The sequence below is a fragment of the Vagococcus sp. genome, assembly GCF_036639995.1.
GTDB lineage: Bacteria > Bacillota > Bacilli > Lactobacillales > Vagococcaceae > Vagococcus.
The window spans coordinates 1-50,753 of record NZ_JAVWHO010000011.1; the positions used below are offsets into that span (position 1 = coordinate 1).

General features: G+C 33.5%; 51 protein-coding genes, 1 tRNA gene and 1 riboswitch. Of the genes, 5 read left to right on the forward strand and 47 right to left on the reverse strand.

Annotated elements, in window-relative coordinates; all coding sequences use genetic code 11:
- Window positions 1–69 precede the first annotated feature (69 nt).
- Window positions 70–1,779: a DNA polymerase III subunit gamma/tau gene (gene dnaX / locus RR554_RS04845; protein WP_332462457.1), complete on the reverse strand. Its 1,710-nt coding sequence runs from the start codon at window positions 1,777–1,779 to the stop codon at window positions 70–72.
- Between the two features lie 150 nt (window positions 1,780–1,929).
- Here dnaX and RR554_RS04850 point away from each other — a divergent pair, with 150 nt between their 5' ends.
- A complete protein-coding gene (locus RR554_RS04850) occupies window positions 1,930–2,691 on the forward strand; it encodes a prolyl oligopeptidase family serine peptidase (RefSeq protein ID WP_332462458.1) in 762 nt (253 codons plus the stop codon).
- Here RR554_RS04850 and RR554_RS04855 read toward each other — a convergent pair.
- The 37 genes from RR554_RS04855 to RR554_RS05035 all read right to left on the reverse strand — a co-directional run bounded on the left by RR554_RS04855 (window position 2,688) and on the right by RR554_RS05035 (window position 36,638).
- On the reverse strand, window positions 2,688–3,680 hold the full coding sequence (locus RR554_RS04855) for a nucleoid-associated protein (RefSeq protein ID WP_332467531.1): 993 nt from the start codon (window positions 3,678–3,680) through the stop codon (window positions 2,688–2,690). The two genes, RR554_RS04850 and RR554_RS04855, sit on opposite strands and share 4 nt — an antisense overlap.
- Before the next feature lie 39 nt (window positions 3,681–3,719).
- On the reverse strand, window positions 3,720–4,625 hold the full coding sequence (galU, locus tag RR554_RS04860; protein ID WP_332462460.1) for a UTP--glucose-1-phosphate uridylyltransferase GalU: 906 nt from the start codon (window positions 4,623–4,625) through the stop codon (window positions 3,720–3,722).
- A 15-nt stretch (window positions 4,626–4,640) separates the two neighbouring features.
- Entirely contained in the window at window positions 4,641–5,651 is a 1,011-nt protein-coding gene (locus RR554_RS04865) for an NAD(P)H-dependent glycerol-3-phosphate dehydrogenase (RefSeq protein WP_332462461.1), read from the reverse strand.
- Between the two features lie 89 nt (window positions 5,652–5,740).
- Entirely contained in the window at window positions 5,741–6,565 is an 825-nt protein-coding gene (gene lgt / locus RR554_RS04870) for a prolipoprotein diacylglyceryl transferase (RefSeq protein WP_332462520.1), read from the reverse strand.
- A gap of 3 nt (window positions 6,566–6,568) precedes the next feature.
- Complete coding sequence (gene hprK, locus RR554_RS04875; RefSeq protein WP_332462462.1) at window positions 6,569–7,504, reverse strand: HPr(Ser) kinase/phosphatase; 936 nt, start codon at window positions 7,502–7,504, stop codon at window positions 6,569–6,571.
- A 159-nt stretch (window positions 7,505–7,663) separates the two neighbouring features.
- On the reverse strand, window positions 7,664–8,014 hold the full coding sequence (locus RR554_RS04880; protein WP_332462463.1) for a phage holin family protein: 351 nt from the start codon (window positions 8,012–8,014) through the stop codon (window positions 7,664–7,666).
- Window positions 8,014–8,328 (reverse strand): PspC domain-containing protein, encoded by a 315-nt coding sequence (locus RR554_RS04885; protein ID WP_332462464.1) that lies wholly within the window; start codon window positions 8,326–8,328, stop codon window positions 8,014–8,016. The genes RR554_RS04880 and RR554_RS04885 overlap by 1 nt, the downstream gene beginning before the upstream one ends.
- 19 nt (window positions 8,329–8,347) lie before the next feature.
- The gene (liaX, locus tag RR554_RS04890; protein WP_332462465.1) at window positions 8,348–9,940 is read right to left on the reverse strand and encodes a daptomycin-sensing surface protein LiaX; all 1,593 of its coding nucleotides are present in this window, start codon (window positions 9,938–9,940) and stop codon (window positions 8,348–8,350) included.
- Between the two features lie 202 nt (window positions 9,941–10,142).
- Entirely contained in the window at window positions 10,143–11,408 is a 1,266-nt protein-coding gene (locus RR554_RS04895; protein WP_332467532.1) for a murein hydrolase activator EnvC family protein, read from the reverse strand.
- Window positions 11,409–11,532: 124 nt separating this feature from the next.
- Complete coding sequence (gene phoU / locus RR554_RS04900; protein ID WP_332467533.1) at window positions 11,533–12,216, reverse strand: phosphate signaling complex protein PhoU; 684 nt, start codon at window positions 12,214–12,216, stop codon at window positions 11,533–11,535.
- A gap of 24 nt (window positions 12,217–12,240) precedes the next feature.
- The gene (gene pstB / locus RR554_RS04905) at window positions 12,241–12,993 is read right to left on the reverse strand and encodes a phosphate ABC transporter ATP-binding protein PstB (RefSeq protein ID WP_332462468.1); all 753 of its coding nucleotides are present in this window, start codon (window positions 12,991–12,993) and stop codon (window positions 12,241–12,243) included.
- Between the two features lie 11 nt (window positions 12,994–13,004).
- A complete protein-coding gene (pstB, locus tag RR554_RS04910) occupies window positions 13,005–13,814 on the reverse strand; it encodes a phosphate ABC transporter ATP-binding protein PstB (RefSeq protein WP_332462469.1) in 810 nt (269 codons plus the stop codon).
- 14 nt (window positions 13,815–13,828) lie between these two features.
- On the reverse strand, window positions 13,829–14,713 hold the full coding sequence (gene pstA / locus RR554_RS04915; protein WP_332462470.1) for a phosphate ABC transporter permease PstA: 885 nt from the start codon (window positions 14,711–14,713) through the stop codon (window positions 13,829–13,831).
- Window positions 14,713–15,633 carry a phosphate ABC transporter permease subunit PstC gene (gene pstC, locus RR554_RS04920; protein WP_332467534.1) on the reverse strand — a complete coding sequence of 307 codons (921 nt, stop codon included), beginning with the start codon at window positions 15,631–15,633 and terminating at the stop codon, window positions 14,713–14,715. The genes pstA and pstC overlap by 1 nt, the downstream gene beginning before the upstream one ends.
- A 26-nt stretch (window positions 15,634–15,659) precedes the next feature.
- On the reverse strand, window positions 15,660–16,514 hold the full coding sequence (locus tag RR554_RS04925; RefSeq protein WP_332467535.1) for a phosphate ABC transporter substrate-binding protein PstS family protein: 855 nt from the start codon (window positions 16,512–16,514) through the stop codon (window positions 15,660–15,662).
- Window positions 16,515–16,949: 435 nt separating this feature from the next.
- Entirely contained in the window at window positions 16,950–17,837 is an 888-nt protein-coding gene (gene ftsX, locus RR554_RS04930; RefSeq protein WP_332462473.1) for a permease-like cell division protein FtsX, read from the reverse strand.
- Window positions 17,830–18,516, reverse strand: coding sequence for a cell division ATP-binding protein FtsE (ftsE, locus tag RR554_RS04935; RefSeq protein WP_332462474.1), 687 nt, complete (start codon window positions 18,514–18,516; stop codon window positions 17,830–17,832). Before ftsE ends, ftsX begins: the two co-directional genes overlap by 8 nt.
- 131 nt (window positions 18,517–18,647) lie before the next feature.
- Window positions 18,648–19,755 (reverse strand): peptide chain release factor 2 gene (gene prfB, locus RR554_RS04940; RefSeq protein ID WP_332462475.1). Its coding sequence is split into 2 segments (ribosomal slippage): window positions 18,648–19,682 and window positions 19,684–19,755, totalling 1,107 coding nucleotides; the frame shifts between segments, so codons are not numbered across the junction.
- 58 nt (window positions 19,756–19,813) lie between these two features.
- A complete protein-coding gene (secA, locus tag RR554_RS04945) occupies window positions 19,814–22,342 on the reverse strand; it encodes a preprotein translocase subunit SecA (RefSeq protein ID WP_332462476.1) in 2,529 nt (842 codons plus the stop codon).
- 240 nt (window positions 22,343–22,582) lie between these two features.
- Window positions 22,583–23,761, reverse strand: a complete 1,179-nt coding sequence (locus RR554_RS04950; protein WP_332467536.1) for an acetate/propionate family kinase — start codon at window positions 23,759–23,761, stop codon at window positions 22,583–22,585.
- Window positions 23,762–23,788: 27 nt separating this feature from the next.
- On the reverse strand, window positions 23,789–24,496 hold the full coding sequence (locus RR554_RS04955) for an MIP/aquaporin family protein (RefSeq protein ID WP_332462478.1): 708 nt from the start codon (window positions 24,494–24,496) through the stop codon (window positions 23,789–23,791).
- 14 nt (window positions 24,497–24,510) lie between these two features.
- Complete coding sequence (locus RR554_RS04960) at window positions 24,511–25,629, reverse strand: 1-propanol dehydrogenase PduQ (RefSeq protein WP_332467537.1); 1,119 nt, start codon at window positions 25,627–25,629, stop codon at window positions 24,511–24,513.
- A gap of 1 nt (window position 25,630) precedes the next feature.
- A complete protein-coding gene (locus tag RR554_RS04965; RefSeq protein WP_332462480.1) occupies window positions 25,631–27,040 on the reverse strand; it encodes an aldehyde dehydrogenase family protein in 1,410 nt (469 codons plus the stop codon).
- A 2-nt stretch (window positions 27,041–27,042) separates the two neighbouring features.
- Window positions 27,043–27,510: a GlcG/HbpS family heme-binding protein gene (locus RR554_RS04970; protein ID WP_332462481.1), complete on the reverse strand. Its 468-nt coding sequence runs from the start codon at window positions 27,508–27,510 to the stop codon at window positions 27,043–27,045.
- Window positions 27,500–28,087, reverse strand: a complete 588-nt coding sequence (locus tag RR554_RS04975; protein ID WP_332467538.1) for a cob(I)yrinic acid a,c-diamide adenosyltransferase — start codon at window positions 28,085–28,087, stop codon at window positions 27,500–27,502. The genes RR554_RS04970 and RR554_RS04975 overlap by 11 nt, the downstream gene beginning before the upstream one ends.
- Window positions 28,088–28,107: 20 nt before the next feature.
- On the reverse strand, window positions 28,108–28,380 hold the full coding sequence (locus RR554_RS04980) for a EutN/CcmL family microcompartment protein (RefSeq protein ID WP_332462483.1): 273 nt from the start codon (window positions 28,378–28,380) through the stop codon (window positions 28,108–28,110).
- A complete protein-coding gene (pduM, locus tag RR554_RS04985; protein ID WP_332467539.1) occupies window positions 28,362–28,877 on the reverse strand; it encodes a PduM family microcompartment protein in 516 nt (171 codons plus the stop codon). Before pduM ends, RR554_RS04980 begins: the two co-directional genes overlap by 19 nt.
- Before the next feature lie 106 nt (window positions 28,878–28,983).
- Window positions 28,984–29,607, reverse strand: coding sequence for a phosphate propanoyltransferase (gene pduL / locus RR554_RS04990; RefSeq protein ID WP_332462485.1), 624 nt, complete (start codon window positions 29,605–29,607; stop codon window positions 28,984–28,986).
- A 24-nt stretch (window positions 29,608–29,631) separates the two neighbouring features.
- A complete protein-coding gene (locus RR554_RS04995) occupies window positions 29,632–29,910 on the reverse strand; it encodes a BMC domain-containing protein (protein WP_332462521.1) in 279 nt (92 codons plus the stop codon).
- 17 nt (window positions 29,911–29,927) lie between these two features.
- On the reverse strand, window positions 29,928–30,404 hold the full coding sequence (locus RR554_RS05000; protein ID WP_332462486.1) for a BMC domain-containing protein: 477 nt from the start codon (window positions 30,402–30,404) through the stop codon (window positions 29,928–29,930).
- A gap of 12 nt (window positions 30,405–30,416) precedes the next feature.
- Window positions 30,417–30,746: a glycerol dehydratase reactivase beta/small subunit family protein gene (locus RR554_RS05005; protein ID WP_332462487.1), complete on the reverse strand. Its 330-nt coding sequence runs from the start codon at window positions 30,744–30,746 to the stop codon at window positions 30,417–30,419.
- A complete protein-coding gene (locus RR554_RS05010) occupies window positions 30,739–32,580 on the reverse strand; it encodes a diol dehydratase reactivase subunit alpha (RefSeq protein ID WP_332467540.1) in 1,842 nt (613 codons plus the stop codon). Before RR554_RS05010 ends, RR554_RS05005 begins: the two co-directional genes overlap by 8 nt.
- A 13-nt stretch (window positions 32,581–32,593) precedes the next feature.
- Window positions 32,594–33,112, reverse strand: coding sequence for a diol dehydratase small subunit (locus RR554_RS05015; protein ID WP_332462489.1), 519 nt, complete (start codon window positions 33,110–33,112; stop codon window positions 32,594–32,596).
- A gap of 12 nt (window positions 33,113–33,124) precedes the next feature.
- Window positions 33,125–33,826 carry a propanediol/glycerol family dehydratase medium subunit gene (locus RR554_RS05020; protein ID WP_332462490.1) on the reverse strand — a complete coding sequence of 234 codons (702 nt, stop codon included), beginning with the start codon at window positions 33,824–33,826 and terminating at the stop codon, window positions 33,125–33,127.
- Between the two features lie 23 nt (window positions 33,827–33,849).
- Complete coding sequence (locus RR554_RS05025; protein ID WP_332462491.1) at window positions 33,850–35,514, reverse strand: propanediol/glycerol family dehydratase large subunit; 1,665 nt, start codon at window positions 35,512–35,514, stop codon at window positions 33,850–33,852.
- Window positions 35,515–35,535: 21 nt separating this feature from the next.
- A complete protein-coding gene (pduB, locus tag RR554_RS05030) occupies window positions 35,536–36,339 on the reverse strand; it encodes a propanediol utilization microcompartment protein PduB (RefSeq protein ID WP_332462492.1) in 804 nt (267 codons plus the stop codon).
- A gap of 2 nt (window positions 36,340–36,341) precedes the next feature.
- The gene (locus RR554_RS05035; protein ID WP_332462493.1) at window positions 36,342–36,638 is read right to left on the reverse strand and encodes a BMC domain-containing protein; all 297 of its coding nucleotides are present in this window, start codon (window positions 36,636–36,638) and stop codon (window positions 36,342–36,344) included.
- A gap of 277 nt (window positions 36,639–36,915) precedes the next feature.
- Here RR554_RS05035 and RR554_RS05040 point away from each other — a divergent pair, with 277 nt between their 5' ends.
- On the forward strand, window positions 36,916–37,899 hold the full coding sequence (locus tag RR554_RS05040) for a PocR ligand-binding domain-containing protein (RefSeq protein ID WP_332462494.1): 984 nt from the start codon (window positions 36,916–36,918) through the stop codon (window positions 37,897–37,899).
- A gap of 90 nt (window positions 37,900–37,989) precedes the next feature.
- Window positions 37,990–38,156: riboswitch (cobalamin riboswitch) on the reverse strand.
- Between the two features lie 18 nt (window positions 38,157–38,174).
- On the opposite strand, the gene RR554_RS05045 is transcribed toward RR554_RS05040, so the two are convergent.
- From RR554_RS05045 to RR554_RS05060, 4 genes are all read right to left on the reverse strand, one after another.
- Window positions 38,175–39,260: a glycerate kinase gene (locus RR554_RS05045; protein ID WP_332467541.1), complete on the reverse strand. Its 1,086-nt coding sequence runs from the start codon at window positions 39,258–39,260 to the stop codon at window positions 38,175–38,177.
- Between the two features lie 148 nt (window positions 39,261–39,408).
- A complete protein-coding gene (gene hpf / locus RR554_RS05050) occupies window positions 39,409–39,960 on the reverse strand; it encodes a ribosome hibernation-promoting factor, HPF/YfiA family (RefSeq protein WP_332462496.1) in 552 nt (183 codons plus the stop codon).
- Between the two features lie 135 nt (window positions 39,961–40,095).
- Complete coding sequence (locus tag RR554_RS05055; RefSeq protein WP_332462497.1) at window positions 40,096–40,800, reverse strand: ComF family protein; 705 nt, start codon at window positions 40,798–40,800, stop codon at window positions 40,096–40,098.
- Window positions 40,797–42,125 carry a DEAD/DEAH box helicase gene (locus RR554_RS05060; protein WP_332467542.1) on the reverse strand — a complete coding sequence of 443 codons (1,329 nt, stop codon included), beginning with the start codon at window positions 42,123–42,125 and terminating at the stop codon, window positions 40,797–40,799. Before RR554_RS05060 ends, RR554_RS05055 begins: the two co-directional genes overlap by 4 nt.
- 99 nt (window positions 42,126–42,224) lie before the next feature.
- Between RR554_RS05060 and RR554_RS05065 the strand changes: the two genes are divergently transcribed.
- Window positions 42,225–43,154 carry an alpha/beta fold hydrolase gene (locus RR554_RS05065; RefSeq protein WP_332462499.1) on the forward strand — a complete coding sequence of 310 codons (930 nt, stop codon included), beginning with the start codon at window positions 42,225–42,227 and terminating at the stop codon, window positions 43,152–43,154.
- A 34-nt stretch (window positions 43,155–43,188) separates the two neighbouring features.
- Here RR554_RS05065 and RR554_RS05070 read toward each other — a convergent pair whose 3' ends face one another.
- Complete coding sequence (locus tag RR554_RS05070) at window positions 43,189–43,746, reverse strand: hypothetical protein (RefSeq protein WP_332467543.1); 558 nt, start codon at window positions 43,744–43,746, stop codon at window positions 43,189–43,191.
- A 63-nt stretch (window positions 43,747–43,809) separates the two neighbouring features.
- Between RR554_RS05070 and RR554_RS05075 the strand changes: the two genes are divergently transcribed.
- A complete protein-coding gene (locus RR554_RS05075; protein WP_332467544.1) occupies window positions 43,810–44,463 on the forward strand; it encodes a YigZ family protein in 654 nt (217 codons plus the stop codon).
- Between the two features lie 29 nt (window positions 44,464–44,492).
- Here RR554_RS05075 and RR554_RS05080 read toward each other — a convergent pair whose 3' ends face one another.
- Together RR554_RS05080 and RR554_RS05085 are read right to left on the reverse strand one after the other, a co-directional pair.
- On the reverse strand, window positions 44,493–45,200 hold the full coding sequence (locus RR554_RS05080) for a GntR family transcriptional regulator (protein WP_332467545.1): 708 nt from the start codon (window positions 45,198–45,200) through the stop codon (window positions 44,493–44,495).
- 90 nt (window positions 45,201–45,290) lie between these two features.
- Window positions 45,291–49,538 carry an acyl-CoA dehydratase activase-related protein gene (locus RR554_RS05085; RefSeq protein ID WP_332467546.1) on the reverse strand — a complete coding sequence of 1,416 codons (4,248 nt, stop codon included), beginning with the start codon at window positions 49,536–49,538 and terminating at the stop codon, window positions 45,291–45,293.
- 171 nt (window positions 49,539–49,709) lie between these two features.
- Here RR554_RS05085 and RR554_RS05090 point away from each other — a divergent pair, with 171 nt between their 5' ends.
- Window positions 49,710–50,321, forward strand: a complete 612-nt coding sequence (locus tag RR554_RS05090) for a TetR/AcrR family transcriptional regulator (RefSeq protein WP_332462522.1) — start codon at window positions 49,710–49,712, stop codon at window positions 50,319–50,321.
- A gap of 54 nt (window positions 50,322–50,375) precedes the next feature.
- Here the strand turns inward: RR554_RS05090 and RR554_RS05095 are convergent, their stop codons facing one another.
- Together RR554_RS05095 and RR554_RS05100 are read right to left on the reverse strand one after the other, a co-directional pair.
- Window positions 50,376–50,540, reverse strand: a complete 165-nt coding sequence (locus RR554_RS05095; protein ID WP_332462504.1) for a hypothetical protein — start codon at window positions 50,538–50,540, stop codon at window positions 50,376–50,378.
- 82 nt (window positions 50,541–50,622) lie between these two features.
- A tRNA-Gln gene (locus RR554_RS05100) sits at window positions 50,623–50,693 on the reverse strand.
- Between the last annotated feature and the right edge of the window lie 60 nt (window positions 50,694–50,753).

Consider the following 50,753-nt stretch of genomic DNA (forward strand, 5'->3'; position numbering starts at 1 on the left):
CATTTTTTGCATTTGTTTCATCATACCTTGCATATTTCCCATTCCACGCATCATATTAAATCTCTCCTATTAATCTTCTATTATATTAACTAATGAGCCAAATAGCTCTTTAGCTTCTTCTACTACTGGGTCTTTTTCTATTTTTGCCTTTTTTTCTTCAGAAGAGCCGTCCTGATCCATCTGAGAAATAAAAGACTGTCTTAATTCTGTCCATTGATCTTTTGGTACACTAATTAAATTAGGTGAGTATTGAATCAATCGTTCAAATCCATTTTTCATAGACAATAGCAACTCGTTGTCTTGACTTGCTTTATGACAAAGTATTTCATAATCAAAAGCAATAATCAAGCTATCTTCACTTGCCGCAACAGGCTCACTGGCTTTAATCATTGCTCGTTGAGTCACTGTTAAAAATTGCAACAACTCAATCCACGCATCTTTAACTGAAACTAACTGAGCCTTACTTGCTTTTTCTAGCACCTGATAGACTTGCTCAGTTGGAATACGATACGTTGCTTGTTTTGAGCTTTTTTTAGTTTGGTTAGTATTTTTATTCTCTGAAACTGCTGTATTTTGTGTGATACCTGTTGTTTTAAGTTGCAGTAATTCTTTTTCTAAGAGATTGATTTTATCCATCAAAAACTGTACTTTTGAATCAGGTAATTCTGATGCTTCACTTACTACTACAGCTTCTGTTTTTTGAGACGTTGATAGCTTAACCGTCATCACTTCTAAATAAACAGTTGGTTGATGACTAAATCTAATTTCTTTTTGCGTTTCATTTAACTCATTGATTAATTGATAAAGAGTTATTGTACTCACTTGATGACTTAAATCTTTAAATCCATCTGTAATTAAACCAACCTGTTGTTCAAGTACTTTAGGTGCTTTTAAATACACTAGTAAATCTCGGCAATAAAGAAGTAGATTCTCCACAATTCGGTTGCTTTCTTTTCCTTCATTAAGTAGCTGATTCAAAACAGCAAGAGCTTCTTCTGTGTTCCCTTCAATGCAATGTGATAAATAAAGGTCCATGATTTCACTTGTTAAACTACCAGTGACTTCTAAAGCATCTTTAACGGTAAGTCCTTCGTCACTAAATGATAATGCTTGGTCTAAAATGCTTAACGCATCTCGCATACCACCCTCAGCTGCTCGAGCAATAATTTTCACAGCAGGCTCTTCAAAAGAAACCTCTTTATTATTTAAAATCATCGCTAAGTGTTCTTCGATGTCTTCTATATTAATTCGTTTAAAATCAAATCGTTGCGTTCTAGATATAATTGTAGCAGGAATCTTGTGTGGTTCGGTAGTTGCTAAGATAAAAACAACATGCTTTGGAGGCTCTTCTAATGTTTTTAATAATGCATTAAAAGCTCCTGTTGATAGCATATGAACCTCATCAATGATATACACTTTGTATGTCACTTGAGTAGGTGCATATTTTACCTTATCTCGAATATCCCTAATTTCCTCAACACCATTATTACTAGCTGCATCAATTTCAATCACATCATTAACTCGGCCTTCTGTAATACCAATACAATCTTCGCATTGATTACAAGGCTCCCCATTAACAGAATGTTGACAGTTAATTGCTTTTGCAAAAACTTTTGCAGCACTTGTTTTCCCCGTTCCTCTTGGTCCAGTGAAGAGATATGCATGTGACACCTTGTCTTGAATAATCGCATTTTTCAATGTTTGAGTGATCATTTTTTGTCCAACCATGTCATCAAAGGTTTGGGAACGCCATTCACGATATAAAGCCTGATAGGTCACTTTTATTCTCCTCTCTTTTAAAAACTCACCATTCATTATAATAGAAAAAAACAAAAAATGCCATGATGATTCACATTTCCTTATCTACAAACACATTATTTTACTTATTTCAGTTACTTCCTTAAAATAAGTATAAAGGAAGTGATACTATTGACATTAATTATTCGAAAAAGAAGAATTGAACATATCCCTGTACTAGAAATCGTTCCAAAAGAATCAGCCAATGAAGCATTGCCTTTAGTCATTTACTATCACGGTTGGCAAACTAAAAAAGAACTCGCTTTAACAGCTGGTAAGAAAATCGCGGCACATAACATAAGAGTTGTGTTACCAGACGCCATGTATCACGGTGAGAGAAAAATTTCTCACACCTCAACCATTCCTTCTTTCACCTTTTGGTCAACCATCCAATATAACATCAGTGAATTTACCTTGATTAAAAACTTTTATACTAAAAGAGAGTTGATTAAAGAAAATTCTTTAGGGGTTGGTGGATTTTCTATGGGAGGAATGACCACAGCTGCACTACTAACTCATTTCACAGACATTAACGTGGCGGCTGTTTTAATGGGAGCCACAGATTTTCACCATTTTATTGCAAGAACGACAAACTATCTAAAAAAAGAACAGCCGGAAATACCCTTTGATATTCCTGATTTACTTTCTTGGACACAAAAATACGATCTTAATCAACAGCCAGAAAAACTAAATCAGCGACCTCTCTACATTTGGCATGGCACAGAAGACGCTAAACTTCCATATGAGTCTATTCATCAATTCTTTTTAGATAATAAAAAAACGATAGACGGCCAAAATATGCACTTTGAAACAGGCTACGGCGAACCTCATATTTTAACCATCGATATTATGGAGAAAACAGGACTCTTTTTTGCTAAGCATTTTAATCTCTAAAATTTACTAACAATTTGTTCGACATTTTTAATCATCACAGAAATTGTTCCATCAGGATTATTAATAAATTCAACCAATTCAGGGTCTTTAAACACATCCGCAGGTATACTTAATTCTATCCCATTGGTTAATTTGAATTTTTGTTTGCTGTATTTTTTTTCGTATTTAGGAACATTACTTGGTATCTCCTCAGAAAACTTTGTCTGTTCAATAATTTCAAAATACTCTTTTTTCGCAGATTCGTTGGTTTCAAAAACAGCCTCTGCGATTTTTTCTTTGCTGATGATACCTTCTTCTTCAATACTTTCAAAAACTGCTTGTTGCGTCTGACTCATACTAACATATTCTTCTTCGTTGTATTTTCCAGCTACTTCTCTAACAGCTTTTTTAATAATTTTTAAATTTTCGGAGACAGTTGGTTTTGGGTCTACTTGTAATAAACGTTCAGAAAAGAACAATCGCTTTTGACCCTCAAAACTATATTTTTTTTCAACAAAGTCCAAATCAAAATTTTCTAAATCTATCAAACAACACTCTTCTATTCGTTGCGTTGTTGAAGGGAAAATTGTTTTATTTAAAATAATATTATTTTGCATCTTATCATCTAAGTAGGTCACATGATGCGTATAACTTGGTTTATAATTAAATTTAACCAAGCCAAATTTTGGCACACCATTCATCTCTTCTCCTTCAAATACCAATAAATCGCCACTTGGTGCATCTTCACTAATAGATAGACTATCAAAAATCATTTGCGCAATTTCTGAGGATTTATCAATAAAATCTAAATCACCGTTTGTTAAAACATTTGAAAGATCAGAACCTTCTTGAAGAATGCCTGTTTTATATTCTGCTTTTTCAAGTCTTTTTAAGACTGAATCCAGATACTGCTTCACTGCATATTCTTTTAAATCAAGCTCTGCTTGAGAACAGATTAAACTCCCAGCTTCTCTGTCAATAATATGTAAAATTGCTTTTTTTATTTCCATCTCGTTCACCTTACTTTTTCAAGTAAAAAAGAAGGAATATTATTCCTTCTCTTTTTTCTTCTTGTCATTTTTACGAATATCATCACTAAGATCTAAAATTAATTGTTTTAAATCATTTTTAATTTGAGGATGTTTCAAGCCATATTCGATGCTTGTTTTCATGAAACCAAATTTATCGCCAACATCGTAGCGTGTCCCTGTAAATCGGTGTGCAAATACGCGTTGTGTTTTATTTAATGTATCAATAGCATCTGTTAATTGAATTTCATTTCCGGCACCAGGTTTTTGATTTCCTAAAATCTCAAAAATTTCAGGTGTTAACAAGTAACGACCTATAATTGCCATATTGCTAGGCGCTTCTTCAACAGCCGGTTTTTCAACAAAATTAATCACATTAAATAAGTTCTTTTCAACTTCTTGTCCTGGGTTGATAATACCGTATTTAGATACATCTTCCTGAGGAACATCCATAACCGCTATTGTTGAAGCATGTGTTTTATCATAGTTATCCATTAATTGTTTCGTTAATGGTACTTTGTCTTCCATCAAATCATCACCAAGCATAACAATAAATGGCTCATTGCCAACAAATGATTTTGCTTGTAAAACAGCGTGGCCTAGGCCTAATGGATGTGATTGGCGAATAAAATGTAAATTCAAACCAGTTGTTTCTGTAACTAACTGAAGTAAATCATCTTTACCCTTTTCTTTTAAATTCATTTCTAACTCTAAATTTGAATCAAAATGGTCTTCAATTGGGCGTTTAGCTTTTCCAGTAACAATTAAGATATCTTCAATGCCTGCTGCTCTTGCCTCTTCAACAATAAACTGAATCGTTGGTTTATCGACAATTGGTAACATTTCTTTAGCCATTGCTTTAGTAGCTGGTAAAAACCTCGTTCCAAGCCCTGCAGCTGGAATAATCGCTTTTCTAACTTTTGACATTTTCATTCTCCTTAATTAAAATTCTTGTTCTGATTTATGTTCACGTAACATAATATTTTTAACTACTTTTTCAACATTGCCATCTTCATAAAGCACGTTGTAAATTGTTTCAGTAATTGGCATCTCAATATTTAAGTCTCTTGATAATTCATAAGCAGCTTTTGTTGTTGAAACACCTTCAACAATCATTCCCATGTTATCTAAAACATTATCTAACGAGTGACCTTTTCCAAGTAAATCACCGGCACGCCAGTTTCTTGAGTGAACACTCGTACAAGTTACAGCCAAATCACCCACACCACTTAGACCAATAAAAGTTAATGGATCAGCTCCCATGGCTACACCCAAACGGCTAATCTCAGCCAAACCACGTGTCATAATTGCTGCTCGAGCATTGTCTCCATAACCTAGTCCATGTAAAGCTCCAGATCCTAAGGCAATAATATTTTTAAGTGCTGCACCAAGTTCAACACCAATTACATCCTGATTAGTATAAACTCTAAAATATTCATTTGAAAACAAACGTTGCACATATTCAGCACATTCTAAGTCTTTTGCTGCAGCAGTGATTGTTGTCACATCTTTAACAGCCACTTCTTCTGCATGGCTTGGTCCTGATAAAACAACAACATCTTTGCGTTTATTTTCAGGAATCTCCTCCATTAATACTTCAGAAATCCGTTCATGTGTTACTTGTTCAAGACCTTTACTTGCATGTATAATAACTGGTTGATTTTTACAAACTGCTACAAATTGTTTTGCTACATCTCTCATTGCTTTTGTTGGTACAACAAAAAGAACAGCGTCTGCCTCATCAATACATTCTTCCAGTTCACTTGTCGCTTTTAATTCCATTGGTAATTGAATATCCGGTAAATAATGGGAATTCGTATGATGTGTGTTAATTTCTACGATTTGATCTTGATGATGTCCCCAAATTTTTACATCATGTCCATTTTCTACTAGAACCATTGCTAAAGCTGTTCCCCAAGAACCAGCTCCTAGCACAGCTATCTTTTGCTTCATGTCTAAAAGCTCCTTTAAAATTAAGTTTACTGCTCTACCCAGTTTATCATATTAGAGGTAAGAATATAAGTGAAAAAAAGAAAGACCTATTAGCCTTTCTTAATTCCCCTTGTTCGATCATAAAATGGTAAATCTGATTTCTTTCTTCTGTAAATCATTAAACCAATTGCTGCCACAAATAAAAGTGCAGACAATAGTTGAGATACACGAATTGTGTTACCTAACATTAAGCTATCTGTTCTCATTCCCTCAATAAAGAAGCGCCCTAATGAATACCAAACAACATAAATTAAGGCTAGTTCACCCTCTTTTAAAAAGTTTGGTCGACGTCTTAATATAATTAAAACAACAAAACCTAAAATATTCCAAACACTTTCATATAAAAACGTTGGTTGACGATACGCACCATCAATCAGCATATTATCAATGATAAAATTAGGTAAGTGCAATCCTTCAAGAAAACTCTTTGTGACTACTCCACCAAACGCCTCATGATTCATAAAGTTACCCCAGCGACCAATTCCTTGAGCTAAAATAACGCTTGGTGCCGCCACATCTAAAAAGCGCCATGTTGGAATAAAACGATGTCTTGTAAAGAAATAAATGACCAAACCACCGGCAATTAAACCGCCATAAATAGCCAATCCACCATTTCGAATCGCCAAAATTTCACCTGGATTTTCCAAGTAATATTGCCATTCAAATAAAACATAGTAAGCTCTAGCACCCACAATAGATATTGGTAGCGCGTAAAGCATTAGATCAACAATATCATCTTCCCTAAGTCCCACTCTTACTGCTTCTTTTGATGCCAACCATGACACCAAAATAATTGCAGATACAATGATAATCGCATACCACTGGATTTCAATACCAAAAAGTGTGAATGCTGTGGGATTCACCTGTAAAAACATCATTTATTTTTTCTCCTTTTCAGAAGAATTTTCTTCAATTAGCTGAGCTAAATTCTCTTCAAATTTCTTTGTTGCATCATACCCCATTGTCTTAGCTCTGAAATTCATCGCTGCCACTTCAATAATTGTCGCCACATTTCGACCGGTAGACACGGGTATAGTGATTCTAGGTACTGGAACATTCGCTAAAGAAATAGTTTCTGTCGCACTTCCTAATCGATCAAATTGATTGTCTGTACTCCAATCTTGCAAATTAACAACTAGCGAGATTTGAGATTTACTACGAACCGAACTTGCACCAAAAAGATTCATGACATCGATAATTCCCACACCTCTAATTTCCATTAGGTGTTCTAAAATTTTTGGAGCTTCTCCAACGACTGATCTTTCATCTTGGCGATAAATATCTACACGATCATCAGCAATTAACCGATGACCTTTTTTTATTAACTCAAGTCCTGTTTCGCTTTTTCCAATTCCACTATCCCCCTGGATTAAAACGCCTAAACCATAAACTTCAACGAGAACACCATGAATTGAAACTCTTTCTGCTAACTGGCTCTCAAGAAAGTTAGATATAATCCCAGATAACCTTGATGTAGATATAGTCGAAGAAATAATTGGAATTCCTTTTTCTTTGGTAATTTCTACCAGCTCAACTGGAACTTTCAATCCTCTTGCCACAACAAAACAAGGTGTTGTTTTTGCACATAATTTTCTAAATATAATATCTTTTTCAATAGAGGTCATCTTTTCAGTAAATGTTATTTCTTTTTTGCCAAAGACTTGTATTCTATCATCTGGATAATAATTAAAATAACCTGTCAATTCTAATCCAGGTCTTGAAATTTCACTTGAATCAACAATTCTATCTAAATATTCTTCACCAGAGTAAACATCTAGTTGTAATTGATTAACGATTTCTTTTATTTGTACCATCTTCTCACTTCCTCTTCTTCTAAATTCAACCTTAACTGTTATATTCTATCACTTTATTCTGTTATATTCTAGATTATCGCTTATTAAATTCCATTTAGTAACAAATTACAAAAAAACAATCTAATCGTTGCAGACTAGATTGTTTTAAACTTATTTAATTTAATCTTTTGCAAAATGATCTGCCACAATCCAATTACTAATTGACATGACAAATGCTATTAATATAGCTGAACCAAAGCTTGCAAAAGCAAAATCTTGTTGCCCAATCACCGCTGAAGTAATTTTTAACATTGCCGCGTTGATAACAAAACTAAATAATCCAAATGTTATTATCGTAATTGGTAAAGATAAAATATGGAGAATTGGTTTTACTAACAGATTTAAAACTGAAAGTACCACACTTGCTACTATAGCAATGACAAAACTACTAACATAAAACTTTGTTGGAAATAAAACTGAGAGTGAAACAAACGCTAGAGTATTAACAATTAATCGTTGCAGGTACGACATTAAAAATCGCTCCAGTCTTCTTCAGATACTTTTTCAGCTTCTTTTCTAGGACGTTTGTTTTGATTCGTTTTATTCCCCATGTAAGGATGATTATATGGCTCATTATAACTATTACGTTGTTGTGTTTGGCCTGATGGTAATAATACCATCAAGGCAATGTATAGCAAGAATCCTGGGAACCCTGCTGTAAAGAACGAAAGAATAAAGTATACTACTCGCACGATTGTAGGATCAATACCGATAAATTCTGCCACACCTGCTAAAGAGCCAGAGATAACAATATTTGATTTTGATTTTGTTAATTTTCTATTCATTTTATTTCACTCCATTTTTTTATTTATCTGTATCCTTTAATAGAATACTTCCTGTTGTTGTTGTCAGTTTAACAAAAGCCAATTCATCATCATTTGCTCTTCTAAACTCAACTGATTGATTAGTACGATCTTTTTTCTCACGAATAACTTCAATATTGTTTAAACGATTTTTGATATTCCCAAAATTGGTTTTACAAGTCCCATCTACACCAATAGATTCTGGTAATGCCACTTTAATTGTCCCGTTCACTGCACTAGCTTCAATTTTTTTAATAGTTGAATCTGCTGGTGTTGTAATTCTAATTTCACCATTAATTAACGAGACACTAATACTTTTTATATCAGCTTTTGTTCGGACGTTACCATTGACTGTTTCACCAAGAAAATCAATAATTTTACTGTCTTCTACTTGAATTTCGCCATTAACACCTTCTACTTCAAGCATACTTGCTGAAACATTTGAAATCTTCATTTCGCCATTAGTTGTCTTAAGGAAAATATCTCCTAATTCCAAATCTTTTAATTTAATATCACCATTCAACATTTTTACTGACATATGGTCATAGTTACGTTTTGGTAAGTAGAAAACTAAATCAACTTTCATCCGTTTATTTGGAATTTGGAAAGAAATCTTTTCATCATTAACTTCGATATCGCTTCTTTCAAGAAATGCTTCAAATAGTGACTCTGCATTATTTTTCCCGTAGAACTTAATATCGGCTGCCACTTTTACATCTGGTTTATCCCATGTTGTAAATTTAACTTTACCATTAGCAACTTTCACATCAAGGATTGTAGCCTCGTTTTCTGGATAAACAAATTCATGAGTAAATGATTGACTAGCAACACCTGGAACTTTAATATTAATGTCTTTCCAATCAACATTATCGTTGACAGAACTTGTAACAGTTTCAATTGTCTTTTTAATGAAAGAACCAAATTGTGAACCAGCTTCACCTACTTTTTCACCCATTTGGTTGAATGTATCATTTGCCTGTTCTTTCCAATCATCTGGAATATCAAATTTTGATTTCCATTCATCTTTCACTGTTTCTTTTTGTTCTTTTTTAAAACTTTTTAATTGTTCTTTTAATTCTTCTTTTTCATCTACTAATTTGACTTTTGTTTCATTTAAATAAACTAGATCTTTTTCTAATTGTTCACGTTCAGCTTTTTTAACATCTGTTAAACCATCTAAATCTTCCATCGTATTAAGAACAGTAATTTCTTCTTCTTTTTCTTTAATATCTTTGTCTATTCCGTCAATTTCAATAGAGACTTCATCAATACTTGCAGATACTTCATTAATGCCTTCTGTTAATTCGGCTAAGATTTCTTCCAATCGTTCTTGATCTCTTCGCTCATTTTCCTTTAATTTCTCAAAGAATTCCTCTGACCCCATATCATCATTACTATTAAATAAATCGTCAACTGTGACATGTTCTTCTTCTACATCTGCTTGAGTCATTGTATTTTTTTTAACTTCTGACGCTTCTTTATTTACTAATTTTTCATCTTTTTCCGTAGCGATATTTTCCAATAAAACCAAAGCTTCCTCAGTAGACAATATTCCTTTTTTAACTAATTCTAAAATTCTATCTCTTTCTTGCATTGTTGTAGCCTCCCTGTAGGTTTTATATTTCTTATAATGCTATTATGCCCTGTAAATATCTTTTTGTCATAGGACTTGAGTTGGATTTATGTGTCTATCTTAGAGCCTATAATGAAATAAGCACTACTTTTATGTTTATATCAACTATTTTTTTAATCAAATAAAAAAAGAAACTAACATTTACGTTAGTTTCTTATGAATTCTATAAACCAATAAATGGTGCTGGATTCATGAAGCCACTCCAGATACCAGTTGCTACACCAAAGTGTAAGTGATCACCAGTTGAATTACCAGTTGTTCCTACCATACCAATTACTTCACCAGCAGAAACTGTTTTTCCAGAAGCAACTCCTGGCTCTCTCATATGCATGTAATAAGTATAATAACCATTATCATGTTGGATAATTACGTGATTACCAGCACTTGGATGGAAACTTGACTCAACAACAGTACCACCTCTTGAAGCCATAATAGGTGTGCCTCCTGGTGCTGCCATATCTAAACCATCATGGAAATCTCCAGCCGTTCCAGTTGGATCTTGTCTACCACCAAATGGACTTGTAATTGTGAATGAACTTAATGGTCTTTGGAAGCCACTAGCATAGCTAGGTTCATCAGCAGTCTGACTATTGTCACTTGCTCCTTTATCACCCATAGGTTTAGTTAACGAAGCAGGTTTTTCAGACTCTAATTTTTCTTCAGCGACTTTTTGAGCTTCTTCTTCTGCTTTTTGAGCCGCTTTTTCTTTTGCAGCTACTTCTTTAGCACGCTTAGCTTGTTCTTCTGCAATTCGTTTAGCTTCTTCTTTTTGTGCAACAAATTCAGATTTTTTATTTTTAGCATCATCTAAGTTTTTCAAAATTTCATTTGCTAATTTTACTTGCTCAGCTTTTGAATTTTCTAGCTCACCTTGTTTTACTTTTAAGTCAGCAGCTTTTTGAGTTACTTCTTCAACTTTAGTTTCTACGCTTGCTTTCTTCTTAGTTAAAGCTTCTTGATCCTCTTTTTGTGTTTCCATAATATCATTGTTAGCAGATACTAATTTGGTATAAGCTACAGTTCTTCCAATCGCATCAGAAAATGACTCTGAGTCTAAGAGAACATTAACAATATCTTGTTTTTCTTGATTAATTTGAGTTGATCTTGCTTGTTCCTCAATTTTTTTATTTCTTTTTTCAATTGTTTTTTCCAAGTCACTAATTTCTTTAGTTAATTGGTTAACTTCTTTTTCTAAACCTAATTTTTCATTTAATAGATTATCAGTTTCAACTGTTAAACTATTAATTTTAGATTCAAGATCAGCTAAGCTACTATCAGAAGAAGCTTTTTTATCACTTAAATCTTTTATTTTTTGTTCTTCATTTGCAATTTTACTATCAATGTTATCGGCTTGAACTAGCGCTGGGGATACAAATCCCACTAGACATGTAGCTGCAGCAGTTAGTACGAACGATTTATTTATTTTCATTTACATTACCTCGGCTTTTTTTCATTACTAGTAAACTATATCACATAAGCCGATACATTTAAATTACAACTATATTACAAATTGTAACGAAAAAAAGAATTGAGTAAAAATTACTCAATCCTTTTTAAAAATCATTTTCTTCAAAGTTTTTCAAATCTAATTCTTCTATTTTTCCTGTTGTTAAGTATACAATCCACTCGCAAATATTAGTTACATAGTCGCCAATTCTTTCTAAAAAACCTGCAACTTGTAGATAATCAGCTCCAACAACCACTGTATCAGGACTATCTTTCATTGCTTGGATAGAATGGCGATAAATTGATTTAAAATATTTGTTAGTTGTTTTATCACTTAATGCAATTTCAATTGCTTTTTGGCTATCTGTACTTACATAAGCAACTAATACTTCACTAACCATCGTCATGACGTGAGTAGCCATTTCTGAAATTTCTTCTTCAATTTCTAAAACGCGCTTATTGCCTTTCACACGAATCGTTGATTTTGCAATAGATACTGCATGATCTCCCATTCGCTCTAAATCAGAACTCGCCTTCATAATTGTTACAATATTTCTTAAGTCTAGGGTAACTGGTTGCTGCAAGGCAATCATTTCAAAACATTTTTTTTCTAAATCTTGCTCTTGAAAATTGATTTTTTCATCTTCTTCAATAACTTCTTTAGCTAAACTTTTATCATGATCAATAAATCCTTTAACAGATTTATTAATCGCAATATTCACGTCTTGTCCCATCTTATCAAATTTTGTGTGTAATTTTTTTAAATCTTCCTCAAATTGACTTCTTAACATACTCACTTCTCCCTTATTTTTTTATTAACCAAATTTTCCCGTAATATAATCTTCGGTTTGTTGCTGTTTTGGATTTAAGAAAATATTCTTTGTTTTATCATATTCAATTAAATCTCCACTTAAGAAAAAGGCTGTTTTATCTGAAATTCTTGATGCTTGTTGCATATTATGTGTCACCATTATCATTGTATATTGCTCTTTCAATCCTAGCAACATATTTTCAATTTTTCCACTTGAAACAGGATCAAGAGCACTTGTTGGCTCATCCAACAAAATAACATCTGGTTTAACCGCTAAAACTCTGGCAATACAAACACGTTGCTGTTGTCCACCTGATAAAGAAAGAGCACTTTTGTTTAATTTATCTTTAACATCATCCCAAACAGCAGCAGCAATTAAACTTTCTTCTACTACTTGATCTAACTCTTCTTTAGTATGCTTTCCTTCTAATCTTAAACCATAAATAACGTTTTCATAGATTGAAAAAGGGAACGGATTAGGTTGTTGAAAAACCATGCCAATTTGTTTTCTCAACGTTACAGTATCTGTTTTAGGACTATAGATATCTTTTCCTTTATAAGAAACATTCCCAGTAATCGTTACAGAAGGAATTAAATCATTCATTCGATTTAAAGTTCTTAGATAAGTTGACTTGCCACATCCAGACGGACCAATAAGAGCGGTAATGCCACCTTCATCAAATCCCATTGTAATACCTTTTAACGCTTCATTTTTTCCATAATATAAGTGTAAATCATTCGATTCGATAATTGCCATGTCTTTACTCCTTATCCGAAATGACCAGAAACATAATCATCAGTAGCTTGAATTTTTGGTCTTGTAAATATTTTTCTCGTTTTATCATATTCTAAGACTTTTCCCATGTAGAAAAAGGCTGTGTAATCACTAATTCTTGAAGCTTGCTGCATATTATGCGTTACGATAACAATTGTATAATTTTCTTTTAAATTAATGAGAGTTTCTTCAACTTTACTTGTTGAGATTGGGTCAAGAGCACTCGCTGGTTCATCTAACAACAAAATATCTGGTTTCATTGCAATTGCCCTAGCAATACAAAGACGTTGTTGTTGACCACCTGATAATGCTAAAGCACTTTTGTTTAAACTATCCTTTACTTGATCCCATAATGCTGCTTGTTTTAGACTTGTTTCAACAATTTCATCAAGTTCTTTTTTATCCTTCATACCATGTCTCTTTAAAGCAAACGTAATATTTTCATAGATTGATTTACTAAATGGATTAGGTCTTTGAAAAACCATTCCAATATGTTTACGCATTTCAAAAACATCTACTGCCTGAGAATTAATATCTGTATTCTCATACATAATCTTTCCAGTAATTTTAGTGCCATCTATTTCATCATTCATTCGATTTAAAGAACGTAAATATGTGGATTTACCACATCCAGAAGGACCAATCAATGAAGTGATTTTATTTTGTTCAAATTGTAGTGAAACACCTTTAATAGCTTCATTAGGACCATAGAAAACATGAAGATCATCCGTTGTTAAAGCTATTTTTTGCTCTGCATCATTTAGTCGAATCACATGTGTTTCATCAAGATTGTAATTTTTCATCGTTAATCCCCTATCTATGCTGATGTAATCTTCTTATGTAGTCTCTTACCAATAAAACGAGCTAAGAAATTAAAGATTAAAACAGCTAATATTAATACTGCAGAAGCTCCTGCTGACACTTGCGCACCATCTGGCATATTTCCTTCACTATTCACTTTCCAAATATGAACAGCTAAGGTTTCAGCTTGTCTAAAAATATTAAGTGGACTCGTAATGCTCATTGGGTTCCAATTTGTAAAATCTAAAGCTGGAGCACTTTGCCCTGCTGTATAAATAAGTGCTGCTGCTTCACCAAAAATACGTCCTGCACCTAAAATAATACCTGTTAAAATACCAGGTAATGCTTCTGGGATAATAACTCTAGTTACTGTTTCCCAACGAGATAATCCTAACGCAAGTCCTGCCTCTCTTTGAGTATAGTGAATCGCCTTTAAAGATTCTTCTACGTTTCTAGTTAGTAACGGTAAATTAAAGAATGTTAATGCTAAAGCACCCGATATAATTGAGAAACCTAAGCCAGCTTGAATAACGAATACTAAAAATCCAAACAAACCAACAACTACAGAAGGAAGTGAACTCAAAACTTCAATAGATGTCCTAATGATATTTGTCAACATATTTTGTTTGGCATATTCAGATAAATAAATACCTGCACCAAGTGAAATAGGAATACTAATTAACATGGTAATAATTAATAAGTAAAATGAGTTAAATAATTGAATTCCAATTCCGCCACCTGCTTGGAAACTTTTTGATGGTTTTGTTAAAAAATCAATACTAATATGAGGAATACCTCTACCCAAAATATATAGTAGTAAACTAGCAAGAATTCCTGTGATAATAATAGCAATAGCATAAAGAACACCAGTTGCTATTTTATCTGCCTTTTTAGCGTTCATTATTTCATTGCTCCTTTCTTACCAATCATTCTTGTGATTATATTGAAGAATAATGACATTAACAATAGTAACAATGCTAATGACCATAAGATATTATTTTGAAGAGTACCCATAATTGTATTTCCGATACCCATTGTTAGAACACTTGTTAATGTTGAAGCTGGGGTAATTAAGTTGTGTGGTAACAATGCTGCGTTACCAATAACCATTTGAATCGCTAATGCTTCACCAAACGCTCTTGCCATTCCGAAAACAACAGCTGTTAAAATACCTGGAACAGCTGATCTTAGTACAACCTTATAAATTGTTTGCCATCTTGTTGCGCCCAAAGCTAAAGATGCTTCTCGGTAATGTCTTGGTACTGCCTTTAAAGCATCCACTGTCATTGATGTGACTGTCGGTAAAATCATAACAAATAACACAAATGTTCCTGCTAAAATACCAAAACCAGAACCACCAAAAACACTTCTTACTGCCGGTACAATAACTGATAACCCAATAAATCCATAAACAACTGATGGAATACCAACCAATAATTCAATAACTGGTTGTAATACTTTTGTTCCAAGTTTTGGAGAAATTTCAGTCATAAATACTGCCGCACCAATAGCAAATGGTGTTGCAATCAGGGCTGATAAAAATGTAACGATAAATGATCCTAAAATCATCGGCATAGCTCCTACTAATGGTTGACCATTTGCATCAACAGAGCTTGGATTCCATTCTGTTCCAAATAAAAAATCTGTTAAACTAACTTTATCAACAAAAAAGGTAGCTAATCCTTTACTTGCTACAAAATAAAAGATTGCAACAACTACAGCAACGATTAAAGCTATTGCTAAAAAACTGATTGTTTTACCAAATTGCTCTAATTTTCTTTTTGGAGATTTTTTTAAAAGTTTGCTTTGAATCTCTTCCAACGTTCTTCCTCCTAAATTAAGCCAACCTATCTAGGCTTTACATTTCCCTCTACATCACGAGTAATAGTCATCTCAGAAACTGGAATATATCCCAATTGAGATACTATTTCTTTTTGCACATCTTCAGAGACCATAAAATCTAAAAATTCTTTCGTTAATCCTTTTGGTTCACCTTTTGTGTACATATGTTCATAAGACCATACAAACCACTTGTTTGTCTTAACATTTTCTTCAGTTGGTTTCACATGATCAATTGATAACGTCGCCACTTCATCTGTTACATATGAAAAAGCAACGTAACTTATCGCACCTGGTGTTGTACTAACAATTTGTCTAACCATTCCTGTTGATTCTTGTTCCTGAGCATTTTTGGATTCAGCACCGTCTAACACCCATTGTTCAAATGTATGACGACTACCACTTCCAGCTGCTCTATTTAATAAAACAACTTCTTGATCCTTACCACCGACTTCTTTCCAGTTTTTAATTTCCCCGGTAAAAATTTTCTTTAAATTTTCTTTTGAAATATCTTTAATTCCTACTTCTTTGTTAACAATTGGTGTTAATCCTACAACCGCCACTTGATGATCAACTAACTTATCATCTTCAATTCCATCTTTTTCTTCGGCAAATAAATCAGAGTTTCCTATTTCAACAGCACCTGATTGTACCTGACTAAGGCCAGTACCACTTCCGCCACCTTGAACATTGATAAATTTACCTAGATTTGTGCTACTGTATTGCTCACTGGCTGCTTCAACTAAGGGTTGCATGGCTGATGAACCAACTGCATTAATTGATTCCCCGTTATCTACTTTGCCACATCCTACAAGTGCAAATGTTAATGCAAATAGACAAGCACCTTTATAAACTTTTCTCACACGTTATCCTCCTAAATCTTACCTTTAATTAACAATAAATATTAAACTGAAAATAGTCCAAACTAAACATATAATTTGAAGCAGAAAATTGCAAGTCTTTTTACATTGTTTTTACAATAAAAACCAAAAATGAATAATATCTAAATAAATTTAAAATTATTTAAAATTTCGCCTAGTATTACAACACATTTATGTTATAATGTGTACGAAACGCAGTTTTTTTTATTTGTTATCAGCAATCAAGTCCCCCAACTTGTACGCTAAGAATACTACGTTATTCAACAAATAATAAACGGTTTCTAGTCACTAGTAAAATATTCCCCATTATATTAGTGACGAATATCATCCCTTATAAGAAAAAAGATGACTTCGGTCATCTTTTTTCTTTGTCTTAAAAATAAAAAAAGACCAACCCTAAGGTCAGTCTTTGATTCATCAAATTTTTAAGAATCTTCTCATTGATAGAACAGATCCTACTGATCCGATAACAACACCAATAACAACTAATAAAATATTTAGTTGAAGAACCAATGTAGCAGGTGTTACTAATTCATAAGCAGCAGAAGCCATCATACTCGTTGTGAAAAGATAATATACTTGAGAATAACCAAATGAGATTAATAGAATTGGTACAACAGACCCTAGTACACCTATAAAGGCACCTTCTAAGAAGAATGGCCAGCGAATAAAGCCGTTTTTAGCTCCAACAAGTCTCATAATTTGAATTTCTCGTTTTCTCGAAATAATTGTTATTCTGATAGTATTTGAAATCAAGAAAATCGCAACAGCAATTAAAAATCCTGCTGCAACCGTTCCCCATAATTTAACATTTTTCGAAATACTGAAAATTTTATCAGAATTTTGTCCACCATAATCAGCCTTGTGGACATTCGGTGCTTTAGAAGCAGCTTTTTGAATTCCTTTAATTGTTTCTGAATCCTTCGCTGTTAAAATATAGACATCATATAAAGGATTATCATCTCCATCAAATAATTTCCATGTATCCCCTAATTTATCTGTTAATTTTTTGTACTCATTTTGTTTACTAGAAAAAACAACTTTTTCTACATTAGGAATTTTCTTTAATTCTTCTCCTAATTTAGTAGTATCTTTTTTAGATGTACCAATCTCAACAAAAACAGAGACATCGACGTTACTATTAATATCCTCAGCAATTTTAGTTACGTTTAAGATAACTCCCAAAAAGATACCTACTAGTGTTAACGTTACTGTAACCGCACTGGCTGAAGCTAATGTCATCCATCCATTACGTTTTAAATTCTTTAATGAACTACCTACATGTCTGAAAAAATTTCTAATCATCGTATCCGTAATCCCCCTCGTCTTGATCTCTTGTGATTCTACCATTTTCAATTGCTAAGACGCGGTGACGGATTTCATTCACAATCATACTATTATGTGTTGCCATAACGACGGTCGTCCCTTGATTATTGATACGTTCTAATAAATCCATGATTTCCCATGAATTTTCAGGATCTAAATTCCCTGTCGGTTCATCTGCAATTAATACTTTTGGTGTATTAACAATCGCACGAGCAATTGCCACACGCTGTTGCTCCCCACCAGAAAGTTCTGTCGGAAAAACACGTACTTTATGTTTCAAGCCAACTAAATCTAAAACTTCCATAACACGTTTTTTTACTTCTCTAGGTTTTTTTCCAATTACTTGCATTGCATACGCAACATTTTCATAAACTGTTTTTTGCGTTAACAATTTATAATCCTGGAAAACAATTCCTATTTCACGACGCAAGTAAGGAATATTTCTATTTTTTATATTTAATAAATCATAGCCACAAACATTTAACGTTCCTTTAGTTGCTTTTTCTTCACGGTACATTAACTTAATGAACGTTGACTTTCCAGCACCACTTGGCCCAACCACATAAACAAACTCACCTTGGTTAATATTAACCGACAAGTTTCTAACAGCCGTTGTTCCATTTGAATATTTTTTTGTTACTTTTTTCATTTCAATCATTAGCATTCTCCCTAGCTTATTTTTAAGTGATTGCTTTTCATATCTAAGAGACAGTATAACACGACTTTCAAAAGATGTTAATTTCAATACATTACAATTTTATTGCAAATCCTAAACTATCTCAAAAATTGTTATACATTTGACATTTTCCAACGTAAGTAAGCATCGATAAATCCATCAATATCACCATCCATTACACTTTGAGTATTTCCAACTTCAAAATTAGTTCGATGGTCTTTAATCATAGAATAAGGATGGAATACGTAAGATCTAATCTGTGAACCCCAACCAATCTCTTTTTGCTCGCCGCGAATCACTGCTGCTTCTTGCTCTTTTTTTTCTTCTTCAATTTGATACAGTTTAGCTTTTAACATTCCCATAGCTTGTTCTCTATTTTTTATTTGAGAGCGCTGCGCTTGACTCGATACAACGACCCCTGTTGGTAAATGTGTAATTCGAACGGCAGACTCTGTTTTATTAATATGTTGTCCACCCGCACCGCTTGCTTTATACGTATCTATTTTTAAGTCATCTGATTTTATTTCTACTGAAACATCATCCGTTAACTCCGGCATAACATCCACAGAACAAAAAGACGTGTGTCTACGACTGTTAGAATCAAAAGGTGAAATTCGAACTAAACGATGAACCCCTCTTTCTGATTTCAGATACCCAAAGGCATTGAATCCTTTAATAAGCAATGTCACACTTTTAATACCAGCTTCATCGCCTGATTGATAATCTAATGTTTCAACTTGATACCCCTTTGAATCAGCCCAGCGAGTATACATACGCAGCAACATATTTCCCCAATCTTGTGATTCTGTACCACCTGCTCCAGGATGAAGTTCTAAGATAGCGTTGTTTTGATCATACTCGTCACTTAGTAACTGTGACAATTCAAACTCTTCCACTTTCTTTTTAAATGACTGAAAATTAACTTCAAGTTCATTTTTCATTTCAATATCTTCTTCTTCTGAAACCATTTCATACATCAAGATAAGTTCTTCTAATTCATTTGCCAAATTATTAAATATCTCAAATTGAGCCTTTAATTGATTTGACTTGTCAATAACTACTTGCGCTTTACTCGAGTCATCCCAAAAACTAGGATTTGACATTCTAGATTCGTACTCAGCTATTTGCTCTTCCAAATCCTCTAAGTCAAAGTGACCCCCTAAAATTTTCGATTTTATTAGTCAACTCATCTAGCTCGTTTTTTAGTTCACTTAATTCCATAAACGATACCTCCCAAAAAATAAGCAAAGCGACTCAGAATATCTAAGTCGCGTTCGCTCTAAACTGGTTTACCATGACAGTTTTTATATTTTTTACCACTACCACAAGGACATGGATCATTACGACCAACTTTATCTTCTACTTTGACAGGTATTTTTTTGCCGTCAGAAGACACAGTTCCTTGTTCTTCAGTTGGTTTTATTGCTTCACCCTGAGCCACTTGTTCTCTTTGAACATTTTGGCGAATTTCGGCTTTCATAAATAATCTAGTTGCTTCATACTCAATTGCTCCTACCATATCTAAGAACATTTGATATCCTTCAGTTTGATAATCAACTAATGGGTTATTTTGACCATATGCACGTAAACCAATTGATTCTCTTAATTGATCCATTGCATCAATATGATCTGTCCATTTCGTATCAACCACTCTAAGAATAACAACTTTTTGGAATTCTAGCAATTGTTCTGAACTATCTAAAATCTCAGCTTTTTCTTGATATAAAGTAGTCGCTTTTTCAAAAATAAATTTCTTCATTTCATCTGGTGTCTTACCTTCAAAATCAGCTAATGAAATAGCATCTTCATGAGTTATTGTTAAACCAACAAAATCAACTAAACCTTGTAAATTCCAATCAGTTTTTTCACCTTGTGTATGGCTATCAACATAACGACCAATAGTTCTTTCAACCATACCTAATAAAACAGGTTTCAAATCTTCATCTGAAGTAATAACTTGGTTACGTTGACGATAGATAACTTCACGTTGTTCTCTCATAACATCATCATATTGTAATACGTTTTTACGTGTATCGTAGTTATTACCTTCCACACGTTTTTGTGCTGATTCTACTTGTTTAGTAAACATTTTACTTTGAATAACAGCATCTTCTTCTTCTAAGTTCATACGGTCTAAGAATGTTTTAATTCTTTCAGAACCAAAACGTTTCATCAAATCATCTTCTAAAGAAAGATAGAATTGAGTCACACCTGGGTCACCTTGACGACCTGCACGTCCACGTAACTGATTGTCAATACGACGTGATTCATGGCGTTCTGTACCGATTACAGCTAATCCACCTGCTTCAATAACTCCTAAGCCTAAACGAATATCTGTACCACGACCTGCCATGTTTGTTGCAATTGTTACTGAACCTTTTTGTCCAGCATTCATAATAATTTCTGCTTCTTTAAAGTGATTTTTCGCATTTAAAATTTCATGTGGGATTTTTTCTTTTGTCAACAAATCAGACAAAAGTTCTGACGTTTCAACAGCTACTGTCCCTACTAAAACGGGCTGTCCATTTTCATGACGCTCTTTGATATCTGCAACCACTGCCTTAAATTTACTAGTCAATGTTGGATATAATAAATCAGCCTTATCATCACGAACAATTGGTTTATTCGTTGGAATTTGAATAACTTGCATGTTATAAATTTCTCTGAACTCTTCTTCTTCTGTTTTAGCAGTACCAGTCATACCTGATAATTTTTTATACATACGGAAGAAGTTCTGGAATGTGATGTTCGCCATTGTTTTGGTTTCATCTTCAATTTCAACGCCTTCTTTAGCTTCAATAGCTTGGTGAAGTCCATCAGAGTATCGACGTCCATCCATAATACGACCAGTAAATTGGTCTACGATCATTACTTTACCTTCTTGTACTACATAATCAATATCTAAAAGCATAATAAAATTAGCTCTTAATGATTGATCTAAATAGTGAGTAAGAGATGTATTTTCAATATCATAAAGATTTGGTACATCAAAGTGTTTTTCTGCTTTAGAAATACCTTGTTCTGTTAAAGCAATTGTTTTTGATTGAACATCAATTTTATAATCTTCTTCATTTACTAATGTTTTGATGAAGTTATCAGTTCTGTTATACATTGCTGTTGATTTTTCTGCTTGTCCAGAAATAATAAGTGGTGTTCTAGCCTCATCAACTAAAATTGAGTCAACCTCATCTACTACAGCAAAATTTAACGGACGTTGTACCATTTGTTCACGGTATACAACCATGTTGTCTCTTAAATAGTCAAATCCAAGTTCATTATTTGTAGAATAAGTGATATCACAGGCATATGCTAAACGTTTTTCTTCAGAAGATTTAGAGTTAATATTTAAACCAACTGTTAATCCTAAGAAATTGTATAACTCGCCCATTTCGCTAGCATCACGCGTTGCTAAGTACTCATTTACCGTAACAACGTGAACACCTTCACCTGAAAGCGCGTTTAAATAAACAGGCATTGTTGCTGTTAAGGTTTTACCTTCACCTGTTTTCATCTCTGGAATGCTACCTTCATGTAAGACAATACCACCCATAATTTGAACTTTGTAAGGGAACAAGCCTAAGACACGTTTTGCAGCTTCTCTTACAACAGCAAAAGATTCTGCCATTAAATCATCTAAAGTTTCACCTTTTTGATAGCGAGCTTTAAACTCTTCTGTTTTTGCTTGTAATTCTTCATCACTTAATTTTTCAATTTGTTCCTTGAACGCCTCTACTTTATCCGCTAAGTGACCCAAACGTCTTAAATCTTTTTTATCATTTTCTATTAATTGTTTCAAAAAGTTAGCCATGAATTAAATCTACCTCTCGTTCATATTCATTTGACATTATTTATTAAAAATAAAATGAGTTCATCTTAAACATTTTAGCATTAGTTATACAAAATTAAAACTCTTTATTAAAAAAAAGAACGATTTATGAGCCTATTTTTCAATAAAAGACCTAAATCTTTCCTAATTATTTTATTATCTACTAAATAAAAAAAGTATTCAATACCAAAATTGAATACTTTCTTATATTAATCACTTATTTTATCCTAGTTTTGCAATTCTCATAACATCTCTTGCAATAATAATTTCTTCATCTGTTGGAATCACCAATACTTTTACTTTACTATCATCTGCTTCAATTGATAATTCATTTTTACTATTTTTTTCTTCATCAATAGAAACGCCTAGATAAGTCAAGTAATTAATTATGCTTGTTCTTACTCGAGATGAACGCTCCCCGATACCTGCTGTAAAAACTAAAGTATCAAGACCATTTAAATCTGCTGCATATGCTCCTATATAGTGAACTACTTGATGAGCAAATACATCTAATGCTAATTGGGCTCTTTCATTTCCTTCATCTGCTGCTTTTTCTACATCACGATAATCATTAGACACTCCTGATATACCTAATAAACCAGATTTAGTATTCATCAATTCCTTAACTTCTTGAGGTGATAGACCTTCCTTTTCTTGAATAAATGGAATAATCTGTGGATCTAAATCACCTGTTCTTGTTCCCATTACTAAACCAGCTAAGGGAGTGAATCCCATCGAAGAATTAATAGATTGACCATCTAAAACGGCAGAAACACTTGCACCACTACCAATATGGCATGTAATTGTTTTTTTGCCATTTGGATTTAGTTTAGCTGATTCTTCTGCCACATATTGATGACTTGGACCATGAAAACCATAACGACGTATACCATATTTTTCATAATATTCGTAAGGCAAAGCATACATATAATTCTTTTTAGGAATCGAATAATGAAATGACGTATCAAAAATTGCCACTTGTTTCGTATTCGGTAATACTTTTTTAAATGATCGAATACCAATTAAATTTACTGGATTGTGTAAAGGTGACAAGACACCTAATTCTCCGATTCTTTCTTCTACAACCTCATCAATTAACGTGGCATCTTCATAATAAGTCCCACCATGAGAAATGCGGTGTCCAACACCTTCAATTTCTTCATATGATGTTATCATCTTTTCATCAATCAAAACTGAAAGTAAATAATTAACTGCTGCTTCATGATCTGAAATTTCTAATTCTTTAGCTACTTTTTTTCCTTCAAATTTATAAGAAAAAATTGCACTACTAGAACCGATTCTCTCAACGCCACCTTCAACTAAAATTTCTTCATTTGGCATCTCAAATAATTTAAATTTTAAAGAGGAGCTGCCTGAATTAATTGCCATTATTTTTGTCATAGATATTTCTTCCTTTCTCCCCTTATTTTATTTAATCAATGTAAAAAGTAAACTTGCTAATAACGCACCTAGCGTTGGACCCACAATTGGAACCCACGCATATCCCATATTTGCTTCACCTTTGTTAGGAATAGGCAATACTTTATAGGCTAATCTTGGACCAAAATCACGAGCCGGGTTTAATGCATAACCTGTTGTTGATCCTAGTGCTAACCCTACCGATGTAATAGTTAAGCCTACAATAAGAGGCTTCAATCCTTCTGTAAATTCACCCAGATTTAGTAAGATAAAAACAAAGAAAAAAGTTGCGATTGTTTCACTAATAAGATTAAATAACTTATTATCAATTGCAGCACCTGAGCCAAAAATACCTACTTTGTTTCCTTCTTCTTCATTTTTACTTTCTTTAAAGTGAGGGTAGAAATGAATAGCAATTATCCCAGCAGCAACAAAAGCGCCTAAAAATTGAGCAATCACATACCCTATTACTTTTTCTTTTGCAAACATACCAAATGTTGCAAAAGCAACTGTAATGGCTGGATTCAAGTGTGCTTCCGAGCCGATAAATCCTGCAACATAAACACCAAACGCTACCGCTAATCCCCAACCCAAACAGATATATAACCAATTAGAGCCTTTAGCATACGCATTTTTTAAATTAACACTGGCTCCAAGGCCAACTCCTAAGACGATTAGTACCAACGTACCCATAAATTCCGCAACATATTCTTGCATTGATAAACTCCTTATTATTTAATAATTTTCATTACAATCGCTTTTAATTCTTGATCTGTTGGTACAATAGGATTTCCTGGAAATGTGCCATCTTCTTTAGCGTGACTCACAACCCAATCCATATTTTCTAACACATCTTTTTCTGAAATACCAAACTCAGTTAACGTTTTAGGGCAATTCATAACATTCATCATTTTGAAGATATGCTTTTGCATTCTTTTAATTTGCATAGAATCACTTAAACTTGCTGATCCAATTGCTGCTTTTTTAATGGCTTCTGCATATTTTTTAGCAACAACTTTGTCTTGTCCATTAAATTCGATAATGTAAGGTAATAGCATCGCATTAGCTAAACCATGCGGAACATGAAATTTAGCACCTAATTGATGGGCTAGTGAATGACAAATACCTAGTCCTGCCATGTTGAATGCTAATCCCGCCTCACACGAAGCTTCATGAATGTGTTGTCTCTTCTCTAAATTATTACCATCTTCGTATGCTGCAACCAGTTCATTAGATACGATATCTATCGCTTTTTCAGCTAGAGCATCTGTAAACAAATCAGCATCTTTAGCAACTAACGCTTCTAAAGCATGCGTTAAAACATCTAAACCAGAAAATGCTGTGACGCTTTTAGGAGCACTAACAACTAAGCTTGGATCTAAAAGAGCAATATCTGGTGTTAAATGATCTTTAATTATTGGAAATTTTACACCCTTTTTAGTATCTGAAACAACTGCCGTATTAGTCACTTCTGAACCAGTTCCACTCGTTGTTGGAATAGCGATGAAACAATGAATATTTTCTTGATTAATTTTTTCACCAAAGTAACGAATTGCTTTTGCAGTATCAATTGCAGATCCTCCACCAATCGCAATCATTACCGTTGGTTTTACTTGTTGAAAGATTTCAACCCCTGACATAATATTATCTAACGGTGGATCAGGGAGAACATCAGAAAATATAGTTACTGTATTATTAGATGGTACATGTTGTTCGATTTGTTTCAAACTATCTGTACCAGGTAAAAATGAATCACATACCATCATAATTTGTTGATTGTTGATATTTGTTAAAACCTCTAAACTATCTACTCCTGAATAGATTTTTGTTGGTATGATAAAACGATTCATCCTAATCCCTCCAAACTCTCATTGAAAAACCTTCTGGTGAATTCAAACGACGACGACGAGTAAACGTCTTAGCTGTAGTTGTTCCTTCTCCAGTTGGTGTCGAAATAGTTAAAGCTGACGCACCTGTAAAGCCAACACCTGTTCCTGAATAAGTTGGGCCATTTACTACAAAAATAGAAGTATTCATTCTATGAGCTGCTTTATTAATATTAACTAAATTTCCTGAATGAATGGAAGCTGTATGATGATTATTACCTTCTACTTCTAAAGCAATAGCTAACATATCGTCAAAATTATGAGCACATACCACAGGAACAATCGGCATTAACATTTCTTTAACAACTAAAGGATGGTTTTTTTCTACTTCCAAAATAATTAAACTAGGTTGTCCAGAATAACTAATATTGGCACTATCTAAAATAAACGTAGCATCTTTACCAATAAATTTACGGCTAGGTGTACCATTTTCATTAAGAGTCATTGTTGTTAATGTTTCAATATCTCTAGGATTAGTAACTAAAAAAGCTCCTTCTTGTTGCATTAAACGAACTAATTCGTCTTTAATTGAGCTTTCAGCAACTACTTCTTTTTCAGCTGTACAAAGAATATTGTTATCAAATGCTGCTGAATCCACAATATTACGTGCTGCAAGAGCCACATTAGCAGTTGCATCAACCATTGCAGGCGGATTACCAGCTCCTGCTCCAATTGCTTTTTTACCACTAATCATTGCTTGATGAACAACTCCAGGTCCTCCAGTAACAACAAGTGCTGCAATATCAGGATGAGCCATCATTTCTTGTGCTGCTTCGATAGAAGGTTTTTCAATTGTGACAACTAAATCTTTCATACCTACAGCAGCTTCAATAAATTCGTTACATTTTTCAACTGCCCAACGAGAAATATTTTTTGCTCCTGGATGGACACTAAAGTAAACAGTGTTACCACCTGCTAACATCATAATTGCGTTAGCGATAACCGTTTCAACAGGATTAGTACTTGGAGTGACAGCGCCAATTACGCCAAACGGTGCGTATTCATACATAATTAAACCACCGTCTCCAGTTTGTACTTCTGACGTTAAGTCTTCTGTTCCCGGTGTATTATACAAAGCATTTTCTAATTTTTTAATTTTAGCTTCTTTTGTTCCCATACCTGTTTCAGTAACGATTTCAGTTGCAATGTGATCTAATAAAGGTGTAAAACCTTCTTTTAAGCTATCTATTACTTTATTTCTTGTTTCAATAGAACAATCAACATAAATTTGTTGAGCTTTTTTAGCTGCTTCAACTGCATCGTTAACGTTACTATAAACACCTTTAGTATTACTTGTTATTCCTGAAGTTGTTGTTTCCGTATTTCCTAATTCTTCTGCTAATATTTTTCTGATTTGTTCTTCTAAACTTGACATGTTTACTCTCCTTTTAAAAATGCAGTTATTGCTGTTTCACAGATTAATTGATCCTCTGTTACTTTTCCTCCACTGACACCAATTGCTCCAATAATTTTTTCATGGAAAAAAATTGGAATACCGCCAGCAAAAGTAACAAGTTCTCCTGCCATCATTGTTTCAATTTGATACAATTCACCATCAGGCTGTGTTTCTTTATTTAAATCCTTGGTTGGTGCTTGCATCAAAAGAGCTGATGACGCTTTTTTAGGTGCTAGTGTTAAACTAACTAATTTAGCATCCTCCATACGATAAAGCATACGGGGATTACCAGAAATATCACTAATACAAATAGTGACAGGGACATTAATTTCTTGCGCTTTTTTTTCAGCAACATCAATAGCTTGTTGTAAATTTTCTTTACTAAACAACGCTTCTGACTGAACGGTAATTAGCGCCTTTTCAACGAGTTTATCTAAATTATTCAACATGTTGACTCTCCTCTTTGTAACGACGGACAATCTCATCCACTCTTTTTTCTTGCTTTTCGTAATGATCCTCATCTCGTGCAATAATATAAAGACAATCTGACAATCGATTAACATATTTCAAAATATCAGGGCGTATGTGACTATTTTCTTCTTCTGATAACTGAACAAGCATTCTTTCGCCGCGTCTACAAACAGCGCGTGCTTGATGAAGATGAGCACCTGCTAAACTCGTTCCTGGTAGAATAAACGTCGTTATTTTTGGTAATTCAGATGTATATTTATCAATTAGACTTTCTAATGAATGAATATCATCTTCTGATATTTGTTCACTTTTCACTTGGAAATTTTCCTGATTCATAGTAGCAATTTCTCCAGCGAGTTGGAACATTTTATATTGTAAATGAATTAAAAATTCTTTATTTTCTACTTTTTGACAAAACTTTTCTGCGACACTTATAACCGTGTTACACTCGTCAAACGTTCCGTAAGTATCAACTCTATTTGAATATTTTTTAACACGTTGACCATCAAAGAGACTTGTTGATCCTTTGTCTCCTGTTTTCGTGTAAATTGCCATGAGTCTGACACATCCCATCTTTACTTATTGAAGCGATCAATAATTCCAACAATTGCACAATCAACAACATCTCTGGTTTGACTTGCTTCTTTACTTGTCTTCCTTGCTCCTGCTCCTTTAACTAATAAGACATATTCACCAATACCAGCTCCAACAGTATCTGCTGCTACTTCTTCATAACGAATGGTTTCTTTATCACTATTAATTTGTTGTACAATCATTAGTTTTCTACCAACTAATGAAGCATCTTTTTGACTAGACTCTATTGAGCCAACTACTCTGCCCATATACATGATTCATTTAACCTTTCTATCACTACAATCTTATTTTTTAAAATTAATTCCTTAGCTTCTTCAGTTAATTTTTGATTTTTCAATTTAACTAGATAACAATTCTCAGGTAACTTTACAATTGTTTCCCGTGTCAAAGTGGTATCACAAAATCCAAAAACAGGTTGTTGCGACAAGAAAAAAGTTAAGGGCCATTGTGTCAACATTTTCCACGGAACAAAGGGAAGGATGGATTCATTTAGTTCGATATTAAATAAAATTTGATAAGACAGTCCTGTTAGTATCCAATCTACCCATGAGCTTTCTTTCATCTGATAAAGTTCTTGTATTAATCGAATTGATACTTTTTTTAGTTCAATTTGATAACATTCAAAAAAAAGGGTCGATTCAGGTACAAGTGCAATTTGGCAATTGTGTTGATAATCAATTGTTTTAGTGACACTATTTCTTTCAATCAATTTCTCTTTAATGATTGAAATTAGTTTATCCTCAACATTCATTAACTACCTCCTCGCTTGATTAAAAAGAAACGTCAGAACTTAAAGTACACTTAATAAACGTAACGATTTTCGACAATGACATCTTTTACTTTAAGTCCTTGACTATTTATTCTTTTATTAACTTAGCTACTGCATTTTTCCCAACATTTGCGGCATTTGCTTCATCTGTATCAATATGCATTTCTAAAACAAATTTTGGATCTGGTCGAACAATCACATCATCAAATATTGTTTTTCTTTCCTCTGTTTCAATTGATACCTTGACTGCTTGGCCTTTTGTAACTCCAAAATTTTCAGCATCTTTATCACTCATATGAATATGACGCTTCGCTGCTATAGCTCCTTGAATAGCTACTTGACCAAACTCAGTTCTAACTGTCACTGTTGGTGTTCCTTCTAAATCACCTGACATACGAATTGGAATATTTACTCCAATTTGTCTTGCTTCAGTTTTAGATAACTCAACTTGAGAATGTTTACGACATGGGCCTAAAATTCTCACATTTTTTATCTCACCCTTTGATCCCACAATAGTTACTGTTTGATTTGAAGCAAATTCACCTGGTTGTTTTAAAGGTGCTTTAACTGTCATTTCTTGTCCTGGAAATAATATTTCAAAATCAGACTGAGTTAAATGAATATGATGATTCGACACACCGATTGGAATACTTTGTTGCATTTCTTCTTCAATTATTTTTATAATTAAGGCTCTTAATTCTGCATCGTTCATTTTTTACATCCTGACTTTCTTATTCTAATTTTTTTCTGGTAAGATTCCTTCTACATCTGTATGAGGACGAGGTATAACAAATGAAGCAAATACTTCACCAACAGATTCTGCAGCACTTGTTCCAGCATCTACTGCAGCTTTAACTGCACCAACATCACCACGAACCATAACTGTTACTAATCCTGAACCAATTTTTTCTGTACCAACAAGTGTCACGTTAGCTGCTTTAACCATTGCGTCAGCTGCTTCAATAGCTCCTACTAAACCTTTTGTTTCGATCATTCCTAATGCGTTATTCATGATAATTTCCTCCGATATATTTATTTTTCTTCTCTTAATTCTTCATAGTGTAAACATTCTTTACGTGGTTCACCTTTTGTCCTTTGACAAGTCGAATCCTTACATAAATTACATGTATAATCTTCTATTTCATCTTTGTTAGTTATACTTTTATTGTCTATTTCTAGGTCTTCTTCTTTTGAAACTAAAGAAGTTATTTGTTCTTTTTCTGTACTAGCATCTAGTCCTTTTTTCAACCAAATATCTAATCCAGTTCCTAGTCTTGGGATAATTTTTGAAGCAACATATTTTTGATCTTTTTTAGCAGCTGCACAACCAGATTCTACAGCAGCATCTACTGCCCCTACGTCACCTAATACCTTAATAGTCAACCATCCTGAGCCCTTAGCTCGTTCAATTCCAACAATTGTGACATTGGCTGTTTTAACCATGACATCAGATACATTAACTGCACAACCAAATCCAGTCACTTCAATCATTCCTAAAGCTTGATTCATTTTTTCACATCCTTAAACATCCAGTTTAAAAGGCATTCCTTTTACTAAACGAGCTGCATTTTTACCGAGAGTCATTAATTTTTCTTGTGTATTATCAACAATAAAAAGTGGTTCTTTTTCTGGTAAATTTTTAAAATGTAGCACTGCTTGTTTTTCATCAACGGCAATTCCAACTGAGAGTGGAGAAGCTATGGCCTGTTCATAAGCAGCTTCAATTAATTCTTTTTTAGTTGTCGAAAAAAGTTGACTTGGAATCTCTTCTTCTTCCATTCCATAAAGCAAGAAATTAATATCAATTAATGATGATAACGTTGTTACGTAAATAGTAGGTTTACTACTCATGATACTCACCCTTTAACTCATCTGAATAGGCTAAAATTAAACCTGTGGCAACCGCATTTCTAGGTCCTTCAGTTTTTCTAATATTCCCTCTACCTGCAACTAATGAGTAATGGGATAAGGCATCCGTTACTAACTGCGGAATTTCAAAGTCCAATGCTGACCCACCCACAATAACAACAAATGGAATATCACGAATATTACCAGTTGGGCTAACATGAGAAAGCGCACGTAAAGCATTTGTGACAAATACTCTTTCTTTAGCTGTTTGACGGACTATTTTTATTTTTTCAATGCTTAAATCTCCTGGAATTGGGACAAAGCCTTCTGGTGTAATGACAACCACTTTAGCAAAAATATTTGCTGGCAAAGCTTTATCAAAGAACTCCACTGTTCCATCTTCATGTCTGATGTAAAACAAGCTTTCTACTTTCGCCAATGGGTATTTTTTAATCGACTCTGCTAAGTATTTATCCTCAATACCAAGTTCTGAATCAATAATCATTGTCACCATATCTCCAGCACCGGCTAAATGAATTGCTGTCGTCTTACCATGTTTATCAATGATTGACGCATCTGTTGATCCTGCACCTAAATCAAGAATAGCTAATGGTTTACTTGTTCCAGATGTAGTTAACGCACCTAAAATAGCCGCGCCTGCCTCAGAACCCCCAATTTCTACTGAAATACCTAATTCTCTTTCAACTTCTTCGGCAATTAGAGACATCTGTAAATGATCTGACTTCACCATTGAAGCAATCCCTACAGCTTGTTCTAAAGAAAATTCCCCAGCTAATCCACCCTTAACATCTAACGGAACAAATGTGTCAACTGCTAGTAAATCTTGAATAAAGATATTTTTCATTTCTTTATTTGTTAATTCAGCCATCGTTTGGCGGACTCTTTCTAACATGCCACCAATATTCGTACCAGGCTCTCCTGTTACATTATCAATTTCTTTAAAATCAGAGACTGATTTCATAATTTTTTCAGCGCCATCAGAAATCCCTACCTGTTCAGATCGATTATCTCCTTTGATAATTAAATGACCTGCTGGAATGGTTCTTGCTTTAACGTCCCCTTCAGGTGTTTTAATGACAACTGCTGAACGATTTCCAATTAAAGCACGTGACACAGGAACAATGTTTTTAGTTTCTTCTGAAGTTAAATTAAAAACCGTCGCAATACCATAAGGATTAGCTAGTTCCGTAATAACTTGTCCTTTTCTTGCAACTTCAACGGCAGCTAGCATATTGAGTGGTACTTTATCAATAAAAGCAACTTCATCGACAATTGGAATCACTTGTTTTAGTCGATTATTAATTAAGACGCCATCGTCTCGTTGTAAAATTGCTGCAGTTATATTAAAGCCAAACTCTGTATATAGATTAATTAATTGCGCCGCATCATCGAAATCAATTTCTTTTGGAATAACTACGATATAAGGTTCTTTTTTATCTGTTTGACTATACAAATCTGGTAACAATACTGTTATACCAATACCAATTCCCTCACCACCAGGGGTCTTAGGGTCATGACCTATCATCGTTGATTCGGTTATAATTGTTTCAGTAATTGTTTCCATTGCAACATCTCCAATAACAGGTGTTGCTTCATTGATACGAATTAAATCCACGTCTTTAGTAATTAGATTTGTTTTTTTCAGCACCAGATCAATCGCATTTTTTATACCAACTAAATTATGACGTGTTCCCTTAATTCCTGTTGTTTCAGATAACGCAGAAGCAATAAATTGAGCACTACCATTGGATGAGACATTAGCCAATGTCACCTCTGTAGAGGAATTTCCGATATCAACACCAATGACCTTTTTCATGATTGCCTCCTAACTAATTATCACCTTTTAATTTTTTACGTTTTTCGTAATAATTAGCTGCTTCTCTGAAAAAATTAGCAGTGATTGTTGCTTGATAGTTGCTTTCTAGTTCTGAAGCCATCTCAAGTAATTCTTGTTTTGAAGAACGATATGGTCTTAATGCACCATACATTTCTAATAAACGTTCATCAGGGATTGCTGTTAGTTCTGCTGCTCTAGCAAAGTTTTGTTGAATAGCTCCGCGACCAGCATCTTTTGCAATTTCTCCTTGATACTTCAATGTCTCTTTTGTAATACGTAAATCTTGTGTACTCACATCATTTGATAAAACACTATCTAATGTGATGTCAGCTAATTTTTTGCCACTTGGGGCACGAACTAAATCAGGATGTTTTTCAAATAACGGATAATCACTGCGACCCATTGTTTTTTCAAATGAATTTGACGTAACAACACTACTTTGTGTTTCTGTTTGATCAGTAAGTTCCATTTGCTCTTTGATTTTTTTAATCAACATATCCATTTCAGTCATTTTTTTCCCTCCCTATTTTTTAGAGAAATCAACGTGAATTTCTTCTGCTGGTTTTCCAATTACAACGTATTTTGTTTCTTTAATATGCATCATGGCAGATTTCGCTTGATAGGCTACACGTGACATTTGATCGCTAACCGTTGGTACTGGATCTGGCGATTCGCCTTTAGCATACTTCGCTGCATTTTTACCAATTGCACGATAAGTATCTAACGTAATTGTTGGTGCTTGAGGGAATAATTCAAGATTTGACAATGGTTCTAAATCTTTTTGATGTATAATTGTTGTTCCTTTTGATTGAATCCCTATTGCAACACCAGAACCTGATAATTTATCTGCTTCTGCACCGATAAACGACACATCTGCGGTACGGAATACTTTGACTATTCTTGCTTGTAAACCTTCTTCTTCAATTCCAGCTACAACTTGTCTCAGTATTTCTTTATGACTTAAACCAAGTAAGTTTTCAGTCATTGCCTCAGCAAAACCTGGAGCAACAGCAACTATTACTTCATCTTGTGAAACGCCTGCCTTAGCTACTCCTTGAGATTCAAACCAATCTAAGTGTTTCAAATTTTCTACAACATTATTTTTACTCACTGCACCATCAGTTGTTTCTTTAAACGTCACTGGTTTATCTTCAAGTGGCATTTCTTTTAAAACATCACGGATAATGGCTCTTAACAATTTTTCATTAATTGTTGTTTCAGACATCTTTTTCATCCTCTCCATTCAAATTAGACAGAACGTGGGTCAATTGCCATAGGAATATTTTTAACTTTTTCCCACTCTTCGCCTTCTAATCGATAACCAGTTCCTGGTCCTTGATAATCATTACAGTCATTGACTGCTGAGATAACATTAAATTTATCATCAAAAATTGCAGATGTTTGTAAGAAATCACCTGAGACACGTTGTTTTAATAAACTTAGTAAATCATCAGCCACATCTCTAAAACCACCTTGAGCAAGTGCTTTTACTAAATCGACACCTGTTAAACCTCTAGTTAACACTTCTTGAGCTGCTTTCATATCTTCAACTAAGTTACGATCTGGCATATCTTTTGAACCATGAGCATATGTTGCTGCTTCAACTTCTTCATCTGTAATTTTTGGTAAACCTAATTCATTAAAAATGGCTTGAATCGCTCTAGCTGCTTTATTTCTAACTTTAATTGTTTCTTCTTCAGTTACAGGTCGTAAACCTCCATCTACTTTTAAATCCCGTTGGAAAACTAAATAATCATCAACGTCTTCGATATCTGTATTAGACCCCGCAAACATATTGTCATAATTAGGTACCGCTGAATAACCACAAGAAATAATATCTGTTCCTGGTAAAAATTGACCCATCAGTTTTTCAGTACGACGCATGTCTGAATGTGAGAAGGCTTGGTCATTACCAGAAGCCACTTCAAGATCTAACATACAACAAATTAAGTTTTCAGCCAGTACTTCACGAATACCTGATGGAACTGATCCTGGAATACCAATACAACTAACTGCACCATTTTGTAATCCTTGAACACCACTTGCTTTTGTGATAAAAATACATCTTGCTTCTAAATAAAGCATTGATTTTCCTTCAGCGTAACCCATCATAACTTCTGATCCAGAACCAGAAGTAAATCTCATTTTCAAGCCACGTGAAGCATAACAAGAAGCTAAGAAACCTTTAGACCATGGCGTATCATCACCATCTGTAAATACTGGTTCTGTGCCATAAACTGAAATAGTTTCTGCATATGACGTGAAACCACGCATTCCTAAATCTAATTCTGCTGATTCTTCAACGGAACATTGGGTTAAAACACCTGGACGACCCACTTGAGAACCAACTAAGATAGCAATGGCATTAAATGGTGCATATCTACCGACAGCTACTGTTGTTTCTTGCTCAGCAAATCCTCTAAATGCGCCTTCTGCTGCATCGGCTGCAATTTGAACTGGGTTGTCACGTAAGTTTGTTACGTGAGATTGTGTTGCCGGACGTCTTCTTGGATGCATTTTTTGCATTGCCATCATTAGCTCTACCATGTTCATCTGACTAACAACATCAACAATTTTTGCTGGTGTCATTGATGTTGTTAAGCTAATAATTTCGTCACGAGCTACATTAGGGTCAACCATCATTGTGGCTAATTTAACTGAATCCATTCCTAATACCCGTTCTGCATTATCTTTATCAATACCGTAATCAGCAATATAAAAATCAATTAAATCAAAATCTTCACGTTTTTTCCCGTCAAGCTCTGTAATTACGTCATTTTCTATTTTTATACTTGGTAATGGATCATTAGGACTCTCCATTGCGATAAAACCTTCATCAATCCACTCTTTTACAAAACCATCTTTATGGACATCACGTTGTTCAAGTACTTCAAATCTTTTTGAACGTCTCATTTACTGTTTTCCTCCTTGCAACTAAATGTATGATGGAAAGTCATTTACTGGTTCACTACCAAGCGTATGTAGTAAATCTTTTCCAACTTCTCTTGCAGCAATAACTGCTTGTCTAACTGCACCTGAATCACCTTTAATGTGAATGGTTACTTCGTTTGAGTATTTTTGACCGTTGTTTGGTGATGCATAAGAAATAACTTCAACGTTAGCAGCTTTCACAGCTGTATCTGCCATAACAACACCAATAGCAGCAGGTGCAGCAGCAATTAAGCCATACGCTTTACCTAACTCAGCTCCAAAAGCTTCTTGAAGAGCATAACTAGCACGAGCAGAATATTGTAATTCAATATGTCCTGCTTCATTGTTGTAAACATCACCGAAAGTACGTTCAGTATCTTTTAATGTCACTTCAACAGCACGTCTAACATCTGATACATCTTCACCACCAAAAATAATTAACACACCGTGACCACCGCCACCTTTTGTATCTCTTGGTAATTCAACGCTTACAATTTCAGTATTAGTAGCTTTTACCGCTTCATCTGCTGCAGTAATTTGAGGTCCAGCACCTGATCTTGCTCCGACAATTCCGATTGAACGATAATTTTTCTTTAGTTTCATGACTTCAGCTAAATGAGAATCAACATTAGCTATTACTAACCCGATTGTATCTCCAACATTAGCAGTTCCTACAAACTCAGTAAGTGAACTTTGTTTTTTATTCACCGTTTTATCCTCCTTAAGATTAACGTCTCCTAACTTCAAATCTGAAGTTGACATTAATTTTTCCATCACTCTATTTAAAATAGCTTCTTCATTTGCCATCTCTATTCACTAATACTTTCTACATTAATCATTGGTAAAACAGCTTCAACATCTGTATGTGGACGTGGAATAACGTAGTTTGAAATAACCTCTCCGATTGATTCAGCTGCGACGACACCTGCGTCAACTGCTGCTTTAACTGCACCAACATCACCACGAATCATAGTAGTTATTAAGCCTTGACCAATTTTTTCTTGGCCAACAAGTTTAACATTGGCAGCCTTCACCATTGCGTCTGCTGCATTAATTGATGCGATTAATCCTTTTGTTTCAATCAAGCCTAATGCTTCTTGTTGCATATTAAATCCTCCTAAAAAATAATTTTATTTTTCCTACAGGTTGAGTATAAAAAAAAAAGCCATGACATTTTTGTCATGGCAGTTTTGTGATATTTATCACTTTATCTATGATTAATAATATTTTGTTATCTATTTTAGGTTAATTTTGTATGAATGGTTGATTTTTAACCGCTTCACATAACATGAATTTAAGGTATAATGAAAAAGTATTAGCACTATTTTGCTAATAAGGGAACAAATTATTGATATTTTTTTGTTTGAGAGGGGACATATTTTAATGGATGATCATTCACAATACATCGAATCACATCAAAAAATTCTTGATACAATTCTTAGCGAATTCACCGAAGCCACTGGTTTAGCAACTATTTTAGTTGATACTCAAGGAAATGAGTTAACAGCAGGTTATGGTTTTTCACCTTTTTGTCAGTTGATGAGAAATAATGAGGACACAAGACAGTTGTGTCAAAATTGCGATATGTTTGGTGGCAGAAGCTCATTAAGAAATAATGTAACAACACCATATATTTGTCATGCTGGTTTAGTTGATTTTTCTTACCCAGTAACGATTGATAACCAAGTCATTGGGTATATTCTATGTGGTCAAACTAAGATTGCAGATAAATTAGAATTTCAGCCGATTATTACCGAAAAAACATATTGGCAAAATGATCCGATTTCTGTAGAAGCATACGACAATATGCCATTTACTACACCCGAAAAAATTAGAGCAGGTAGCCAATTACTCACCATCATCATCAACTATTATTTATCAGACATTATGAGTAGCCATTTAGCTATTCAAGAACCAACAAATGTTCCTAATCAATTTTTCACTCAGAACCAAACCATTCCATCAGAAGAAAAAATTCCTTTAAAGCACATTGAAAGTACCTCTTCTGATTTACAAAAAGTACAAACAGAAAGACAAGAAATCATTGATGCTCTTGACTATATCAATCGACATCTTAATGAAGTCATCACTTTGGACGAAGTAGCTGATCACGTTTATTTATCCGGTTACTATTTCAGTAAACTATTCAAAAAAGAAATTGGTCAAAATTTTGTTGATTATGTCAACGAGAAAAAGATTAATCGTTCTAAAATTTTACTTCAAGACTCTACATGGTCTATTGATAGTATTGCTCATAGTTTAGGTTTTTCTCAATCTAGTTACTTTAGTAAATTATTTAAAAAAGTCACAAAAATGTCACCTAGAGATTATCGTCAAAAAATTCAAGAAGAAGCGAAATGGAATTAAGTATACAAAAAAGAGCATTTCAAAAAATCGAAATGCTCTTTTACCGTTTTATTACTTACTTTAAAAGATATACGCATCGATTTTTTTATCCCCGAAAAAATCCAAATAAGAAGTATCCTGACTCTGCTTCATCCTTTATAAATCCTTCCAACGAAAAACGTCGTGGTAATTTATATCGTCCACAATACAGTTACGGGTATAGTATCAGACTCTCACTGATTTCCTTCTATTTACTATTTAATTTTATTAATAAAGTGTATCACTTTAACTTTCAATTAACAATGTTTTTTAGACCTAAAATAAAATATTTTCAAAACGGATTGAATCTGTCTTAGTAAAAATTCAAATGAATCAGCATCTATTTTAAGTGTAGGAATTTCCATTTCGTTATCATAAACTATCTTATCTTCTTCATGTTGTAATAAAAATGTTTTCTTTTTGCTTTTATTGAGTAGACCTCTAAATGATTCATAATAAGACGGAATAATAAAATAATCAGATTTTTCGATATCTTTACCAAAATTAGTCAATTCAATAAAAGCATCTACCTGATTTTTCACTGTCACATTTCTAAAAAATGAAAGACAACCAAAGGCAAAACCATTACCTACGCTTGCTTCTTCTAAGTACAAAATCCTTTTTCCTAGTATCTTTTCAAATGTATTAACCGCTTTTAAAGTTTCTCTATCAAGTAACTTTGCAATTTCTGGGCTAGCACCTGTCAATTGTTGATGCGTAAAAGAAATACCTCCTTCTCCAACTAATGGTATTTTTTTATCATCATTTTCTAGAATCAAATATTCATAGCCTAACCATTTTTTTGCCATTTTTTCATATGAAAAACTGTAAATTTGACCAATTTTCCCACTACTAATTTTTATTTTTTTGCCAGTGCTATTAAAAAATTCTATCCCTAATTCTTCTAAAAAACCTAAGCCTAAATCTGGTGCTAAGTTTGACACATTTGTAAAAATTATTTTTTTAGTTTCAGGTTTTACTTTCTTTTTTAAAACCCTTCCAATTTCATGCGTACTCGCCATTAAAGGTGCTTTTGCAATTTGAGGAACCACATTATCACCTAAAATAGACCCCACATCTAAAAAAAGTATTTCTTTTGAATCAGCATAACCGTACTGAGCCTTTGAGGTAAAACCAAAGTATCCCTCAGTCATTAGGGTATTAATAGGCTCCTGATAATAACTGAGTATCGTTCTGAGTGGATCATTATGGTCAACATATGGAAAAGATTGAACTCTTGCTTCAATTTTTTCTTTTGCCAACCAATGATTAACTTGCTTTACAAACGCTTGATCTAAATCAATATCATTAAATAATGGACTTATTGCTACTATTTCTGACATATTCATCTCCCCGTTATCATCATAACAAAAAAAATTTATACAATTTTGTCAATTTACCATAACTATCTTGCTCATCTATACACAATTCTTTGACCAATTAAAAAAACGTCAAGAAAATTAATTCTTGACGTTTTAATAATTATTTTTATTAGTTAGTTTCAATTAAACCGTATTTACCATCTTTACGACGATAAACGATGCTAGTTCCATTTGTTTCTGCATCTTCAAAGATAAAGAAATTATGTCCTAACATGTTCATTTGTAAAACAGCTTCTTCACTATCCATTGGTTTCAATGATAGACGTTTAGTTCTAACAATTTCTAAATCTGGTTCTTCATTTGATTCAACAGCTTCTGTTTCAATGATTGCAGCAGCTGCAGTATCTAAAGCTGTTTCTCTTGATTTACGATTGATTTTGGTTTTGTATTTTCTGATTTGACGCTCTAACTTATCTACTACTAAGTCGATACTTGCGTATAAATCAGGTGATGTTTCTTCAGCTCTTAATACTAAGTATGGTAATGGTATTGTAACCTCAACTTTTGCAGTTTTATCTGAATAAACTTTTAAATTAACGTGCGCTGTTGATTCTGGAACATTAGTAAAGTATCTTTCTAATTTCCCAATTTTTTTCTCAACATATTCTCTGATTGCTTGAGTAACCTCAATGTTCTCACCGCGGACATTATATCTAAACATACTAATTACCCCTTTCGTCTATCAATCAAAGAGAAAGATTTTAAGGACCACTCTCTTAACCTTCTCTTCTTATCTCTATTATAACTAACTAAAGGAAAAATGACAATTAAGTTTGATAAAAAAACGCTTTATATTTTATCTTGATAAAGAAAACGAACAGATTTCTCTAGGATGATAAACATTTAAGCAGTCATATGCATGCAAAATAGTTCTACCTGTTGTATAAACATCATCAACAATTAATAGTTTTTCTCCTTTTATCTTTTTCCTCATTTTTTTGGGGACTTTAAAGGGCTGCTTCATCGATAATCGGTCTTCTCGACTCTTCTCTGATTGGCTCTTTACATTTTTTCTTTTAATTAGTAAGCGGTCATATAAAATATTGCTATTTTCTAAAAAAGTTTCTACTTGATTAAATCCTCTATGGTGTAAACGATTTTCGGCTAAAGGTATTGGTACGATAATAAATCCTTTATTCTCAAATGGCTTTAGTTGTTCATAAATCTCTTTAGCTAGCACATCTCTCATTCTAATATCTCCTAAAAACTTATAGTTTTTAAAGAGTTCACTCATTTTTTCATTATGTTCACATAAGTATCTATGATTCAGCTTAAAATCAGCTAGTGTCTCTTCCCATATTTGACAATCTTGGCAGCAACTTTCGTTTTTTACTAATACTTTTCTACAATATTGACAGACTATTTCAGTTTTAAAATCAATAAAATTTAACTCAGCATAACAATCACAACAACAATTATTTCTAACTAATCGTTTAAATGAAAAAATATCATTTAATTGAAGACTTTCACTATAATCAGTTTGACAGAATCGACATCTCATTTAAAACCACCTCGATGATTCATTTCCTTAATCTGCTCAATTGCTTGCCTCATTGCTTTTGTTTTTCCACTGTGTAAAAAATAAATGCTACCTGTCGGATATTCTTCTTTTCTCCCAACTCTTCCTGAAATTTGAACTAAACTGGCTGCATTAAATACTCGATGATGTGACTCATAAACAATAACATCAATATTAGGAAAAGTGACTCCTCTTTCAAGAATAGTTGTCGTCAAAAGCCAATCTATCTCTTGTCTTCGCATTTTCTTTATCTTCTCTTCTCGATATGGTTCATTTGCATAAACATAAGTTATTTTTTTATCAGGATATTTTTGTTTTAATAATTCATAACACACCTTCATGCGGTCGATATTAGGAAAGAAAATTAAACATTGTCTGTTTTGTTTTTCTAAGACATTAGTAAAAAAATTAGGTAACTCCCCTTTTTCCAAACTTCTAGATAAAAAATAATTGAAATGACAAGTTGGAACTGGTAGTTGATACCCGTGATACCTTTTCGATAATTGACTATACACCAATTTTTTTTGATTAATTTGATTCATTAATTTTTCACTAGGTGTTGCTGTTAAATAAACAAGTTGTCCCGTTTTTTTCAAAGCATTTTTAGTTCCAAATTCTAACACAGGGTTATCAGCGTAAGGAAAAGCATCAACTTCATCCACTACAATCAAATCAAAGGCTTTATAAAAACGAAGCAATTGATGCGTCGTAGTCACAACAAATTTTGTATACTCATATTCTTTATCTGAATTTCCATAAAGAAGCGCTATTTTTTCATTTGGAAAGACTTCCTGAAATCTTGGAAATAGCTCTAAACAAACATCTACCCGTGGTGACGCCACAGCTACTCGGTGACCTTTCTTTAAAGCATGGTCAAGTAAATTAAATAGCATTTCAGTTTTTCCTGCACCAGTTACCGCATGTATAAGATGAGGCTTCTTTTGACGATAGTACTTAACCAATCGCTTAGAAATATAAGCTTGTCCTTTTGTTAATTCTCCTTGCCAGGCAAAATCAACTTTTCTTTTAACCGTTGATTTTTCTGGAACATAGTAAAAAAATTGTCTGCTTTCAACCCTTCCTAAACCAATACATTCTGAGCAATAAAAAAATAATTCTTTTTTATTTTCAATCATACATTCTTCTTTTTTAAATCTCGTATGACACCTCAAACAAAAAGCTTCTGTTTTTGTTAATTTCATTGTTTTTTCTTTTTGGATCGATTTTTGTTTTAATTGTCTATGATACTTTGCTGGTATCTCTTTTTTTAACAGTTTTCTTCCTCTTAGGAAATTATCTAATGACATAAAAATCACCTCTCAAAATAAAAATACGCGGAATACTAGTTGATTTTTTAGAAATAGACTATAATACATGTAAGTATGAGATGTGAAAGGATGGACGAAATGAAAAAATACTTTGTTATCGAGTCAATGGACGAGAAAACAGATTTAAATGGTGTTATGTGGCAATCTGATTCTAATAAAACGCCAAAGGCTATTTTACAAATTGTTCACGGCATGGCCGAATATATTGAACGTTACGATGAATTCGCTAACTTTTTAACTGAAAATAATATTTTAGTTGTTGGACATGATCATTTAGGTCACGGGGAATCTGTCTCGCTAGAAGATCCTCTTTATGGTTATTTTTCAAAAGGAGATAGCCCACAAATTTTAATTGATGATACTTATCAAATTACTAACTACACAAAAAAAAGATACCCAAATGTACCTTTCTTCATCTTGGGACATAGTATGGGCTCATTTATTGTTAGAAATTATTTAAAAGAATACTCTGAGAAAGTTGACGGAGCTATTTTAATGGGAACTGGTGGTAAAAGAGATGAGATTAAAGTTATGAAACGACTTGTTAAAGGATTAAACACTTTGAGTCCCAAAGCTGTTAATCATGCCTTGAATCATTTATCATTTGGTAATTTTAATCGTAAATTCAAACAATCTACTTCAACTTTTTCTTGGCTTTCTAAAAATGAAGAAAACGTTAGACAATATGAAGAGGATTCAAAATGTGGCTTTATTTTTACTAATAATGGATTCTTTACCTTGATTAATCTTATTGATGGCGCCACTCAAAAAAATTGGTTTAAAACTATCCAAACTGACCTTCCTGTTTTAATTGTCAGCGGAGAAAAAGACCCTGTTGGAAATTACGGTAAGGGACCTCGGAAAGTTGCTGTTGAATTAACAGACCATTATTTTTCAGATGTCACTTTAAGACTGTATCACGATTTACGCCATGAAATACTAAACGAAGTTGAAAAAGAAGATGTCATGAATGACATTTACGATTGGTTAACTAACCATTTATCCTAAAAAAAGGAAGACTCTTTTAAAAGTCTTCCTTTTTTTATTTAAGTTGTTCAAATGTTGCTAACATTTTATCTAAGTCATTTAGTACTTTATCTGTTGGTTTTTCATCGCTTGTCCAAGCAGCTAAATTAATAAAATAGTCATCCGTTTCAATTAGATATGTTTTATATGTTAAATCTCTATCTTTATTGTCTTTCATATTAAAGGTCAAATAATAACTATCTAAATTATTGATTGTTTTTTTCTCTGGCTGTTTTATGATATTACCCGATTTTTCACCTACTTTTTCAACAAAAGAGTCTTTATATTTATCGAACGGTTGTTTTTTAGGCTCAAACCCAGCTGACATATATGATTTAGTGTCTTTATTAGCGACTAAAAAAGCGATTGTTTTATCTTCGTTAGGAAATTTAATCCATCCATCAAGTAATCTGAAACGATATTCATGTTCATCCAATTTGAATGTATACATCAATGCGCTATCAGTATCTGTTTCTTTCAATTTACTCTCATCACTTTTTGTCTTAGTTTGACTACAACCTACTAAAAAGATTACACTAAGAATAGGAAGTAAAAACTTTACATATTTTTTCATTAAAAACACCTCTTATTATTTCCAAAAATTTATTGATTAATTAAACTAACTTGGAGGTTAATTATGTTATCACATTACTATACCATAAAAAACGACGGTCAATTTGAAATTGTTATAAAAAAATCACGCTTTATCTGTACACTAAAGCGAATTGAATCAGAAGATGAAGCAAAAACCATTATTCAACAAATAAAAAAAGAACACTGGAAAGCCAATCATAATTGTGTGGCCTATGTATTTGGTGAAAACCAACAAATACAACGCTCCAGCGATGATGGAGAACCCAGTGGAACGGCTGGTGTTCCTATGCTTGAAGTTCTAAAGGTTAAAAATTTACACAATGTATTAGCAGTTGTTACGCGTTATTTTGGTGGCACAGAACTTGGTGCAGGCGGACTAATTCGTGCATACAGTAATTCTGTTTCAGAAACGCTAACTCACATTGGACTTGTAGAAGGAAAGTTACAACAAGAAATTGCCGTAACACTTGATTATTCTCTTCATGGGAAGGTTCAATATTTTTTAGAAAACAACAAAGAATATACTTTAAAAGACACTGTATTTACTGATAAGGTAACTATGCTCATTATGGTAGATGAAGAAGCCATTGCTATTTTTCAACAAGCAATCATTGATCTTTTAAGTAATCAGTGCGAGCTATCTTTAGGTGACACAGATTATGTTGAAATTCCATTAACAGATAAAGAGATCGACTAAAAAAGTCGATCTCTATTTTTTACACTCTTTTATTTTTCTAAGAAAAACTCAAATCTTTCTCCCACATATTGACTACGAACATATTCAAATGGTATACCATTTTCAAAATAAGAAATTTGGCTTACCTTAAGAATAGCTTCTCCTCTTTTAATATCCATAAAATGAGCAATCTTTTCAGATGCTATCACGGCTGATATTCGTTGAGAAGATTTTCCTATTGTATTTTTACCTTCTTCAGCAATTGCTTTGTAAAGTGAACTTGAAATTTGTTCTTTATTAAAATTTGAGACTAATTGATAAGGAATACTTGCAACTTCAAAACAAATGGGAACATTATCTGCGTATCTAATTCGTTCCATTTTTAATATGTCATCTTGTTCCGTTAAGTTAAGTTTTTCCATTTCACTTGAGCTTGGTTTAGTCACAAAATAAGAAATGGTTTTACTTGATGGTGTTCGGCCAAGAGATTTAATAATATCAGAAAAACTAGTTGTTCCTATCATTGTTTCTTGAACTTTTTTTCTTGCTACATACGTTCCTGAACCAATTTTTCTTTCTAATATACCTTCATCTGCTAGAGTTTGAATAGCTTGACGTAGAGTCATCCGACTAACATTAAAATTTTCAGACAGCTCTCTTTCAGATGGCAAACGATCTCCAACATGCCATTTACCTTCTTCAATCTCTTTTTTAATTTGATCATGAATTTTTAAATATACCGGCAATTTAGACGCCATTATCAAGCACATCCTTCTCTTTTTCTTTAACATATTATAACTGGTATAGACAAAGGATACAACTAGATTCTTTTATTCCCCTCTTTTTTTCTAAATTTGTACAGTTTGATTCATATTTTTTTCAGCAGTTGCTAGTAATAAACGAATTCTATTTAATTGATTAACGACAGACACACCTGGATCATAATCAATAGCTGATATATTGGCACTTGGGTATTGATGACGTAGTTCTTTCATTACACCTTTCCCAACAACATGATTTGGTAAACATCCAAATGGCTGCATACAAATAATATTAGGAACATCATTTTTTAATAAATCAATCATCTCACCTGTTAAAAACCAACCTTCACCGGTATGATTTCCAATAGATAGCACTTTACTTGCGTCATCTGCTAAAGTTTCGATAGATGTAATTCCTGTAAACCTTTCAGAGGCAATTAAAGCTTCATTCATTGGCTTCTCGCAGAGTTCTATTACTTTAAGCGCAAATTCTGCTATCCATTTTGATTTTTTACTAAATCCTAAATTTTCATATTTCCAAATACTATTATATAAACTATAATTCATGAAACCAATAATTCCAGGAACAACAGCCTCTGCTCCTTCTTCTTCCAAAATGCCGACAATATCGTTGTTTGCAATAGGTGAATACTTAACCAAAATTTCACCAACGACACCTACTTTAGGTTTTTGGCTATTTGAAATTGGAAGTGTGTCAAAATCATTGATAATTTGTTTCATGTATTTTTTAAAGAGTCTAAATGAGCCTACTTCAACACTTCGCGTTACTTTTTCAATCCACTGATTATGAAGAGCATTCACTGATCCTTTTTCCAGCTCATAAGGTCTTGTTCTGTATACAACCTTTTCAAATAAGTCACCATATAAAAAGGCAATGGCAACACGCTTCATCAATGGGATGCTCATTTTAAAACCAGGATTAGATTCAACTCCTTGATTTCCTAATGAAATTGAGACAACAGGAACTTGTTCAAATCCTGTGTCTACTAGAGCTTTTCTGAGTAAAGGAATATAATTCGTCGCCCGGCATCCTCCACCAGTTTGCGTTAACATGACACTAGTATTATTCACATCATACTCGCCTGATTGTAAAGCTTCAATTAATTGGCCAATTGAGATAATCGCAGGATAACAAGCGTCATTATTTACATATTTTAATCCAACATCTATAGCACTTCTATCTTCACTTGGTAAACAAACAACATTGTAGCCACTAGCTTTTAGAGCAACGTCCACCAAACCATCTTGATGAATTGGACTTAGCATAGGTAATAGTAAAGTATGTTTTTTACGCATATCTTTAGTAAAGACCACTTTTTCCTTTTCTTCTAATTTTTTAGTAGGCACAACATGAGATTTTTCTCTTTCTTTTATGGCAGCTTTTAGAGAACGAAGTCTTATCCTAACAGCTCCTAGGTTAGATCCTTCATCTATTTTTAGAACTGTATAAATTCTGCCCATTTGAGCCATGATTTCCTCAACCTGATCTGTTGTCACCGCATCTAGACCACAACCAAACGAGTTTAACTGAACTAACTCTAGATTTGGCATTTTGGCAACAACTTTGGCGGCTGCATAAAGCCTTGAATGATACACCCACTGATTAACCACTCGTAAGTTTTCCACATCACCTAAATGACAAATACTGTCTTCTGTTAATACGTGGAACCCTTCTTGAGTAATTATATTAGCAATTCCGTGATTCACTTCTGGGTCAATATGATAAGGTCGTCCCGATAAAACAATCGCTTTTTGATTATTTTTTTGAATTTTTTCTAAAATCTTTTCCCCACGTTTTTGAATATCTTTTTTAAACTTATCTAGCTCATCAAATCCATGTTGAACCGCATTTGACATTGTTTCTTTCGAAAAATTGTAATCTGAAAAACACTCTTGAAGTTGGTTAACTACAGAATCAATATCAGCTAAATTGAGGTAAGGATTGCGGTAATCAACTTTTCCTTCTCGGATAACATCCATATTATTTCTAATCACATCAGAGTAACTTTGAACAATTGGGCAATTAAAATGATTGTCCGCTTGATTATCTTCAATTCGCTCAAAAATGACACCAGGATAAAAAATAACTGATACATCTTCTTCAATCAATGACTCAATGTGACCATGTGCCAGTTTGGCTGGGTAACAAATTGTATCACTAGGAATCGTCTCTATCCCTTTTTCATATAGTTCTTTATCTGATTTAGGCGACAAAACAACTCGAAAACCTAAATCTGAAAAGACTGTATGCCATAATGGGTAATTTTCATACATATTTAAAACACGAGGAATACCAATCGTTCCGTTTACCGCATCAGCTTCTTTTAGTGAGCGATACTTGAATAATTTTCTGTATTTGTAATCCACTAAATTTTCTCGACGTTCTTCTTTAGTTATTTTTTGCTGTGCTCCTCGTTCACATCGATTACCTGTGATAAATTTACGGCCATCTGAAAAAAGGGTCACCGTTAACAAACAGTTATTTTCGCATAAACCACAATGAGAAAATTCTTTTTCAGACTGTAAATCTGTCATCTCTTGAAGACTTAGCATCTCGCTATTTTGATCATCTATAGAATACTCATCAAGAGCTATCAATGACGCACCATATGCTCCCATCAAGCCTGCAATGGTTGGGCGAATGACTTCTCTTCCACTAATCAACTCGAAAGCTCTTAAAACAGATTCATTGTAAAAAGTTCCACCCTGACAAACAATTGTTTCACCTAATTCTTCAGATTGCTTCATTTTGATTACTTTGTACAAAGCATTTTTTATGACTGAATAAGCAAGTCCAGCCGATATATCACCTGGCGTTGCCCCTTCTTTTTGAACTTGTCTTACTTTAGAATTCATAAAAACCGTACATCTAGAACCTAAATCAACAGGTGTTTTTGATTCTAAAGCTGCTTGAGCAAAATCCTCAACATTATAATTCAAACTTTTGGCAAAAGTTTCAATAAAAGAACCACAACCTGATGAACAGGCTTCATTTAATTGAATCGAAGATAAAGCACCATCTTTAATGGTCATAGCTTTCATATCTTGACCACCAATATCTAGAATAAAATTCACTCCAGGAGCAAAATGATTGGCTGCCTTGTAATGAGCCATTGTCTCTACTTCCCCAATATCGATCTTTAATGCATGCTTTATTAGGTGCTCCCCGTAACCTGTCACGGCTGTTTTAGCAACAAAAGCCTCTTCTGGTAAAATAGCATAGACATCTTTTAACACTCTGATTGTAGTTTCCAGTGGTTGACCTTCGTTATTACCATAAAAACTGTATAGTAATTGTGAGTCATCTCCAATCACAGCAACTTTAGTCGTCGTTGAACCTGCATCAATCCCAATGAAAATAGGTCCTTTGTATTCTTTCAAATCAAATTCTTCTAAACTTGCCTTACTATGACGCTTTCTAAAAAGTGCTAACTCTTCTGAACTTTCAAAAAGTGCTGGCAAGGAGTCCATCATTCCAAGCGATTTTTTTTCCGATGATTCAAGTCGTTGAATTAAATCAGTTACTTTTATTTCTTCTTCATTTTTTAAAGATAACGCTGCACCAATGGCTACGAAAAGTTGCGGATTATCAGGAAAAATTACTTGCTCACTTCCTAAATCAAGTGTTTCAATAAAACGTTGACGTAATTCACTCATAAAGAACAATGGTCCTCCTAAAAAAGCCACATTCCCCTTTATTTTTCGCCCTGAAGCAAGACCTGCGATTGTTTGGTTAACAACTGCTTGAAATACGCTCGCTGCGATATCCTCTCTTCTTGCCCCTTCATTAATTAAAGGTTGAATATCTGTTTTAGCAAACACGCCACATCTTGAAGCAATCGGATAGATTGTTTCATAATTTTTAGCTAACTCATTTAAACCATTGGCGTCCGTTTCAAGTAAACTTGCCATTTGATCAATGAACGCACCTGTTCCACCTGCACAACTTCCATTCATTCGTTGTTCCAGTGAACCTTCAAAAAAAGTAATCTTAGCGTCTTCTCCACCTAATTCAATTGCGACATCTGTTTTAGGTATTAATTCTTCAACTGCTTTTGTTCCCGCAATAACTTCTTGAATGAAAGAAATCTCCAATAAATCTGACAAGCCCATACCACCTGAGCCTGTAATCATAAATTGTAGTGACGCTTTATCATCTACAGTCTCTTTCATTTCATTTAATACATTTAATGTTGCTTGTTTTACATCAGAAAAATGGCGCTGATAAGTTGAATACAACATCTCATTCGCATTATTTAATACCACACATTTTACTGTTGTTGATCCAACGTCTATCCCTACTCTTAATGTCATTTCTTTTCAATCCCTTTACTCTTTAAATCAACACCTTGTTGATTATCTTACAAAGTGTTTGATATACTATATAGTATATTTTATGCTTACACAGATTAATTTCAATCATCAATCTAAGCTCATATGTGATTTAAGCAACAATTGGAATCAAATTGTCGGTTTTTGGAGGAGATTTTTATGAAAAAACAAGATTTACGCGTCATTCGCACCAGAAAAATGATTGTTGATGCTTTTTTATCACTTGTTAACCAAAAAGGTTATGAAGCGGTTACTATCCAAGATATTGCAGACACTGCTATGATTAACCGCGCAACTTTCTATGCCCATTTCAAAGATAAACCTGACTTATACGATTTTGTGATGGAATATGCTGTTGAAAATTTAAGTGTTATTCTTGATGCGAACAAATTAAATAAATCCCAATTTATTCACATTAAATCAATTGAAAAAACGTTAACTACCATCTTTGTTTTAATCAAAGAAAAGCAAAATTTTTTCATGATGCTCACAGAAGGTAGCTCAAGTGAGCTTTTTAGAAGAAAAATTTCTGATGTTCTTTCCACTATGTATGAAGAAACCTTTTCTAAATTAAAAATTACTGAAAATGAAATTGAAGTTCCTATTAGCTTTATCATTGAATACATGACCTCAATTTTTATTGGTACTGTTCATTGGTGGGTCACAACTGATTCAGATTTTGAACCAGAACATATGGCTCGTCTTGTTATTAAGTTAGTTGGTAACGGACACTTAACGGTTCTTGGTATTGACGTAATGGAATAAAAAAATATGGTGTCAGAAGTTTTTACTCTTCTTTGACACCATATTTTTTAGGTTTTAATTTAATTTTGAATGCCATTTACGGGTATTTTCTTTATTGGCACCATTATTATTTTTAACTAATCCTGTTGTTGTTTTTATTTCTTCAACAATATCAGTTTGTTTTAATACTCCTCGGTAGTTTAAAAATTGGTCTTTTATCTTTTCCTTTAATTCTGTCATGAAAACCTCTCCTTAATTAAATAATTGATAAACTAAGAATACCACATAAAAAAAAAGCTAACAATGATTGTTAGCTTAAAAACTGGGCTAGCTGGATTCGAACCAACGATGACGGAGTCAAAGTCCGTTGCCTTACCGCTTGGCTATAGCCCAAAATAAAAAATGGAGGGGGGCAGATTCGAACTGCCGAACCCTAAGGAGCGGATTTACAGT

Coding starts and splice junctions, on each gene's coding strand:
- RR554_RS04855 (WP_332467531.1), bottom strand. CDS start 3,680: ATGGAAATAAAAAAAGCAATTTTACATATTATTGACAGAGAAGCTGGG.
- galU (WP_332462460.1), bottom strand. CDS start 4,625: ATGTCAAAAGTTAGAAAAGCGATTATTCCAGCTGCAGGGCTTGGAACG.
- RR554_RS04865 (WP_332462461.1), bottom strand. CDS start 5,651: ATGAAGCAAAAGATAGCTGTGCTAGGAGCTGGTTCTTGGGGAACAGCT.
- lgt (WP_332462520.1), bottom strand. CDS start 6,565: ATGTTTTTACAGGTGAATCCCACAGCATTCACACTTTTTGGTATTGAA.
- hprK (WP_332462462.1), bottom strand. CDS start 7,504: ATGGTACAAATAAAAGAAATCGTTAATCAATTACAACTAGATGTTTAC.
- RR554_RS04880 (WP_332462463.1), bottom strand. CDS start 8,014: ATGTCGTACCTGCAACGATTAATTGTTAATACTCTAGCGTTTGTTTCA.
- RR554_RS04885 (WP_332462464.1), bottom strand. CDS start 8,328: ATGAATAGAAAATTAACAAAATCAAAATCAAATATTGTTATCTCTGGC.
- liaX (WP_332462465.1), bottom strand. CDS start 9,940: ATGCAAGAAAGAGATAGAATTTTAGAATTAGTTAAAAAAGGAATATTG.
- RR554_RS04895 (WP_332467532.1), bottom strand. CDS start 11,408: ATGAAAATAAATAAATCGTTCGTACTAACTGCTGCAGCTACATGTCTA.
- phoU (WP_332467533.1), bottom strand. CDS start 12,216: ATGTTAAGAAGTCAATTTGAGGAAGATTTAAAAAAATTACACACAAAA.
- pstB (WP_332462468.1), bottom strand. CDS start 12,993: ATGGCAATTATCGAATCGAATGATTTACACTTATATTATGGAAAAAAT.
- pstB (WP_332462469.1), bottom strand. CDS start 13,814: ATGAAAAATTACAATCTTGATGAAACACATGTGATTCGACTAAATGAT.
- pstA (WP_332462470.1), bottom strand. CDS start 14,713: ATGAACGCTAAAAAGGCAGATAAAATAGCAACTGGTGTTCTTTATGCT.
- ftsX (WP_332462473.1), bottom strand. CDS start 17,837: ATGATTAGAAATTTTTTCAGACATGTAGGTAGTTCATTAAAGAATTTA.
- ftsE (WP_332462474.1), bottom strand. CDS start 18,516: ATGATTGAAATGAAAAAAGTAACAAAAAAATATTCAAATGGAACAACG.
- secA (WP_332462476.1), bottom strand. CDS start 22,342: ATGGCTAACTTTTTGAAACAATTAATAGAAAATGATAAAAAAGATTTA.
- RR554_RS04950 (WP_332467536.1), bottom strand. CDS start 23,761: ATGACAAAAATAATGGCAATTAATTCAGGCAGCTCCTCTTTAAAATTT.
- RR554_RS04955 (WP_332462478.1), bottom strand. CDS start 24,496: ATGCAAGAATATGTTGCGGAATTTATGGGTACGTTGGTACTAATCGTC.
- RR554_RS04960 (WP_332467537.1), bottom strand. CDS start 25,629: ATGAATCGTTTTATCATACCAACAAAAATCTATTCAGGAGTAGATAGT.
- RR554_RS04965 (WP_332462480.1), bottom strand. CDS start 27,040: ATGTCAAGTTTAGAAGAACAAATCAGAAAAATATTAGCAGAAGAATTA.
- RR554_RS04970 (WP_332462481.1), bottom strand. CDS start 27,510: ATGTTGAATAATTTAGATAAACTCGTTGAAAAGGCGCTAATTACCGTT.
- RR554_RS04975 (WP_332467538.1), bottom strand. CDS start 28,087: ATGGCAATTTACACGAAAACAGGAGACAAAGGATCAACAAGTCTCTTT.
- RR554_RS04980 (WP_332462483.1), bottom strand. CDS start 28,380: ATGTATATGGGCAGAGTAGTTGGCTCAATAGAGTCTAGTCAAAAAGAT.
- pduM (WP_332467539.1), bottom strand. CDS start 28,877: ATGAATGTTGAGGATAAACTAATTTCAATCATTAAAGAGAAATTGATT.
- pduL (WP_332462485.1), bottom strand. CDS start 29,607: ATGAACGATGCAGAATTAAGAGCCTTAATTATAAAAATAATTGAAGAA.
- RR554_RS05000 (WP_332462486.1), bottom strand. CDS start 30,404: ATGAATCAAGCTTTAGGAATGATTGAAGTGACTGGATTTGGTTGTGCA.
- RR554_RS05005 (WP_332462487.1), bottom strand. CDS start 30,746: ATGAGTAGTAAACCTACTATTTACGTAACAACGTTATCATCATTAATT.
- RR554_RS05010 (WP_332467540.1), bottom strand. CDS start 32,580: ATGAAAAAGGTCATTGGTGTTGATATCGGAAATTCCTCTACAGAGGTG.
- RR554_RS05015 (WP_332462489.1), bottom strand. CDS start 33,112: ATGACTGAAATGGATATGTTGATTAAAAAAATCAAAGAGCAAATGGAA.
- RR554_RS05020 (WP_332462490.1), bottom strand. CDS start 33,826: ATGTCTGAAACAACAATTAATGAAAAATTGTTAAGAGCCATTATCCGT.
- RR554_RS05025 (WP_332462491.1), bottom strand. CDS start 35,514: ATGAGACGTTCAAAAAGATTTGAAGTACTTGAACAACGTGATGTCCAT.
- pduB (WP_332462492.1), bottom strand. CDS start 36,339: ATGGCAAATGAAGAAGCTATTTTAAATAGAGTGATGGAAAAATTAATG.
- RR554_RS05035 (WP_332462493.1), bottom strand. CDS start 36,638: ATGCAACAAGAAGCATTAGGCTTGATTGAAACAAAAGGATTAATCGCA.
- RR554_RS05040 (WP_332462494.1), top strand. CDS start 36,916: ATGGATGATCATTCACAATACATCGAATCACATCAAAAAATTCTTGAT.
- RR554_RS05045 (WP_332467541.1), bottom strand. CDS start 39,260: ATGTCAGAAATAGTAGCAATAAGTCCATTATTTAATGATATTGATTTA.
- hpf (WP_332462496.1), bottom strand. CDS start 39,960: ATGTTTAGATATAATGTCCGCGGTGAGAACATTGAGGTTACTCAAGCA.
- RR554_RS05055 (WP_332462497.1), bottom strand. CDS start 40,800: ATGAGATGTCGATTCTGTCAAACTGATTATAGTGAAAGTCTTCAATTA.
- RR554_RS05060 (WP_332467542.1), bottom strand. CDS start 42,125: ATGTCATTAGATAATTTCCTAAGAGGAAGAAAACTGTTAAAAAAAGAG.
- RR554_RS05065 (WP_332462499.1), top strand. CDS start 42,225: ATGAAAAAATACTTTGTTATCGAGTCAATGGACGAGAAAACAGATTTA.
- RR554_RS05070 (WP_332467543.1), bottom strand. CDS start 43,746: ATGAAAAAATATGTAAAGTTTTTACTTCCTATTCTTAGTGTAATCTTT.
- RR554_RS05075 (WP_332467544.1), top strand. CDS start 43,810: ATGTTATCACATTACTATACCATAAAAAACGACGGTCAATTTGAAATT.
- RR554_RS05080 (WP_332467545.1), bottom strand. CDS start 45,200: ATGGCGTCTAAATTGCCGGTATATTTAAAAATTCATGATCAAATTAAA.
- RR554_RS05085 (WP_332467546.1), bottom strand. CDS start 49,538: ATGACATTAAGAGTAGGGATAGACGTTGGATCAACAACAGTAAAATGT.
- RR554_RS05095 (WP_332462504.1), bottom strand. CDS start 50,540: ATGACAGAATTAAAGGAAAAGATAAAAGACCAATTTTTAAACTACCGA.